This is a genomic window from Flammeovirga sp. OC4, assembly GCF_000812565.1.
In the GTDB taxonomy this organism is placed as follows: Bacteria; Bacteroidota; Bacteroidia; order Cytophagales; family Flammeovirgaceae; genus Flammeovirga.
Map to the genome: position 1 here is coordinate 1 of NZ_JTAM01000069.1, position 57,671 is coordinate 57,671.

Here is a 57,671-nt window from a genome sequence, read left to right on the forward strand (position 1 = left end):
TAGTAATTTGAAAGGATAAAGATAGAATTACGCGACATTCTATTTTGAAATTGATATTATAAAAAAATACTCTTCTCACTATGAAAGAAAATATAACTCAATTATTGAATAATAGAACTTTGGATGAAAGAAGTGATAAGATCTATCCATTGGTATATGAAAACTTGCACTTAATTTCTGAAAAACTATTTCAAAGAGAATCCAATAAAAACACACTACAACCCACACTTTTGGTCAATGAGGCCTATCTGAATTTGATTGATCAAGATAATATTGAATGGCAGGGAAAAACACATTTCTATGCTTTGGGTGCAAGAGCGATCAGAAGAATTTTAGTGGATCATGCCCGAAGTAAAAATACGGTAAAAAGGGGTGGAGACTGGAATAAGGTCGATTTCGAAAATGCGATTATTTTTAATCCAGAGAAAAGTGATATGACTTTGGCTTTAGATGAGGCAATCGAACACCTAAAACAAAAACACGAGCGTCAAGCGGAAGTGGTAGAGATGAAGTTTTTCGGAGGGATGAAAATGCAAGAAATTGCAGATGAGTTGGGTGTTTCTATCAAAACTGTTGAGGTAGATTGGACAGTAGCCAAGCAATGGATCAGAATGTTTTTAACCAAAGAAATATAGATGAGTGATAACTTACATGAAAAAGCAACGTCGTTGTTTGGACAGGTGATTGATCTCTCAGAAGCTGAAGGTAGGGCATTTATAGAAAAGGAAACAGAGGAAGATAGTGAGTTGAGAGAGTATACTTTAAAACTGTATCTCTCTTTTTTGAAGGAACAGGAAAACTTTAGTGATAATGAACCTCAAAAGGAAGAAGTCACAAAAAAAGAAATTGCTCCTTTTAATGATGTAGCACAGAAAAGTCTTAATCTATCAGAAAAGATTAAGAAAGTTCCTAAAAAGAAAAACACCATAATTGTAGTTATTCTTTTACTGTTTATTTCTTCATTTTATGTTTATGCTACTTATATCCGTAATCAGCTTAAAGAGATGGAGGTCAATGAGCACATTGCCATTTTAAAAGCGAATAAAACAATTCTGAATCAATGGGTGGAGAATCAGAAAATGAAGGTAAAAGATATTGCTTCTTCTCCACTAGTCCAGAATGCTACACTACAACTCAATTCACTTTACAATAAAGATGGTAATGATTTTTATAAAATTGATACAGTCACTCTTCATTCTATCACAGAAAAATTAAGTCGCTTAAGTAAAAGTGAGAATATATTAGGCATTGGGATCATTCATAAAAGTAGTCCGATGACATTGATAAGTACTGGATTATTGGATGAAAAATCTCATTTATCATTATTCAATGGAAAATTTTTAGCCGAAGGAGCTTATCCCGTTTATATGAAAGTGATTGATGGAAATACTGTTTTTTTTCCACCAATTGAATTAGATAAACAGGTCTATTATGAGCATCAGCTTCAAAGTGAATACGTGTCAGAGTGTCATTTTGCGACACCCATTATCATTGATGATCAAATAGAGGGTGTTTTTAATATGAGTCTTGTTTCCAAGAAAACTTTCGGAAAGTTGTTTAGAAGTACAATTCATGGCAATTCTTCAGAAGTATATGCAGTCAATAAAAAAGGGCAGATGTTGACAACAAGCCGTTTCCTAAAAGACCTTCAGCAATCAGAAACCCTAGATTTCGACACCACAAAATCAAGCATTTTAAATATTGAATTGAAAGTGCCGAATGAAAATGAAAGTACGGCATTGTATAAAATCATCCATCAAGACTTGAACTCTTCTTCACCAAAGTTTAGTGGTACTCTAACAGAACCTTATATCAATTATTTGGGTAATGAAGTGATTGGAGCTTGGGTTTGGTTTCCAGCATATCAGATTGGTTTGATTCACGAACAGAATTACAGTGAATTCAACCGTTCCATTTATCTTTTCGATTCTACTTTCTTACTTATCGTTTTTATAGCAGTCATCCTTGGTGTGATTGTTATTCGAAGTAACTTCAAATTAGATATCCTTAGAAAAAAATACACTGAACTACAGGAATTAGGGCAGTATCAATTAATAGAAAAAATAGGCGAAGGAGGCTTTGGAAAGGTGTATAAAGGAGAGCATCGTTTATTGAAAAAGCCTGTAGCGATTAAGTTGTTGAAGAAGGAATTAAATGGAACAGATGCCTTAGATCGCTTTAAAAAGGAAGTGATGGTGATGGCCTCATTAGATCATCCTAATACCGTAAAAGTATATGATTATGGTACTAGTGATGATGGACAGTTCTATTATGTAATGGAATATCTAAATGGTATTTCTGTAGAAAGTATGCTTGGAAATAAGCATGCGATCTCGATTAATAGAGGAATTCATATTCTGTTAAAAGTCTGTAGAAGTTTAGAAGAAGCACACCTCAAAGGGTTATTGCATAGAGATATCAAACCTGCCAATATAATGATTTGCAATCAAGGAGGTGCTTATGATATCGTAAAACTATTGGATTTTGGTCTAGTAAAAGAAATGAACACAAAAGTGAGTCAACAGACTAAAATCAATAGAATTGGAGGTACCCCAATGTTTATGGCTCCGGAACGGTTGCACGATCCTTTTAATGCTGATACAAGGCAAGATATTTATGCAATTGGAGCTGTAGGATTGTATATGTTTAGCGGTAAATATATTGTGGAATTAATTTCACAGAAGATGTTGATGGGACAAGACTCTATTGATAACCTGCTGACCGAAGATATTTTCAAAGACATTTCACTTCCTCCAAAACTGATTCAATTGCTATTCAGTTGTATTAGTTTCAATGTGGAAGAACGGCCAAAAGATATACGAAGTTTGATTGAAGCATTAGAAGTTTTAGGTCAGGAATATCCATGGTCAGAAAAGCAAGCCAAGGAATGGTGGAAAGAGTTTGATCAATATTCTTATACATAACAAAAGAGCCAATAAGCATCTACTTATTGGCTCTAACTTTAGAATTATGTAGTATTTAATATATAATAGAGGTAATTCAATTTCTTCTAATTTTCATTTCATACTAAATTTTTTTTAGTGCTTGCATTCTTTCAAATTCATCAAATGACTTCCTATCAACACAAATGACATAGTATAAGAAACAATACTTAGCCAAGTAGGTTCAAAACCGAAATATTTAGAAATCATACTTAAACTATAGATAAGGTAACTACCCCACATGATGTTATTTCTAGTTTCTTTTGAACCACATTTTCTTGTAGAAAAGTAAACAGCAATACCACTAACCACAATCATGGAGAGATCAATTATACCCCAAATATCTAATTGATGAATGTGATCATGATGATGATGTGAAGAATGTGAAATCACAGAGCTTCCTATCATAATACCCGATGTAATAATACAATGCACCAAGCATACAAATGATCCAGTAATTCCTATCTGATCTGTATATTTTATAAATCTTTTTTGTAGTAAATCCATAGCAATTTTATTGTAAGATGAATAATTGAGTAATTAACTCCTTTCATAATCAGATGCGTTAGAATTACTAAATCCCCTATATAAAGAGGAAAATACCTTGTGATTAGACTGTTTAATAGGTGTATTCGATCTTTAGTGTTAAAAAAGGTTAAACATATAGAGGTTTTATTATGCTCTACCGCCTATGTGAGTGAAAACAAAATAAATGCGAAACAAAAAAAATTAATACTATGACAACGCAAAACGAAAGCTACAACGCTGATATCGATCCAGTAGAACAATTTGCAAGAGGTGTAAAACCAAATGTTGAATTTTATGAAAAAGTAAGAGCTACAAAAACAGAGAATACAAGAACTCTTGTTTACGAAGATGTTTTAGAGAAACATACTGGTAACTCTTTTTATGCAAAAGCGGGTCAGGTAATCAGAATTGAGCAACGTCCTCACCAACATAATGGTAGAACACAAATTGCGGATATACTATTCTTCACTCCTGACTTAGAGCAATGGTCAGATCACTTAAGCACTACAGCAGTAGCAGGCTTCTCTCCTTCAATTTACGGTTCTCTTTGGACACAAAGTAAGTATATGGAAAAGATCGTGACATTAGTTGAAGATGAGTATCCTTACGAATTATTAGAAGATCTTGACAATGGAATGAAAGTACAGCACATGTTCTTCGCTGCACATTGTTCAAAAGAATACAATATGTGTGCATATGGAAATGAAGCAGTTCATATGAATAGCTGTCATGAAAATTTCATTCAAGCATTGAATAGAATTCCCGCTATTGCAGCAATTAAAGATGAGGAGGAAAGAATGAAAAAAGTACAGTTTCTTGCGGATAGAAACGACTTGAATATTTTCCAACCCAATCAAATTATCCCAGATGAAGAGGGTGTAACGAGAGGAAAAATGTTCTTGTCTCCTTCTGTACCTGACGGAACAGGTTTAGAATTTTATTGTGAAAAAGACTTGTATTTGGTAGCAAGTAATTGTCCTTATGCAGATCAGAATCTTCCATTCCATGAAGCAGACCCTAACCCAATTTACATTCAGGTTTACGAGACTGATATAAAACCACATAGTGAAGATCACTTAGGCATGGTAAAAGGTGATGAATGGGAACAATTAGTCTACAACAAATTCAAAACAGGTGAAAAAGATATTTCTGTGAGAACGCCCGAAAGCTTTAATAACGCCTAGATATTTGCCATTTCACGGAAGTCTTCTTCTGAGGGCTTCCCTCTTTCAATCCATTAAAAATATAAATAGATATGAATACTTCAATCAAAAGTAAAATAGGTTTAGGAATAATCGTATTAGGCGTAATATGTCCTGTATTTGGTCTCATTGTACCTTTCTTGGGATTAAGTAAGGCTGTTACAGCTACATTAATTACATTTTTTGTAGTAGGAGGACCCGAAATTTTTCTATTAATAGGAGGTCTTTTAGCCGGTAAAGAAGGTGTTCAAATTGTAAAGAAGAAGATAAAAAGAATTTTTGGATTACCAGAAGAAGATTATCCTGCTACTTCATCACAATATAGAATTGGAGTGATATGTATGATCGCTTGGTTTTTCATTACAGTTGTTCCAGGCTATTTCCCAAGACTATTTGAGATGCCTTTCATAAGAGATAATCTTCTTTACCTTTCAATAGGAACAGATCTACTTTTGATTTTAGGAGTATTTGTATTTGGAGGTCATCAAATGATGACAAAAATTGGAGATATATTGAGATGGCAATCTTGGGTATTGCCCGAAAAGAAGAACTAAAAGTTCTAATATTGAGTGAGATATATATTAAGAGTGCTTCGTCTTTTGATAAGGCACTCTTTAATTACACTTAAAGTCTAAGAACAAAAACAGTCAACCTGATTTAGGTAAATACATAAAGGGTATCTTTCCTCTTCATTCAAAATGCTATTTTTTCGAATAATTACTCTGACTTCTAATACGTTGTCCTAAAGTCTTAAGAATCCCTTGCATCAAACTTCTTCTATACCCCATCAGAGCAAGGAAATCATCCTGCTCAATAGTCATCAATACAGAATCTTTGGTAGTAGTAGCAGAAAGTGATCGTGGAGAAGAATCCAATAAACTGAGGTCACCGAAAAGGTCTCGATTCATTAAGTTGTTAAAAGTGAATCCACCATCATGTAATTTTACCTCTCCTTCATAGATAATATACATTTCTCTACTCTCCTCTCCTTTCCTAAAAATAGTGGTATCTCTAGGAAGTCTGACCTCATGCATAATACTTGCAATGTCTACTAAAATGTGCTCAGGAATTTCTCTGAACAATGTAGTTGAACGTAATAAAATTACTTTTTCAAGTTCTAATAATGGTTTTGTCCCTTCGTTTAATATGCCCATAAGCCAATCTTTTCTTTCTTTAGAAACCAGCTCATCTAAAGATTTTGATACTGGTAAATCTTGATAATCTTCTATTCTTTTTAAGCTGATTAAAGCGGGTTCAATCAGTTTGATATCGTCTTTATTTAATATCTGACCGATGTATTTCATCAGACTTGGAGACATTGAATCACGAATACTAATTAATGCTGTAATTTTTGTCCAAGTGGTAAATAAAGGTCGGTTAAAACTATAAGGTCTGATAATCCCTAAGGTAATACTCAATGGATCAACAAGGTTTGCGGAGTAATAGTCGCCTAGTTTTTGCATTTTCATTTCTAGGCTATAATATCCCAAAACAATAATCAGTTTTTGGTAGATCGAGGAAGGCAGGGTTTTCCAAAGGTTTTTTTCAATCTCTGCATTTCTTAATATCATTTCTTGTTCAGTATATTCAAAAAGACGCTTACTGAAAGAAGTGGCTTTAAACAGTTGATCTCCTTTACCTGCGATCATAAACTCTTGGATTGTTCTAATTCCTTCTTCGAGTAATTCTAGCTCATCTTCTAAGGCTTTAGATAGCATTGTGCGTGAAGGCTTTTCGTGTCTTAAAACGACTATAGCATTACAAAGCCAATAGTAATTTTGAAAGAAACGTTCTAAATGTTTATTCAATACCTGGAAATCCGTTTCTGTTTTAGGTCTATACTTTAATCTTTTGAGTGCATTGTAGGCAGCCATTCTCATAAATGGCCAAGGGTAATCTACCAATTGCCATAAGATTTCATAGGATTTAGGTGTATCAATCTTACCCATTACTTTACATAATGTGATCAGATAGACATCTTCTCTCCTTTTATTGACAAATAATTCGTTTTCAATAATATCCAGACAGTCTTCCCCATATTGAATTAATGTTCTCAGTACGGTATCATTAAACTTATTTTCTTTCAGAAGATTAATCAATAATGGAATATGAATAGGGCTTTTTACTATTCCCGCTATTTTTATTCCTTCCTTAATTAATAAATCATCCCCACCAATAATTGCATCAAAAATGTAAGGCTCGCTTTCTGAAGGAGATACTTTTGCTAAGATTTTTAAAGCAAATAACTGTTGTTTTGGGTTCTCTGATTTCAGCGTGTTTTTAATATAATTGAGTGCTATTGTTCGCTGTTCCTCAGATTCTGAGGACAAAAGTCCATATAATGCACCTTTTCTGATTTCCTTATTATCATCATCAATCCAGTCAATGACTTCTTTAATAAATGTTGGATCACTTTTACAAGTGCTGATAATAGCTTTTTTTCTTACCCTAGGATCAGGATCTTTTAGAGCTAATGTTTTTATAGCTTCTTCAATCTTAGGCGTTTTGATCTCTTCATTAAAAGTAATAGAAAAATACCTTACCACTTCCTCTGGATGACGAAGCATATGTAAAAGTACCGTCTCATTCTTTTTAGGATTGATCATGGTATTTGCTTCCAATGCATAGATAACATCCTCAGGTCTATGAGAAATCAACTTATTCACCAAAAGACGATTGACCTCTTGATCGTGTGTTGCAATTTCATAACTTTCAATATCCCTTAATAAAAATGCACGTCGGATGATAACTCTGTAATCTCTAGAAACAATTTTGGCACAAAGCCACCAAGCTAGCAAAAAGCTAATAGTTAGCCATACAATAACAGGACCTTCTCTGGAAGGGGTGTCAGCATCGACAATCCATAAGAAAAAGCCTGATAGAATTAAACCTAAGGAACCAAAAAAGCCTCTTAAAATACCAAAAGTAAAACCTCTATGTTTTTTCTGAATTGGTCTTAACAAGGAAGGAGTCACTGTTGTTAAGATAATATTTCTAGTAATGATAAACACAATGGCCACCAAAGTAAGCATGATGGGTATTTGTGGTGGACTAAACCTTAAAACGAGGTAAGTGAGCACCACTACACATAGCAGAATAAGAGGTGGTATGGTCAGTAATTTTTTGATACCTATATCTTGAAGCTTTCTTGAAGAAAAGAAAGGTGTGATTGTAGCCACAATAGCATAGGAGATGATTAATAATAATGCTAGAGCAATTAATCCTTTTTGAGGTGTAAAGAGCGATACTCTTAAGTCTATCATAAAGAAAAACTCTACAATCCCCCAGACACAAGCCATACAAACTGTCAATAAACCTAACTTTAAGACATAAGGGTTGGAGATACCAAATGCCCAAAAACTATCAGGAGTAAATTTCCTTGAAGGTCGAGTTACTTTATCATGATACTCTTCCAGCTGATCATCAATGTTACTATTTTTTAGTGATTGCCAAAGCCCCCACCCAGATAAAAGGTAAAGTGGAATAGACCAAAAAGCCATTGCAGATAAACTGAATAAATTAGATCCAACCAAAACTATAATAAAACCGGTGAGCTTGGCAAACACTTTAAATGATTTAGCTTGTTCAAGTACCTTTCTTCTTTCAGGTGTGTTGGAATAATTTTCGATAATAGTCCAGTAAGTACAATCTTCGAAGAAAATTAGAAGTTTGATTCCTATAATTAATCCTTGTATGACGAGGTAACCATTTTCGCTTAAACTTAAATACCAAATAAAAACACCAATCAAAACTTTTATTAAACTATAAGTGGCATTAAGGTGTTCTACTCGAAAACGGCGTTCGAGATAAGCTAAAAGCCTTGCTAATAAGAGGATAATGATTCCACTGAACATGAAAGCATAAGGCAAATTATCAATTGCTCTTTCCTGAAATAATGTAGTATAAACGATTGAAAATATAATAGCTAAACCAGCTCCTTCTGTCACAAAAAAGAGGTTCACCCAATTGGGGTTTTCCTTTCTCAATAATTGATAGAGTTTGCTAAAGATATTGTTCTTCGGGAGGTAATAATAAAGTTTAGAAGCAATTGAATTCATTTCTTATAATTCAGTTATCACTTGTGAAAAAATGCTTCTGATGAAAACATCTAATCATGTTTTAATTTGAAGTGTTTTTGCTTTCAAAAGATAGTAGAAAAAAAAAGCCGAAGCAATTAAAAAATTACTTCGGCTTTTCAGTTATATATTAAATCTTCTTACTTGTTCATTGAGATCAAGAATTCTTCATTTGTTCTTGTTCCTCTCATGTTACTTTGTAAGAATTCCATTGCTTCTGTCGACTTCATATCAGACATCATTCTACGCATAATCCATACACGTTGTAATGTATCTTTGTCCATCAATAAATCTTCTCGACGAGTACCTGACATAGGAATATCGATAGCAGGATAAATACGCTTGTTTGCCAATTTTCTATCCAACTGAAGTTCCATGTTACCAGTACCTTTGAATTCCTCAAAGATTACCTCATCCATCTTCGATCCAGTATCAATCAATGCAGTTGAGATGATCGTTAAAGAACCACCATTTTCAACATTTCTTGCTGCACCAAAGAATTTCTTAGGCTTATGTAGTGCATTTGCATCCACACCACCAGAAAGGATCTTTCCAGATGAAGGTGTAACAGTGTTATATGCACGAGCTAAACGAGTAATTGAGTCTAAAAGAATGACTACATCGTGAGAACATTCTACCATTCTTTTTGCTTTCTCCAATACTAATGAAGAAACCTTAACGTGCTTATCAGCAGTCTCATCGAATGTAGATGCAATTACTTCAGCGTTTACACTACGTTGCATATCTGTCACCTCTTCCGGACGTTCATCGATCAGTAAGATGATCAAATAGCATTCAGGGTGATTTTGTGCAATAGCGTTGGCCACTTCTTTCAATAGCACTGTTTTACCAGTTTTCGGTTGTGCTACGATCATACCACGTTGACCTTTACCAATTGGAGCAAACAAATCCAACACACGAGTAGAGTAGATTTGTGGCTTTGTAGAAAGGTGTAACTGATCTTGTGGGAAAAGTGGTGTTAAATATTCAAATGGAATACGATCACGAATTTCTTCTGTCGTTTTTCCGTTTACAGTATCAACTCTTAGTAAAGCAAAATACTTTTCACCATCCTTTGGAGGTCTTACATTACCTCTTACAGTATCACCCGTTTTCAAACCAAATAATTTGATTTGAGAAGGAGAAACATAGACATCATCAGGACTGGCTAAGTAGTTATAATCAGAAGATCTTAAGAATCCAAAACCATCAGACATGATTTCTAGAACACCTTCACTACTGATTACACCATCAAAATCCTTTACAGAAATTTTCTGTACAGGTTTTGGAGGTTCAGTAGCCTTTTGCTCAATGGCTTTATTTCTTTCCTGTTGAAGTGTAGGATTTTTCTCATCCGATTCGTCATCTAAGAACATATCGAAATCAGGCATATCATCTAAAGGATCAATACCTAAATCTATTTCTTCCCAAGACATAATATCATCATGAGTAATTGGCTTTGGAGTGTTAGATTGACCAGGGTTACTTTTTTGACCTTTAGCTTTCTTTGGATCTTGATTTTTACCTCTCTGATTAGTGTTCCCTTTCTTAACATTTTCTCTTTTCACCCTTTCTCTTGGTGCTGCAGAACGTTTGTTTAATCGGGCTTTATCAGATCTGTTTTCTGGTTTCTTTGTTTGATTAACGGGCTTTTCGCTCTCTGGTTGAGGAGCATTTTCTTTATCGTTATCGTTAGAGGCAGTTGGCGTAACTTTCGGAGTTTGCTCTACTTCTTTTGGTGCATCAGCCACAGGTTGTGCACTCTCATTTTTTTCTTGAGCCTTGATTTGATTTTCAATTCTCTCAATGAGTTCTTTCTTACGAAGGTTACTGAAATTTTTCATGCCAAGACTTTCTGCAATATCTTTCAACTCAGATAGCAGTTTAGCCTCTAGTAGCTTTCTTGTATACATAAAAATAATGATGACAGTGTTTCAGACTGTCGCTATAATGAAATACTTTATGAAGAAACTTAATTTATATTATTAAGATTGTGTGTGAGATAGAAGCTATCTACATCGTAGTCACCTTACCGGAAGGAAATAGGCTTTGTCGTGACTTTCTATATTATAAGCAAATCTAAGTTATCCTGTTTAATTTCACAACTGAAATGATAAGATTGCTTTAATTTCTAATCAATTTTTCAATAACATCCCCAAAATAAGCACCATATTCAGGTCCTACCCAGTTCATTTCTCTGATTTCATAGCTCTGTAATGAGTCATAATAAGCATCACAAGTAATGTAACCAACATAATTTCCATTAAAGCTAGATAGCATGAAATGTTTATTATGTTCTTTTGCTAACGAGTCAAATTTATAATCCAATGCAATCTCTCCTGAAAAATCAGAGGGAGTACCAAACCAATCTATATCTCCTAACTTGAAATAGGTAATATCGCCTTCCAGTCCTCCAGAAGCCATTTTAAATACCCAATCTCGAACTTTTAGATTTTCTTCAATTCTTACTTGAGAGGGTCTGAAATTAATGGGAACCTTATGAACACTAGCGTCTACAATATAATCAACGGTGGTATCATCCCATTTTTTTAATATAGAATCAGATAGTGCTTGCCCCATGTGCTTGATCATTTCAAAGTCTCGTTCTCCATGCGGGCTATTAGGGCCATGACTTGCTACCATTCCTGCACAATACATTGCAAAGTCAATGGATGGCTGTTTTTCTAAATAATCGATAAACTCACCTGGATAATCTCTTGAATAGACCCAGAAGTCCATATTTAAACAAGTGGCATGGGCATTATAAGTGGTGATAATTGCTCTTTTTCCATCTGTTCTGCTGATTTTAATAGCACGGATAGAGTTTTCTTTACGTCCTCCATCTACAATTCTATTTCTTACCCAATCAGGTGATTCGGTTTGTATAAAACCAATTCCTCCTTTCGATTTTGTATTACGAGCTTTTTTTATGGCATTAAACGAAGCTTCTGTTATCTTTTGAGTTGCTGCTTCAGAATATTTACCCATCGATAGGCTTCCCAATGCTGAAGGATCAAATCCACCCATACCGTTGTGTGTATGTATTGCAGAGAAAAGGACCTGATCTGTAGTAAGGCCAATAGTTGGTAATAGTTTTTCCAAACGCTTTCTTACTTCAATAGGGAAAATCATCAGGTCTAATGTAAGAACAAAAGACTCTCTTACTCCATCGTCAAAGGCAAAGGCTCTAGCATACAGAGAATCCCTTACTGCTGTATATACAGTTCTGAAACCATAACCGGCTACAGGTAATACGACATTTTTAGGAATAATGGATTGAGCTGCCCACCCTACAAGAAGAGTATCTTGTGTAGAAACTTCTTTGTGTATTGCAGATATAATATTATCTGTATTGATAATGGTGTTTTTATATTCTGCAGTGGAATGTAATGGCGTTCTGTCTATCCTGCCTATTAAAAAGGAAATGAATATTAAAAAGCCGAGAAGAAAAAAACTAATTTTTTTTTTCAAGAATACGGGAGTTTTAAGTCTATAAATAGTAACGTCATAAAAATACAGAATCCCTTTTTACTAATACTAATTTTGTCTTTAAAAGTTTTACTATTGTATTAACAGTATACACTTGCTCTTTTTGTGTGTTAATTGTAGTGGTTTTCAGAAAAAAGTCATTTATCTTTAGTAGTGTTAACATTTGTAATAACTCATTTTTTAATCATGAAAACACTTTTTCTTAAAGCATTTATGCTATCAAGTCTAATCGCATTATTGCAAAGCTGCTACCCAGGTGGGGCTGAATATACAAGCGATTTAGATATTGCGATCTCACGATACGACTCAGTAGAAAGTCTGAGAGCATATCGTACCTATTATTTAGTAGAAGATTCTATTGCTGTTACTTCAAACACCAAAGATACTTTAACTTTAGTACAACAGTTAGCTGTTCTTGCTAATGTAGATACTCAGCTTCAAGGCATTTTGGAGTTGGAAAAAGTAACAAAGAGTGAATTGGAGTCTGGGACAAAAGTACCGGATCTTTTCATTCAGCTTTCACAAATTGCAGTACAGCAATCAGGATTTGTATGGCAACCACCCTATTATCCAGGTTATCCAGGTTGGGGATACCCAGGTTGGGGATATCCAGGATATCCGTGGTATGGTGGAGGATATTCTTATTATTCTTATAGTAATGGAACCATCCTTCTTGACTTTATTGATGTAGAGCAAACAACAAAAGAAAATGAAGGGATTGGAAATGATGAGGTACCAGTCCTTATATTAGGATGGCAAGGAGCTTTAAATGGCGTTCTTTCAAGAGCGAATAGCGTACCTTTGATCAATGAGGGTGTTGATGTTTTATTTGATCAATACAATACAGCTAAAGCAGGCACCGAATAATTCAAAGTCAACCTCCAATCTATTCATAAAGAACTTAAATCATGAAAAAATATATTATAACTCTCTTGTTGGGATTGACAGGATTTTATGCTTCTGCTCAACAATCAGATTTCATTTTAACCTATCAAATGGCTTTGCCTTTAGGGAATACAAGCGATTACATTAGTACCTTTAGTGGTAGAGGTGTTGGCTTGGAATGGAAGAAGCATTTGCTCACTACTCCTGTATCTTTTGGCTTTTCAGTAAACTGGAATGTTTTATATCAAAAAGTAGATGACCGTTACAATAGCCCAGAGGAAGGAATTGTGGCAGACGGTAAACAATATAGATATCACAATACAGTACCGATTTTACTACATGCTAACTATTATTTTAATGAAGATGGAATCGTTAATCCTTTTGTGGGTGTAGGATTGGGTACTTATTATATAAACCAAAGAACTTCATTTGGCCAATGGGCTTTTATTGAACAAAACTGGCATTTTGGTGTAGCACCAGAGGTAGGTGTTGTTGCAGATGTTAGTTCTTCTTTCAATATGTTGTTTACTATTCGTTATAATCATGCTTTCAAAGCAGGTAATGCGACAGATCATTCTTATTTAGGATTTAATGTAGGCTTTGTTTTCTAATTGAGGAACAATGACTAATTAATTTTCTATTCTAAATTATTGAATATGAGTTTTTAAGGAATATTATTAAGGAAACACTGTAACCTTATTTGTTCCTTTGAGTATTAAAGAGTTATAAAAACGAATTTTAAGCACGATCTACAGTAATGAAAAAATTATTAATAATAGCATCTCTTCTTTTAGGGACATCAATGATGGTTAACGCACAGAATATAGATGCGGAAACAATTAAGTCGGTTATTAAGACGGAAAAAAGAATTTTCTTTATGGAGAATATGGATTTATCTCTAGAAGAAGCAACAAAATTTTGGGAATTATATGATAAGTTTGAGTTAGATAATTCAGAATTATCAAGACAGAAAACTAAATTATTTGAAGACTTGATTAGTGAAACAGATGGTATCACTGATGAAGAAGCATTAAATATGGTAAATGAGCTGATGGTGATTCAACAGAAAAACCTAAAGTTGAAAAAGAAGCATATCAAAATGATGCAAAAGGAGTTATCGCCCAAAACGGTTGCTCGTTTTTATCAATTGAATGAATTGGTAAATAGTTTCTTAAAAACTCAGATATTAAGTGAATTACCTGTAGTACAAAGTAAGAAGTAATCAATTTGCTTTAAAAATAAATTATAGATGAGAAGCCTCAGAATCTTGAAATAGAGAATACTGAGGCTTTTTTATGTAAAAAAATATTACTCCTTATCACTAATTCCTATATTATTTTTGTAAGTAAAATGCTGATAATACGTCAAAGTATTGATACTACTTCAGGTATTTGAAGGGAGTCATTAAAAAAATAATTCGAAACAGTTTAGAATACGTTGGTTGAATATGAATATTTCAAAACAATCCATCATTAAAGAACTAAAATCATGGGGTTTTTTCGTTATTCTCTTGGGAGGACTATATATTACAGGAGCCTTGCCGGAAGTGTCTGCAATGATACAAAGAGGTTTATTAATGACAGGACTTATGAATGCCTCTTCTTCAGAAGGGTATGTTGGGAAGACCGATTACAGTTGGCAACTAGCAAAGTTTGAAACAGATCAAGCTGTGGACTTTGCATCGTTCAAAGGGAAAAAGGTATTTCTAAATGTATGGGCATCATGGTGTCCGCCGTGTATTGCAGAAATGCCAAGCATAGAAAAGTTATACCAACATTTTGAAAAAGATGATAATGTAGTTTTTATTATGCTGAATGTAGATGAAGATAAAGAAAAAGCGGAAAAGTTTCTAAAGAGAAAAGAATACACCTTTCCAGTTTACCGAAGAAGAACTTCTACCCCATCCGTGTTTCAAAGTAACAGCATTCCGTCTACTTATGTTATTAATGAAAAAGGAGAAGTTATTTTTAAACATCAAGGTTTAGCAAACTATTATTCAGATAGTTTTATAAATATGCTAACAATACAATGACATTTCTTAAGTTATTTAGTATTGTTGATAAAACTTATGCCAATAAGAGTATGACTTTAGTAACTTTTGTCTATATTTGCAAGTTGCATGTAAAATATATTATTTGCATCGGGCAAAATAGTCTATTTACTTGCAATAATTTACATTTTGGCGCCTCTGTTTAGGATGGTACGAGATACCGTATAAGCAGATAGTTTTTGAAACTTAAAAAAGAATACCACCTTGGCAACATTCAAGAACGGTAGAAAGAATTTTGCATCAGCAAAAAGAGTACTGGGCTACCCAGACTTCTTAGATGTACAGTTTAAGTCTTTCCACAATTTCTTCCAAATCGACACTCCACCGGAACTACGTGAAGACGAAGGTCTTTACAAAGTATTCATGGAGAATTTCCCAATTACAGATTCTCGTGAGAACTTTAATTTGGAATTTATTGATTATACAATTGATCCTCCTAAATACACTGTTGATGAGTGTGTAGAAAGAGGTTTGACTTTTAGTGTACCTTTAAAAGCTAAGTTAAAGCTTTCTTGTAGCGACGAAGATAACGAGGATTTTGAAACCATCGAACAAGATGTGTTCTTAGGAAACATTCCTTACATGACTCCTCGTGGATCGTTTGTAGTTAATGGTGCAGAACGTGTAATCGTTTCTCAGTTACACAGATCTCCAGGTGTGTTCTTTGCTCAATCAAAACACACTAACGGTACTAAACTTTACTCAGCGAGAGTAATTCCTTTCAAAGGATCATGGATCGAATTTGCAACAGACGTTAACAACGTGATGTATGCTTATATCGACCGTAAAAAGAAATTCCCAGTGACGATGCTTCTTCGTTCGATCGGTTATGGATCAGACAAAGACATCTTAGATCTATTTGAACTTTCTGAGGAAATCGAGGTAAATAAAACAAACCTTGCTCAGTTAGAGAATAGAACATTGGCTGCTCGTGTTCTTAAAACATGGACAGAAGACTTCGTAGATGAGGATACAGGTGAGGTAGTTTCTATCGACCGTAACGATGTTATCTTGGAGCGTGATCATATCATCTCTGAGGAAGATCTTGAATTGATCGAAGACGCAGGTGTTAACTCTGTGATCGTTCATAGAAAAGATATCAACATCAACGATTTCCGTATCATCTTCGATACATTAGCAAAAGATAATTCAAACTCAGAGAAGGAAGCGGTACACCAAATCTACCGTCAACTTCGTAACACTGAGGCTCCTGATGATCAGACTGCACGTGATATTATCAACAACTTGTTCTTCTCAGACAAACGTTACGATTTAGGTGAAGTAGGTCGTTACAAACTTAACCGTAAGTTACAGTCGGAGACAGGCATGGAAGTGCGCGTACTGACTAAAGAAGATATTGTCAAAATCATCAAGCACTTGATCCACTTGATCAACTCTAAAACAGTAGTTGATGATATTGACCACTTGTCAAACCGTCGTATCCGTACGGTGGGTGAGCAACTTTACTCTCAATTCGGAGTAGGTTTAGCTCGTATGGCACGTACTATTAAAGAGCGTATGAACGTTCGTGATAACGAAGACTTTAAGCCAGTTGACTTGGTAAATGCTCGTACGTTATCATCAGTGATTAACTCGTTCTTCGGTACCAACCAGCTATCTCAGTTCATGGACCAAACTAACCCTCTTGCAGAGGTAACGCACAAGCGTCGTATCTCAGCATTAGGACCAGGTGGTTTATCAAGAGAGCGTGCAGGTTTCGAGGTTCGTGACGTTCACTATACGCACTACGGTCGTCTTTGTACTATTGAGACACCAGAAGGTCCAAACATTGGTCTGATTTCATCTCTTACGGTATATGCTAAAGTAAACAGCATGGGATTCATTGAGACTCCTTACCGTAAAGTAACAGACGGTGTTGTTGACATTGAAGATGAAAACGTTACTTACATCTCAGCAGAAGAGGAAGATGATAAATTTATCGCTCAAGCTAAGACAGACTTAGATGAGAACAACCGCTTCACTGAAGAGTTTGTAAAAGTACGTTATGAGGGTGACTTCCCGCTTAAAGCGCCAGAAGATATCCAATATATGGACGTTGCTCCAAACCAAATTGTATCGATTGCCGCATCATTGATTCCTTTCTTAGAGCATGATGATGCCAACCGTGCATTGATGGGATCCAACATGCAGCGTCAAGCCGTGCCATTATTGAAGCCTGAGGCTCCAATCGTAGGTACTGGTTTGGAAAGAAACGTAGCAATTGACTCTCGTACTGTAGTTCTTGCAGAGAAAGACGGTGTGGTAGATACAGTTGATGCGAATGGTATTCATATGAGATATGATCTTACAGAGGACGAAAAGTTAGCTACTTTCGAAGACGATGTAAAATCACACAACTTGGTGAAGTTCCGTAGAACGAACCAGGATACTTGTATGAACATGCGTCCTATCGTGAAGAAAGGACAAAGAGTAAAACAAGGTGACGTTCTTTCTGAAGGTTATTCTACTGAAAATGGTGAATTGGCAATTGGTAAAAACTTACTAGTAGCCTTCATGCCTTGGCAGGGATATAACTTTGAGGATGCGATTGTAATCTCAGAGCGTGTAGTACGTAATGACGTTTATACATCACTTCACATTGTTGAACATGAATTAGAAGTGCGTGACACTAAACGTGGTGAGGAAGAATTAACTTCTGAAATCCCTAACGTTGGTGAAGACGCAGTGAAAAACCTTGACGAAAACGGTATTATCCGTGTAGGTTCACGTGTTCGTCCTGGTGATATATTAATTGGTAAGATTACTCCTAAAGGAGAATCAGATCCAACTCCAGAAGAAAAATTATTACGTGCGATCTTCGGTGATAAAGCAGGTGATGTAAAAGATGCATCAATGAAAGCTTCACCATCATTGATCGGTACTGTAATTGACACACGTTTATTCGCTCGTCCTAAGAAGGACAAAGAGATGCGTGCTAAAGCCAAGAAAGAAGTTGAGTTATTGAAAAAGCAATACTCACGCGACTTGAAAGGTTTAGAGAATAAGATGATGTCTAAATTGATTGAATTATTGGACGGTATGACTTGTGAAGGCGTATTCCATAAATTCGGTCAAGAAGTGATGAGCAAAGGAGTTACTTTCTCTGATGCAAACATCGCTGAAAACATCTTCTCTGGAGAGAACCCATTCCGTGATGATTCTAGTTATGCAGTTCCTGAGGAAGTGAACCTAATCGGTGACCTTATCTTAGACAACTGGACGTCTGATGCTCGTATCAACGAATTAGTACGTGCTACTGTGAAGAACTACGTGAATGCTCGTAACGAAGTAACAGGTTACTTCAAGCGTGATAGATTTACACTAGAAGTAGGTGACGAATTACCAACAGGTATCGTGAAGCTTGCTAAAGTTTACATCGCTAAGCGTCGTAAATTGAAAGTAGGTGATAAGATGGCCGGTCGTCACGGTAACAAGGGTGTTGTTGCGAAGATTGTTCCTGAAGAGGATATGCCATTCTTAGAGGACGGTACTCCAATGGATATCTGTTTGAACCCTCTAGGTGTACCTTCACGTATGAACATCGGTCAAATCTATGAAACTGTTCTAGGTTGGGCTGGTTTGAAAATGGGTAGAAAATATGCGACTCCAATCTTTGATGGTGCTTCTGAAGAAGAAGTAGTAGCAGAATTGAAAGAAGCAGGTTTACCTGACTTTGGTCGTGCTCAATTATATGATGGTTTAACAGGTGATCCATTCCACCAAAGAGTTTCTGTTGGTGTGATGTACATGCTGAAACTAGGTCACTTAGTTGATGATAAGATGCACGCCCGTTCTATTGGACCTTACTCGTTGATTACTCAACAGCCATTAGGTGGTAAGGCTCAGTTTGGTGGTCAGCGTTTCGGTGAGATGGAAGTTTGGGCATTAGAGGCATTTGGTGCAGCTAATGTACTTCGTGAAATCTTAACTGTGAAGTCTGATGACGTTCAAGGACGTGCGAAAGCATACGAGGCAATTGTTAAAGGTGACAATATGCCAAATCCAAACGTTCCAGAATCATTCAACGTATTAGTGCACGAACTTCGCGGTTTAGCACTAGAGATTACGCTACAGTAATTCTGGTCTCAACAAGACTAAAAAGCCAAAATGTATATATGAAAAACCTGTGGAGAGCTCTCCATGGGTTTTTTCATATTTTAAACATTTTGATATTGTGTGTGTTTTGTTGAATAGTTACTCCCATCAATTGATCATTTACTGCTTTAGCAATAATACTATCTATTTCTGATGACCTAAAACTTGCATAAAAACGCATTAATCAAGCATGGGTTAATAATTAATGACAGCTATTTATTGAGAAATCATAAGATGATTTATTAAATTGCGTAGCATTTTTGATAAGAAAAATCGGTAAGTCCATGAACTCTATTATTGTATTAATCGTAGAGTACATGAATGTAATGATATAAAATAATTAAATATGAATTTAAAAGATATTGCTTCAGTAGCTGGTAAACCTGGCTTATTTAAGATTGTTAAACCATCACGTACAGGTGTAATTGTAGAATCTTTAGAAGTAAAGCCTAAGAAAACTATTGTGAATGCAAGCCAAAGAATCTCTATTTTGAAAGAGATTTCTATGTATGTAACAGGTGAAGCTGAAGAATCAGTAGCTTTAGAGGAAGTTTTCCAATCGATCAAATCTAAATTTGGTGTAGGTATCTTAACTGATATTGATACAAAAAGTGAAGATGACTTAGAAGATTTTATTACTTCAGTATTACCAAACTGGGATCAAGACCGTATTTACACTTCTGATATTAAAAAATTAGTGACATGGTACAATAAGCTTTCAGAGTTTTACCCTGAAGCTTTAGAAGATACAGAAGAAGAATCAAAAGACGAAGAAGCGTCTGCTGAGTAATAGTCATTCTTTCTATGGAGAGGCTTGAAAATTATGATTTTCAAGCCTCTTTTAGTTTGGGAAAAACTCTTCTAATACATTTTGAAAACCATCTTTTGTCAATGGTTTAGTCATGAATTTTTTGACTGCTGGATGCTTCTCTCCTCTACTCTTATCATCCGGATTTAAGCTTGTTGTGAGCATTACTACAATCGTGTTATCAACAAGTTCAGAAGGCATACTTTCAAACTCATCTAGAAACTCCCAACCATTCATTCTAGGCATATTAATATCTAGAAAGATTAGAAGAGGTTCATCTTCATCAATAATTTGCTTCTTAAGGAAATCAAGACCTTGTTGGGCCAGCATTTTAATTTCAATTTTAGCATCAGTTAGCTTTGATGATTTAATGATCATTTCGTGAAGAAAATTTACAGGTTCATCATCATCTATTAATAATATTTGGTTCAATTTTTCTCGGTTCATTCTTCTTCTGTGTTAATAGTAAAATAAAAAGTACTACCTACTCCAACTTCTGATTCTACCCAGATTTGCCCATGGTGTAGGTCAATAATTTTTTGGCAATGGGCTAGTCCAATTCCTGTACCTTCACCATCACTTTTTGAGGTGAGTCTTTGAAAAATAATAAAGATTTTCTGTCGGAATTTCTCATCTATACCAATCCCATTGTCTTGGATCCCAAACATCCATTCACCGTCTATGTGAGCAGATGAAATTTTGATAAAAGGAGCTTCGGTTGGTTTTCTAAATTTAATAGCATTACTAATCAAGTTTTGGAATAATAGTCTTAACTCAAGCGGATAGCCATAAACGACTGGCAAATCAACATATTCAATGATGGTATTAGTTTCTTCGATGACAACTTGCATATCGTCTTGAACATGGCCCAGGATTTCATTGATGTTTACTCTTTTTAATTCTCTGTTTTTGCCAAGCCTGGAATATTCAAGAAGTCCATGAATAAGCATTGACATCCTTTTGGATGCTTGACCAATATAATAAATAAACTTTTTAGATTCTTTATCTAATTGAGAAAGATCTTGCTCTTGTAGTAAATCAGAAAAACTTGAAATAGTTCTAAGAGGCTCTTGTAGGTCATGGGATGTAATAAAAGCAAACTGTTCAAGCTCTTTGTTTTTTCCTTGTAATACTTTTTGAGCTTTTTCCATCTCTTCTATCCTGATATGATCTAATTGATACATATACATATAGTCCATAATTATCCCTATAAATGGAATAACATATGAAATTGATTTCAAGAAGTGTGCAATGTTAAAATGTTCATCAAAAAGTCTATCTGACCCTACAGCCATATGAATTTGAGTTGCAATTGCTGGAAGCATACTCCACAAAAGTGCCTCAACAAATACTCCTGGATCCTTCCTTTTGAGTGTTGGAATAAGGATTGTAAAAAGAATAACATAAAGGACCAAAGGAATAATATCGTAAGGTCTGCTGATCCAAAAATTAGGGTAATATGTATTCGGTAAGGCAGTTGCAACAGCACAATAGTGGACAATACCGTATGTAATAATAAATACAATAAAACAGATTACCCACATAATATGGTTCTTTCTATACTTAAGAATTACATCGTTATAGTTAATAACAAGGGCGATGCCTAATAATAGTATTGTAGAATTGAATATTCTTGAAAGGGTCCAGGTAAATGGAATAAAGTTATCATTAAAAGCAATAGATTCAATGATATTAGCTGCTGCTAAGGTATGAAAGGCATCCATACATCCTGCAAAGAAGAGTACAATACCTATGATTGGAGCTGTAGTATTACCGGTCATCTTATATTGGATAAAACTTAAAGCAGCAGTTGAAAGGGCGATCGTAACGCCACTCCATTCCAATATGAGATGAACGAAAAAGCCAATATACTCTTCAAAAATAAGAGAGCGAACACTTACATTGTCTAATAATGAATCTTCGATATGATGAATTGAAGGGTTTCCAAAATTAAAAAATGTAAGCTGCATTATAAGGGGAGCTATACTTACAAAAATCGTAGCCCCTATAATTCCTCTTGGTAATTTAGCAATGTACTTGCTGGTTTCTTCTGTTTTTAACATGCAATTAAAGGGCCTCTAAAATTAGTTCAATAAGATACTCATTTTTAAAAAGGGCCCCTACAATCTACTTGCAATTTCTATAGATGTTAAAATCAATTATTTATAAAGTACTTTTTATGTACTAAATTCATGAAACATTACATGCAAAAATGCCGAAATGAACTTTCATTCACTCGGCATTTATATGAATAATTATACTATTCTATTTTTTTCTGGATTGGAAGTATTTATCTATTTCTTCTCTATTAAGAGCATTAAATGTCATCTCTTTACTAAGTCCTCCTTTTTGGCCTACGAGCAATCCGTAATGCATATCGTTGTACCCCTCTACAGCATGAGCATCTGGGTTTAACGATAGTTTTACGCCTTTTTCTAGTGCATAATGTACCCATCTCCAATCAAGATCTAAACGCCATGGACTCGAATTAATTTCAATGACTACACCGTATTCAGCACATGCATCGATGACTGCTTTATGATCGATTGGATAGCCTTCTCTTCGTAATAATAATCTTCCAGTTGGATGACCAAGGATAGTTGTTGCCGGATGTTGAATGGCTTTAATTAAACGTTCTGTTGCCTTTTCCTTTGTCATTGTCAACGGTGAATGAATCGAAGAAACAACAAAATCAAAAGTAGCCAGTACATCATCATCATAATCCAAACTACCATCAGAAAGAATATCAGACTCAATCCCTTTGAAAATTTTAAAAGGAGCTAATTCCTTATTCAATTCATCGATTTCTTGGTGCTGTTGTTCTATTCTTTCTACAGAAAGACCATTGGCATAAAAAGCTGTTTTGGAGTGATCAGAAATCCCTAAGTATTCATACCCTTGCTCTTTCAAATAAACAGCCATTTCTCTCAATGTATTCTGCCCATCAGAATAGTCAGAGTGATTATGTAAAGAACCTTTGAGATCACTATCCTGAACTAGTTCTGGGATTCCATTTTTTACAAAATCTTCATCAAAAAGACCTTCTCTTAGCGGAGCTGGGAAGAAAGGAAGACCTGCTTTTTCATATATTTCTTCTACAGAATTTACTTCTTCTTTTCTCAACACTTCAGCCAAAGACATATTTCCTTCTTTTTGTAATTGAAGGTGCTGAACAGTCGCACTTTTTTGGAAAGATAGTTTGATAAATTCTTCAGAAGAAGTTACGAATATTTCTAACAGACTTTCGTTTTCACCGATTGTACCTCTTAAAGTAAGAGGAATACTCTTTTCAAAATCAATTGAAACATCCTCATATTCCTCTATGACTTCTATAAGGGAAGATGAGCTTTCAGTTGCAATAGTGAACTGGAATGTTTCGACTACTTCTCTATGTAATGACAATGCTCCAGCCGTAGCCACCTGAAGGTTTTTCTTCTGCAGAAAAGCAATAAAGTCATTGGCTACAACTTCTGCTTTTGCATAATGCATTCGTTTACGGTTTTCCTGTAGGAAAAGTACTTGTTGAAGGATTTTAGCTTCAGTTTTAGCAGCAAAACCTTTTAACGTTTGTACTTTATTTTCTTCACAAGCCACCTTTAGTTTCTCTAAAGAATCAATTTCTAATTCTTTCCAGAGTGTAGCAATTTTCTTTGGACCTACACCACTCAATCCCATCATTTCAATGACGCCTTTTGGTGTTTGCTCTTCCAATTCGTCTAATTCCTTGAAAGTACCCGTTTCAAAAAGAGTCGTGAGTTTTTCTGCCATCGTTTTTGATAAACCCACTCCCACGAGACCGTCTTGATCTAAAGAGATTAAAGGTGTACCGGCATTTTCCATGCTTTGAATAGCTGAACTATAGGCTCTTGTTTTAAAAGGGTTGGCACCGTGCAGTTCCATTAATGAAGTCGTTAAACGGAACTTTTTGATTATATCTTTATTTGTCATTGTCTGTATTGAAATTGAGGTTTAAAGTTAAGAAAAAGAGTGATTAATGAAGAATGATAAGCCGATTTATAATAAACTTTAATTCGTCGATAAAAAGCCTTGATTGGTAGATTGTACTTCTTTCAGAATAATGTCAAGACTACATTTGAATAACATTAATCTTAAAGATCAATCATCATGAATAAATCTATTTTTAGACTAAGCATACTAACAGGACTTTTGGCTTTTATGACTTTTAGTTTTACTTCTTGTTCCCAGGAAGATGAAATCATTGAAGAAACGGAGGAAAACCCTGAAGTTCCTGGAAATAATTTGCCTGATATATCAGGATACCCGGTTGTGGGAACGAATCAAACTACCTTTTTTAATAATTCACAAGCCACAACAACACAAGTTGAAGGAGATGATTTTTATGGTCAGAATGCGAACTATTTAGGTAATGTACCTTCTTATACAGACAATAACGATGGCACGGTGACGGATAATGTTACGGGCTTAATGTGGCAGCAGAGCTTTGACCACAATGGAGATGGAACGATTGATGTCAATGATAAACTGACTTACAATGAAATTCTAGCTTTAGTAGAAAATGGTTTCTCTTATGCAGGCTATTCTGATTGGAGAGTACCAACAATCAAAGAGATGTATTCACTGATAATGTACAGTGGAAAAGATATTGCTCCAGAAAGTACTTCAACGTCAAATTTGACACCCTTTATTGATAACAGTACTTTTGAATTTGCTTATGGAGATGTAAGTGCGGGTGAAAGATTGATCGATATGCAATGTGCCACGACCAATGTTTATGTGAGTAAAGAAGTAGAAACATTAGTATTTGGTGTCAACTTCGCAGATGGTCGTATTAAAGGTTATGGAACTAATAATCCTCATGGAAGTGGTGATAAGGCTTTCAATTACTTATTGGTTAGAGGAAATGCTACTTATGGTCAAAATGACTATACTGATAATGGAGATGGAACAGTGACGGATAAAATGACAGGTTTGATGTGGTCAACAGCTGATAATGGAGAAGCAATTTTATGGCAAGATGCTTTGAAATATGCTGAAAACAGTGAGTTGGCAGGTCATACAGATTGGAGATTGCCGGATGCGAAAGAACTGCAGAGTATTGTTGATTATGACCGTTCGCCTGCTACACATAATTCTGCTTCTATTGATCCTGTTTTTGAATGCACAACGATTATCAATGAAAGGGATGAGGAAGATTTCCCTTGGTATTGGTCAAGTACTACCCATGAGTCTATGGCGAATAAAGGAGGAGGTAGTGCTGTTTATGTGGCTTTTGGTAGAAGCTTAGGAAATATGAACGGATGGATCGATATTCATGGTGCAGGTTCTCAAAGAAGTGATCCTAAAACTGGAGATCCCGCAGACTATGAAGAGGGCTTTGGGCCTCAGGGTGATGCAATCAGAATTTATAATTATGTTCGATTAGTAAGAACAGTAGAATAGAGTGTTTTTTGAGGTAAGAGGTAAAAGAGTATTTTCTTTCCTCTTACTCTATTTCACTAAAATACCTTTCTATTTTTACTATGAAATAGCTATTAAATAAAATGCAGAAGCAGGTCAATCAGGTTCCATTTATTCTAACCACCCTGGTGTGGTTACTTTTATTCTCCATGCCTTTGTTGTTTGGGGATTATGAGAACGGAATAAAATGGAATCACATTCAGAAAATTTGGGCAGAGTATGCAGTGTTGTTGATGGTTTATCTTGTCAATCACTTTTACTTTATGCCAAAATTCTTTTTCAAAGATAAAAAGGTCAAGTACTTTATTCTTGTTGGGGTAAGTATTGTCACTTTATCTGTGGTGGTGTATTATCTGCACACCTATTTTGAAAATCAGCGTTTGCCAAGGATGAGACCTAGAGAGCATTTTCCCCCTATACATCCTCCCCATCATGAAATAATTAGACAGAAAGAATTTGTGCCTCCATATGCTAATTTTATTATCCTAAGTATTCTGTTGATTGGGTTTGATTCTAGTCTTTTATTTTTCAGTAAATGGACGAAATCGGAGCAAAATAAATTGAAGGCAGAGAAGGAGAATATCGCTAACAAAATGGCTTTCTTGAAGACCCAGATCAGTCCGCATTTCTTTATGAATACTTTAAATAATATTCATGCATTAATTGATTTTGATAAAGAAAAAGCGCAGGAAGCGATCATTAGTTTATCGCATATGATGGACTATATGCTCTATGATTCGCAATCTTCAAAAAGTTCTCTTTCTGAGGAAATTAATTTTATAAAAGGTTATATCGATTTGATGAAATTACGTTTGATGGATGATTTCGATCTAAAAGTGGAAATTCCTGATGAATTGCCTCAAGTAGAAGTGCCTCCTTTGTTGACGATTTCATTAATAGAAAATGCATTTAAGTATGGCGTAAGTTATAATGAACCTGCTTTTATTCATTTGAAATACGCCATTGAAAATAATCAATTGCATTTCTTTATTTCTAACAGAATACATCAGCATCAGAAGAAAAATAAAGGATCTGGAATTGGATTAGCAAATACAGAAAAAAGACTGGACCTGCTGTTTGGTGATGTTTATTCTTTAGATATTAATCAGGAAAATAACATCTTTACTGTAAACCTAAAAATCCCGTTATGATTAGATGTATTGCCATAGATGATGAACCTTTGGCGTTAAAGCAAATCCAAAGTTATGTGGAGAAGATTCCTTCTTTTCAATTGATAAAAACATTTACGAGTGCCATCAATGCTATTCAATTTTTGAATGAAGAAGAGGTAGACTTGATGTTTGTAGACATCAATATGCCGGATCTTTCAGGGATGGAATTTGTAAAATCATTAACCAACCCTCCGAAAGTGATTTTTACCACAGCTTATAGAGAATATGCGGTAGAAGGTTTTCAAGTGGATGCGGCAGATTATTTGGTGAAGCCTATCTCCTTTCCTGTATTTTCAAAGTCGTTGGAAAAAACGAAATCGAGGTACTTTTCTGAAACAAAACCTATTGAAGAAACTGAATCTACAGTAAAGAAAGAGAGCGATTTCCTGTTTATCAAAACGGATTATAAGATTGTCAGAATAAAGTTTGAGGAGATAAAATACATTGAAGGGATGAAGGATTATATCCGAATACACCTTGTGGAAGGTAAGCCTTTGATGATTTTATTTAGCTTGACGAAAGTAATGGATTTTCTTCCTTCAGAGAACTTTTTGAGAGTGCACCGTTCTTATATCGTTAATCTGAATGAGATTGTGAGTATAAGTAGGAATAGAATTTACTTTGAGGGGGATGTTGTATTGCCGGTGAGTGATCAATATAAGGATAGCTTTCAGGAGTTTATAAATAAGCACTTTTTGAAGTAGTTATTTCCTTGTGATTTTTATAGACCTTTGGTCATGTGGCTTTGCGGGTAGACACATAGGTCAACCCCTACGAGGAGCTGACTAATTTTTCGAATACCTTCGGTAAAAAACGTTTGATTAATACGGCCATTTTTTCTCTTGGCCTGCCGATTACCACTTCACTTTTTCCGTTTGTGACTGCTTTTACAATATCTTGAGCGGCTTTTTCAACCGTAATTCCTTCTTTTCCTTCATCCAAATGCCCTTGTGTTGAACCATCACCCAAAAGAGCATTTTTGGCGAGGTCTGTTTTTACATACCCCGGTAAAATATTGGTAATTTGAAGATTGGGAATGATATTTTCAGCTCTTAAAGAATCAAAGAAACCTAAGAGTGCATGCTTGGAGGAAGAGTAAGCTGTTCTTTCAGGAACACCGAATTTTCCTTGAACACTATTGATAGAAACAATAATAGGGTTTGAGACTTCTCTGAGGTAAGGTAATGAGGCTTTGGTAAGGTACAGTGGACCCCAGAAATTGACTTTAAAAATTTGTTCAAAAGTGTCGTATGAAGTTTCTTCAAAACCGGCTCTTTGACTGATTCCACCAATATGAAATATACAATCAATCTTTTGATAAATGGAATAAGCTTCCTTTGCTTTTTGATGTAAAATTTCTTTATTATCGGCAAGGTCTAGAGGTAAAATACTAACCTCTACTTTAGGGTCAATATTCTTTTTTACTTCCTCTAATTTCTCTTGGTTTCTAGCTGAAAGTATCAGCTTTGGGAATTGCTGACTCAGTAGTAATGTTACCGCTTTTCCAATGCCAGAAGATGCCCCAGTAACCCAACAAACCTTGTTTTTAAACCTCATTTTTTTATCCATGCCCGAAAATACAACCAATATTTAAATTAAAGGAATGTGTAAACAAAAGTTCAAGTTTCAATAGCAGATCGTTTTATTTTGAACTATTGACAAAAAGTAAGACAAAGATCATCTGTTGGAGAAGGTTAGTGGATCTTAATCACTGTTATGAATCAACAGATACTTCGTATATTTGCAAATCAATTTAACTAGATAGAGGAATTCATTATTAACATAAAAATCAAATGTCAGTCCATAAATCAGATATAAAAAAGGTTACTACACATCAATTAGCAGCAATGAAAGAAAGAGGTGAGAAAATATCTATGCTTACCGCTTACGATTATTCTATGGCTAAGATTATTGATGGTGCAGGTATTGATGTTATTTTAGTAGGTGATTCGGCATCCAATGTGATGGCAGGTAACGAAACAACTTTACCAATCACTTTAGATCATATGATTTATCACGCTACTTCTGTAGTCAACGCTGTTGACCGTGCGTTAGTAGTGGTGGACATTCCTTTCGGTAGCTACCAAGGTAGTTCAACTGAAGCATTGCGCTCTGCGATCCGTATCATGAAAGAGTCAGGCGGACATGCTGTAAAAGTTGAAGGCGGAAAGGAAATTGAGGATTCTGTAAAAAGAATTTTATCAGCTGGTATTCCAGTGATGGGACATTTGGGATTAACACCTCAATCTATTTATAAGTTTGGTACGTATACAGTAAGAGCAAAAGAAGAAGCTGAAGCTCAGAAATTAATTGACGATGCCAAGCTGTTAGAAGAATTAGGATGTTTTGCCTTAGTATTAGAAAAAATCCCTTCAGCATTAGCAGAAAGAGTTGCAAAAGAGTTGACTATACCGGTGATTGGTATTGGTGCTGGTTCTGGAGTGGATGGACAAGTATTAGTTGTTCATGATATGCTAGGTATTACACAAGACTTTAAACCACGTTTCTTAAGGAGATATGCCAACATTGGCGGTATGATGACAGAAGCAGTTCAGCATTATATTCAAGATGTAAAATCGGTAGATTTCCCGAACGAAAAAGAACAATACTAATTCATTTTTGAGTTAGTCTAAAATTTCGAAACTATGAAAATCGATCAATCACAAGTCATCTATGAAGACAATCATTTAGTGGTTGTGAATAAAGCTCCAGGTATTCTTGTACAAGGGGATGAAACAGGTGATGAAACTCTTTTAGATATTGTAAAAGAGTATATCAAAGAAAAATACAATAAGCCTGGTGCTGTATTTTTAGCACCCGTTCACCGTTTGGATAGACCTGTAAGTGGTGTTGTTGTTTTTGCCCGTACTTCAAAAGCGGCGGAAAGAATGGCGAAGATCTTTCAAGATCATAAGATTACTAAAAAATATATCGCTCTAGTTGGTAAAAAGCCTCAGTACGATGAGGACACGATGATCAACTGGATGAAGAAAGATCCGAAGAAGAACCGTTCTCATGTTTATCAATCTGAGAAAAAAGGTGGTAAATATGTAGAAACCTATTATCAGTTACTTGGAAGAGTGGGTGATAATTACTGCTTGGAGGTAATTCCTAAAACAGGTCGTTCGCATCAGATCCGTGCACAACTAGGAAACATTGCTTCTCCAATTGTTGGTGATATGAAATATGGTGCTCCAAAAAGAATCATGAAAGGTAAATTGATTTTCCTTCATGCCAGAGAATTGGAATTTGAACACCCAGTGAAAAAAGAGCCTGTACGTTTTACAGCAAAACTGCCTGATCATGATGTGTGGAGAAACTTCACAGAAATGGCAGCAAGTATCTAATAAAAGAAGATACTTATTCACATAATAGTAAAAACCTCTGTGTTTTCAGGATTGGAAATGCAGAGGTTTCTTTATTTTATCAACATTGTTGTTGGTAACCTCTGTTGATAAGTACAATTGTGAATAAGTCTTGTTTTTGTGGATAAAATCAATGATTTAAAATCAAAAAATGGAATGTTAGTAATGTGAATAACTTAATTCACACTCTTGAGTAAATGATTTAAATATTTAATAATCAACCACTTATTGTGTTGGTAAGATTTTGAAAATCTACTTATTCACATTAATGTGAGTTTCTTAAGTGTAGTAAAATCAAAAGAGATCTTATTATTGATTGCTGTTTTTAAGTTTTCAGAAATAGTAGAATGTTGGTAAGATGGCATTCGTGAAATAATAGATATTCACACCTAAAAAACAGAATGTTTTAAAATGAAAAACCCTAAGCTTGTTGAACTTAGGGTATCAATTCTTAATAAAGTGTGAACTCTCTTTTCAATATAATTATAAAATAGAAGTAGGATTACCTCCCACTTTTACTGTTCCACTACCAGAATTTCGAATATATAAGACACCATCACAGTGTACATGTACATTTCCTGAGCCTGAATTTGTTACACTAACATCTTTTGAAATAAGCTGATCAGCATTCAAATCTCCAGAGCCATCCAATTTTGCATTCAATGTATTATTTGTTCCATATAGAGAAATGTCTCCACTCCCGGCTCTTGTTGCAGTCACAGTATTTGTTGAAATTTTTTCAACATTAATATTTCCTGAACCATCAAGTTTTAGATCAATAGTATTGGCAACATGTGAAGCATCTTCAACAACGATATCACCACTACCTGCTATCTTAAGTGCCAATTCATCAGCGTTAAGATTATAAACAACTGCCTTTCCACTCCCATTTACATTTACTCTATTTAAAGTAGCAACGTTAAGATAAAGTTTGAAGTCATAGTTCTTGAAATTCTTTTCAAAGTCAATGATTAAAACGCCATTACTAACATTGTAGGATAAATGATCCATTACTTCTTGTTGCGTCACTACAGTTGCAGATTGATTATCACTTTGATCTATCACAACTTCACCTGCCACGTTTAATTCAATTCCAGTAATTGTTTCTTCGATGTCTAAATCAAATGTCTTCTTGGGTGAACCGGCCACATTTTCAGAGATATTACAACTAGAAAATAAAACAATTGAACTAAGTAGAATTAAAATTAAGTTTCTCATTTTTTATAGTTTATAAAATAATTATGGTTTACATCATGATGACACGTTATAAGGGATTCACCCCTATTGTAAGGTTGAAATTATTTTGAATAATTAGATTACTATCAGATTATCAGTGTATTAATTTCTGTTTTTAAAACGATTTAGGCTGTATATCAGTTTTACATAAAAAGGGGAAATAGTGACAAGAAATGTTTTTTTATAGTATAATTTATCTTGAAATGCAGTGATCAATGAGCATTGTTTTTCTTGTTGAATTTTGAATAATATAAATTTATTTACTTACTTTGAAATACAAAGTACTTTTTATGAAAGAACAAGATTACATCAACGACTTAAAAGAAATCAAGGATATCATGAACCGTTCATCTCGGTTTATCTCCTTGAGTGGCCTCTCTGGAATCAGTGCTGGGATTTGTGCATTAGTAGGAGCATACTTCGCTTATGATATTCTTTATAATATCGGATATGAGAGAAATATTATTAGTGAGAAGAAGATAGATGCCCTTATCATCACCGGTGCAGTAACATTATTGGCGGCGATTGGTTCTGCTTTATATTTTACATTTTCTGAAGCAAAGAAAAACGGTCAGAAACTATGGGACCTTCAAGCAAAAAGGTTATTGATTAATTTGATGATACCATTGGCAACGGGCGGTTTACTGACATTGGCATTGGTGGCAAAAGGATTTATTGGTTTGGCTGCTCCTCTTACTTTGATTTTTTATGGGCTTGCACTCGTGAATGCTAGTAAATATACCATCTCAGAACTACGTGGTCTTGGGATAATTGAAATAATTTTAGGACTTTTGGCGACGCAATTTATTGGATACGGTTTATGGTTCTGGACAATAGGCTTTGGATTCTTGCATATTGCATATGGTCTATACATGTATTTTAATCCTCAAAAGTGAAAGACTTATTAAACAATTTAAATAAAGCATTTGAAAATAAAGTTCGATTGGGAATTATGGCGGCACTTGTTGTAAATGAGTACCTGGATTTTAATTCCCTCAAAGAACTGCTCGGTGTCACAGATGGCAACTTGGCGAGTCACTTGAAGTATTTGGAGAAGAATGAGTTTGTTTCGGTAAGAAAAGAGTTTTTGAACCGTAAACCCAATACCAAATATTCTGCTACCAATGAAGGGAAAGTGGCTTTCCAAAAACATATTAAAGCCATTGAAGATTTACTAAAATAAAAAATTTTAAACTATTACTTTGTATTTCAAAGTACTTTTAAATTATACAATTATGTACAAAAACTTATTTCGAAGAGAAGAAAAAATACTCAAAAGAAGGTTAGATAAAGTGGTACTTCAATTGATGCTGAGGCATTGGCTCTCATTTTAATATAAAAATTTTATTCATTCACTTTGTAATTCAAAGTACTTTTAGAAAACTATGAAAGTAAAAATGATATTGCCAGCATTGGCAGAAGCTGAAAGTCCTTTTTGGAGACCAATCAAATACTCTTTATTTCCACCATTGGGTTTAGCCACTTTAGCTTCTTATCTCTCTTCTGAAGATGAAATTGATCTTCAAGATCAGCATGTAGAAACACTGAATCTTAATGATGAGCCCGACCTTGTAGTCATTCAAGTTTATATTACCAATGCGTATCGCTCCTATAAAATTGCTGATCACTACAGAGCAAAAGGAGCTTATGTGGTACTTGGTGGTTTGCATGTGACTTCTCTTCCTGATGAAGCGGCACCACATGCTGATTCTCTTTTTTTAGGCCCAGGGGAAGAAACTTTTCCTCAATTTCTTAAAGACTTTAAAAATAAAAGACCTCAAAAAAGGTATTTCTCATCCGTTAGAACGCTTGTTGGAGCTCCGCCGATTAGACGGGACTTAATTAAAAGGGAATGTTACCTCGTTCCTAACTCAATTGTAGTGACCAGAGGTTGTCCTCATCATTGCGATTTCTGTTATAAAGACGCCTTTTTTGAAGGAGGAAAAGGCTTTTATACGCAACAAGTGGATGACGCCTTGGCAGAAATTGACCGTTTGCCAGGTAAGCATTTGTACTTTTTGGATGATCACCTTTTAGGTAATGCAAAGTTTGCCACTGAATTATTTGATGGAATGAAAGGAATGAACAGAGTATTCCAAGGAGCAGCCACAATTGATTCCATTTTAAGAGGAAACCTAATAGAAAAAGCAGCGGAAGCTGGTTTAAGAAGCTTATTTGTAGGATTTGAGACCTTTTCCCCAGAAAACTTAAAGCAAAGCAACAAAAAGCAAAACCTACAAAAAGACTATAAGAAAGCAGTTCAAAGACTACATTCTTTAGGAATTATGATCAATGGCAGTTTCGTTTTCGGGCTGGATGACGATGACAAAGATGTGTTTAAAAGAACAGTAGATTGGGGCGTAGAAAACGGAATTACTACTTCTACTTATCATGTTTTGACGCCTTACCCCGGCACTAAACTCTTTAAAGATATGGAAAGCAGTGGCCGTATCATTACTAGAAATTGGGATATGTATGATACCAGAAATGTCGTTTACCAAACCAATAAACTAACGGCTCAGGAATTAAAAGAAGGTTATGATTGGGCGTATAAAGAGTTTTACGCTTGGTCCAATATTCTAAAGGGAAGTCTCAGTCATGATGCACATAAGCACAAACTAAAACATTTGCTGTACAGTGGTGGATGGAAAAAATTTGAACCGCTTTGGAACTTCATCATTAAATCTAGAAATCTCAATAACATGCTTCCACTTCTAGAGTCAATTTTATCAAAAGTGAACTATAAAGAAAACAATGTAATGGAGCTGATTAGACCAAAGCAAAGAAGCATTTCAAGGCGTCCGAAAGTAATTATTAAGGCTTTGAATAAGCAAACAACAGTCTCATAGACTAAAGCATAACACTTTTAAAAACGAGTTAAAAAATTACTCATCAAATATATTTTTATCTAATTATTATGGAACAACAACAAAATCAAAAGCCTCAAAGAAGTTGGGCAAAGAACACAGTAATGGTCAAAGTGGGCATAATTACTATTCTAATGCTGTTATTATTAATACCACTTTCTATGATTGAATCCATTATTTATGAAAGGGAAAATATGAATAGAAAAGCCATTAAAGAGGTGTCTTCAAAATGGTCAAATGAACAGGTGGTGAAAGGGCCAATTCTAACAGTTCCTATATTGATGGAAAGAGAAAATCAAGAGGGAGAAGTGATAGAATACACACAAAATTGGTATCTATTACCTCAGGAATTAAAGATTGATGGAAAGGTGGATCCGAAATCTTTGAACAGAGGCATTTACGATATCATTGTTTATACATCTAATATGGATTTGAAAGGTCAGTTTGATTTAAAATCAATTCCAAGACCTGCTGATTTCAAAGAAATACTATTAGACAAAGCATTTTTAACAGTTGGCATTAATGACTTAAGAGGTATTAAAAATCAAATTAAAGTCAAATGGAATGATACAATTTTAGACATTGAGCCGGGTAGTAAAATCCCTTCATTAGTTGAAAGTGGTGTGACTATACCTGTTGATCTTTCTAAAGATAAGAATTCTAAATATGATTTCAGTTTCAATCTAATCCTTCAAGGAAGCAAGAATCTGTCTTTTATTCCGCTAGGTGCAACAACAGAAGTCAGTATGAATTCAAAATGGGACTCACCAAGTTTTGTCGGCAATTTTCTTCCTGATACTAGAGAAGTGACAGAAGAAGGTTTTTCGGCAAAATGGACCGTATTACAATTGAATCGTAACTTTCCATTGCAGTGGATGGCAGGAGAGTTTAAACAATTCAACAATCTTGATAATACCGCATTTGGTGTGGATTTATTGATTCCAATCAACGATTATCAAACTTCTATGCGTTCTGCTAAATATGGAGCCATGACCATTGCTTTGACCTTTTTGATTTTCTTTTTAGTGGAAGTGATTAATAAAACAAGAATTCACCCTTTACAATATGCCATGGTGGGGATTGCCCTCTGCTTGTTTTATACATTATTGGTATCGATCTCAGAACACAGTTCTTTCAACCTTGCTTTTGGAATTGCTTCTGTAGCTATTGTAAGTATGATTTCATTATACTCCTTGAGTTTATTTAAAAACAAGAAACTGTCATTAATGTTGATGCTGATCTTATTCGGAATTTATACCTTCTTATTTATCACATTACAAATGGTAGATTATGCCTTGTTGATGGGAAGCATTGGATTGACAATAATTTTGGGAGCGACAATGTTCTACACAAGAAAAATCAATTGGTATCAGTTGAATTTATCAACAGCAGGTAGCGTAAGTTAATTTTTGAGAGGATAAAAAGACCAGGCCAAAATAATCAGCCTGGTCTCTGTCATGTTGAACGATTTGAATAAGTATTTGATCTGTTTGTTCTCAGCGTCAATTACTTAATTTAATTGATTGGTTACTTTTTGCGGTATATTGAGAACATCGACCAGAATGAACCCATCTAAACAATTATTGAATTTTGGATCGATATTGAAACCAATAATCTTTCCATTCAATTTGATGTATTGACGGATCAGGACTGGAACTTTGTATTTTTTAGAATCAATTTCCACTAATAATTTGTCTAGTTCATTGATGTTGAAATATTCTTTATTGGTCAACTTATCAATGTATTCCTGTACATTAGAAGTGATTTTATATTTCTTTCTTGGTTTAATAAGGTGAGAAAGTTCGTGGTTGTATAAGAACTTATGTGAGTAATAGATTATAGCATCTTTTGATGCATCAGAATAGTCATTACTAATACTGACCGACCCAAACATATATCTATAATGAGGATTTCTTTTTAGATAAATATTGATCCCCTTCCAAAGAAAAAATAACGGGAAAGCATCTTTTTGCTTTTCTTTAATCACAAAAGATCTACCCAATTCAATTCCTTGTCTTAATATAGGTTTGAAACCTTCTTTATATTTGAAAAGAGTATTAGTATAAAAACCTTTTTTACCTACATATTCCATTATTTCATCGCCTTTACCGATTCTGTAAGAACCGATTATACGACTTTCTTCCCTATCCCAAATGAATAAATGCTGGTAATATTCATCAAAGCGATCAAGATCAATGGAGTGGTTGGTCCCCTCTCCTACATCTCTAAAAGTCTTCTCTCTAAGTCTACCAATCTCAAGAAGGATATAAGGAATCTCTTCAGACGGGCTGATATATACATCATATTGTTTTTGACTGAAAAGTAGTGATGAAGAAGATAAATCTTTGATTTCTCCTTCTAAGACATCTTTTGGAATAGGTTGAAATAATGGTTCGGCCTCAGTTTTTACCTTTTTGTTTGGTTTCAGAAATTTTTGAGATTTTAGTCCTTCCCCTAATAAGTAAGTTTTATTTCTTAAGAAAGAACTGATTTCCTCAATTGTTTCGTGTTTTTGGTATTCTTTAGGTTGTATGGGTTGACCAATTCTGATTTTGATTTTGTGTCCCTTCTTATTTAAAAATTCTTTTGGGATCTGCATCGTTCTTAATGAAGGGTGCACTTTGCCTAACAAGTGGAACATCCAACTGTTCACCCCATGGAAATATATTGGAACGATAGGTACATTTGCATTTTGAATTAAGCGAATAGACGATTTTGTCCAAGGTCTATCTTCTATTCTTTTATTACTATTATAATAAGTAGAAACTTCACCTGCTGGGAAAAGACCAATGGAGTTACCTTCTTCTAATGTTTTCAACACTTTAGAAAAAGCATTTAGTTTCTTTTTACGAAAAGGATCAACACTGATAAACAAATCTTGAAAAGGTTTCATGACCTCCAAAAAATGGTTGGCTGTTACCTTAAAATCAGGTCGTACCTTGTTCATCATCTGAAGTAATAATACCCCATCAAGCAATCCATAAGGATGATTGGAAATACTAATAAATGCTCCTTCTTTAGGTATTTTAGCGAGATCTTCATCACTGACTTCAAAAGAGATATTAAGCATATCCAATGCTTTTTCAATCAATTCAATCCCCTCAAAACGAGATAGTTTAGTGTACATCTCATTCATTGCTGAAAGCCCTAAAGTTTTCATGATAAGCTCAGTGACTAATTTATTAGTACCAAGCTCCTGCATCATTGTTTTAGTTGGTATTATTTCAGTTTGCATAACTTTTATTTCTTTTCGAAAAGGTAGTCACTTCATTTTATCTGAAAGTTATTTTAAGCTTAATTCTATTTTGTTTTTAGGTGAATTAGAAGTTACAACTTCATTTTAGGGTAATAAATAGAGAGTTGTTAGATATTAATCAAATAGTCGTTTTTTTGTACTATTTACTTTACTTTGTTAAGTGCTATCAATCAATGAATTATGAAAAATCATGCTTCAAATATTTAACTTATAAAATCAAAATAGTGATCTGAATTTCCTAAAAATAGCTTTTATAATATTTGATCATGCAAATAGAAGATTTTGTATAAAACCCATATTAATATATTTATGATCAATGTTATCAGTAAGGAGATACCTGTAGCTATGAGATGGTTATAATTATTTCAGAATGAGTAATAATGAAGTACATTGCACCTTTTTAGTACATTTGTGTGAGCAAATTAAAGTAAATTTGCAAATCCAAATATATGTTGAGTCGATCTTTTTGAAAGTGGTGGGTTGATCAAGTTTAATTCAAAAAAATTGACTTTTTCTTTGAGAAATAATGGATTACTGATACTTTGAGGTCATCATACAAAACACCAATAAACACATGAAAACTTTTACTCCCTCTGAGGTAACTACAGCACAAATGCATGGTTACTTGTTAAATGCTATTGCACCTCGTCCAATTGCTTTTGTAAGTACAGTTGATGATGAAGGCAATGTTAATTTGAGTCCTTATAGCTGCTTTAATTTTTTTGGAGCCAACCCTCCTATTTTAGTTTTTTCACCCACAAGAAGAGTGAGAGATAATACCACAAAGCATACTTTGGACAATATTTTGGCAACTAAGGAGTGTGTCGTCAATATTGTGACTTATGATATTGTAGAACAAATGTCACTATCCAGTACCGAATACGATAAAGGCATCAATGAATTTATCAAGTCTGGTTTAACAGAAGTTCCATCAGTAGACGTAACACCACCAAGAGTGAAGGAGTCGCTGGTCCAATTTGAATGTAAACTTCAGCAGGTTATTGCGATGGGAGAAGAAGGTGGAGCAGGAAATTTGGTACTATGTGAGGTGATCAGAATACATGCAAATGAAAGTATACTAGATGAAAAGGGCATGATAGAAGGTTTCAAATTAGATTTAATGGGAAGAATGGGTGGAAACTATTATGTAAGAGCATCAGGAAATGCATTAATGAGTATTGAAAAACCAATTAGAAAAAAAGGAATCGGAATAGATCAGCTTCCCCTTCATATTGTTGAAAGTGAAATATTGACAGGAAACCAATTAGCAAAACTTGCGAATATAGAAGCTATACCATCTATTGAGTCTTTAGAGCATATAGAAATTCCTATGATGGATTCTAGAGAAAATAATCACATTTTGGCGGGTAAATTATTAGATAAAGGAATGGTAGAAGAAGCTTGGAAGGTACTGTTAAACTAAAAAAGAATCCCCTCTTACGGTTTTTACACTGTAAGAGGGGATTCTTCATTATAAAATTTAAGCTTACTTCCAGCCTTCGTTTAAGAAATCATGGAAAGTATCGCCTCTTAAACCTAAACGGATAGTTTCTAAAGGAATTACTTCTTTAGGAGCAATATTACCAAGGTTTACGTTTGTACCGATCAACTTGATAAACCAAACTTGTTGAGCTTTTTGAGGAGCTTCCCAAATAATATTTTCATAAGGGATTTGTGTTAAGATTTCCTCTACTAAACCAGATCTCACCTCACCTGAAGAACGGAACAAACCAACGTTTCCACCTTCACGAGCTTCACCAATAACTTTCCAAGCTCCAGCATCTAATTCTGCACGCATCAATTCGATCCATTTGTATGGAGGAATGATTTTTTCAGCATCTTTAGAACCTACTTCAGAAAGTACTGTTGCTCTTTGAGATAACTTGTTGATGTACTCACATTTTACGTCGTGAGCCATATCCATTGAGCCATCCGATACCTCTGCAAAGTCCAAACCGAATTTGTCCATTACTCTAAGGTAATCTTCGAATTGATTTCTGATTACAAAAGCCTCAAATAATGTACCTCCTAAATAAACGTTGATACCCGCTTCTTTGTAAAGGTTGATTTTATCTTGAAGCTGAGGAGTTACATAAGAAGTAGCCCATCCTAACTTTACTATATCAATGTAATCTCCTGATATAGACAAGACGTCTTCAACTTCACGTAAAGACATACCTTTATCCATTGCCATTGTTAAACCTTTGTTTCTTGGTTTAGCACTTCTTTCAGGAAGATTATTTAAAACGTAATTCATTATCGGACGATTTGAAATAAAAAAAACCGACTTATTATGTCGATACATTTTTAATTGCTTACTAAGTGCATTCAAACATAATACACAATAAGACGAGGCGCAATTTCGTAAAACTGAATCGCTTATAGTGTATATTTATGTTAAAAAAATAAAATATTAATGCTAATTATCAATTAATAGTAAATAGCTCACCAAAATGATTAGATGAAATGTAAAAAAAATCAAATCAAAGATAAAGAACCATGAAAAGTTACTTTTTTCGAAAGCTTTGAATCGCAGATTCTAGTATTTTTTTCACGGTGTTATTCGGAATAAAATCTACTAATTCGGTATGCGCATCATAATTTAGCCTCAATGCGGTTTCAATATGTTTGTAGGCATCTTTTAGCTTTCCAGAAAGCATATAGTAACCCGCTAACCTGTAGTGAATGGAATGATTTTCCTCTAAGTGTTCAAGTGCTCTTTTCAGTACTTTTATTGCTTCCTCAGTTTCATTTTCATTATAATAAACCATTGACCATTCTATCCAAGCCTTAGATCTATGAGGGTTAATTCTACAGCTTTCCTCAAATGCTTCTATACTTGAAACTAAATTTCCCAATGCAGCTTCTGCTAGTGCTAATGAAAACCAATACTCATCATAAAATTTATTCAGCTTTACGGCTTTGCTTAAATAATGCGTAGCTTCTAAGTAATTTCCTAATAGGCGGTGATTTTCTCCAATTCCAAACCAAGCTTCATCATAATTTTCATCGGTTTCGATGGCCTTTTTGAAGTAGCGGATTCCAACATTATAGTCTTTCATCAATTCCGCCGACGCTCCCAAATGACAATATAGCTCTGCTGAAGGTTCATCCGAATGCTGTAAAGCTTCCAAATATCCTCTAAATGCTTCAGCATATCTTTTGAGGTTCATGTAGCAGTGTCCTATTTGCATATGAGCACTCTCAAAAGAGTCATCAATTAAAATAGCATATTCAAATGCCTTAAGAGCATCATCATATTCTTTAATTTGACTGAAATAAACTCCTAGGTTATACCATGCATCTGTATTGTAGGGATCATTGTCAACAAACTTCTGGAGGAAGTCTTGGAGTTCCTTTGTTTGATGAAGCTGTACGCTACAGTCTACTAGCTCGTAGATGGTATTTTCATGCGACATATCGCTTTCAATGGATTTTTTAAAAGCTTCTACAGCCTGCTCAAATTCATTGATGGATTGCAGTGTAATACCAATGTTGTAATATATGTCGGCTGGATTTTCTGCATATGGGAGTGCATTTTCAAAGCTGCTTATGGCTTTGTCAACCTCTCCTACGATCGAATGCAGAGATCCTTTATGAAATAAGACATTGAAGTCTGTAGGTGCAATTTGCAATGCTTCATTAATTGCAGCAAAAGCATTTGTATAATCACCAGAGAAGGCCAAAATCCTTGCTTGGAGTACTTTAATCGTACTTGTAAAAGGATAAACGCTATTGGCTACCTCGCATGCTTTAAGTGCTTTTTTTATATTGAAATTAACAAAGTAGTGTTCAATGATATCTTCAAAGGTACTTAGGTCAAAAAATTCTACTCTTCCCTCCTGTTCCATTAATTCAAATTTTTCTAAAGCACTTTGTATGTTATTTTGACTATCGGGCATCTTGAAGTTTTTAAATAGAAAGTTCTTTACAATATCGTAATAAATATAATGTAAAATTGTTAATAGACTTCTATTTGTGTGAATTGTATTTAATGGATTAAACGACGTATAGCGATCGATATTTCCCTATTGTTTTGAATTAATCCAAAGCATTGTTTCTTCTAAAGAATGGAAATTAATATTCAACTTTTCTACCGCTTTGGTATTTTGATATTGATATGTAGAAAACAACGTATTGATAAGGTCTTTTGTGAGAGCATTTTGTTTATTACTGAAAATAGATAAGATTTTCTTGATGTAATAAATAAACAATACAGTGGATCGAGAGATGCTTTTGACTGGAGGGTTTACATTAAGTTGTTTGCTGATGATAGTTAATGCTTCTTTGAAAGGAAGGTTAGCTGCATTTAAAATAAAGCGTTCTCCAGTAATAGGAAGATTTAGAACGTTAACTACGCCTTGAGAAACATCTCGAACGTCTACAGAAGAAAAAAGTCCGCTAGGGTAAAACTTAACACCTTTTTTGATGTAATTAAGAATAGATAGACTACTGCGTTTGAAATCACCTACTCCAAAAATTACGGAAGGGTTTAAGATAACCATATCTAAACCTTCTCTGAAACCTCTCCAAACTTCTTGTTCCGCATTGTATTTTGAAATAGCATATTGAGACATACCCTTTTCGCCCGTCCATTTAGATGATTCGTTGATATGATCTCCAAACTCTGGAATACCTAGAGCGGCAATTGAACTTATAAAGACAAATTTTTTGATGTTGGATTGTAAAGCAATATTGACAAGATTGGCAGTCCCATCTACATTAACAGCACGTAGTTCTTCTCTTGAGGTATTAAAAGAAACAATGGAAGCAGCATGTACAATGTACTCCACTTCTTGCAGTACTTCGGATAGTTTACTGGGATCTAACAAGTGAACATCTACCCATTCTATCTGATCACTTTCGTTTTTAAGAAAAGATTTATCATTTTGAATGCCGTTCATAGCCATGACTTGAGCACCTTCTTTGAGCAAGGCTTGAATGATATATCCTCCTACAAAACCGGTTCCCCCAGTTACAAAAACTTTTTTCCCTAGTAGTGCCAAACTTTTATCTGTTTCTTTTAAAAAGTTGCAATTTGATTGTTTTTCAGGTTCAAACCTAATGATTTATTATAATAAGATGAATTGAGAACCTTTTTTAACCCTTCTAAATGTTTCGGTTTATGACAGTCAGTTCCTATAAAATCCACTAAATTATCATCAATAAGTCTTTCAGCAATATTTTTTGACTTTGAGGAGTAATACCCTAGTAAAGACAGGGCATTGATTTGAAGCATAGCTCCAATGTCTTTCCATCTTTTGATTTCTTCGTAATCATCAAAAACATAGGAATACCTTTCAGGGTGTGCAATAATAGGTTGGTATCCCTGAGAAATAGCCATGAAGATTGCTTCGTCAATAAATAAACAAGGATTGATAAATGATGTTTCGATTAGTAAGTAGTTTTTACCAAAAGTTAGAAATGGTTTTTTATTTCTTAGGTTTAAAAGAAAGCCATCGTCAAGGTAATATTCAGCTGCAAATTCAATTGTAATATCGATGTTTTCTTTGACTATCTCTTTTTTAACAAGATCAACTTTTTTACCAATTCCCTCAGGTGTATTTTTATAAAAATCACTCATAATATGTGGAGTTGCCACTAAGTGTTTATAACCTAATTGATGAAGCCCTTTGATAATGGCCATTGATTCTTCTAAACTTGAAGCTCCATCATCAAGTTCAGGTAAAAAATGAGCATGCATGTCCATGGTAAGAGCAGGACCTTGAGGAGTGGTAATGACCTCTTTAATTTCTTTTTTATTGGTGGAAAAAAGACGTGAAAACCAACTCATAATAAAAACTTTAAAACAATTGAATAATTACTAACCTATATATAGAACTACGTTTTTTGTGGATTATTTTTTCTTTTTCTTAAAAATTTTCTTCCAGAATGGTTTTGATTTAGCATCAAAGTACGCAGCATCTTCAGGGTTCAAATCAGATTCATAGCCATAGGTATATCCATAGCCAAAACCACCAGCACTGTAAGACATCGTTCCGTATCCATAGCCGTAACCACCGTAACTTCTTCTATCAGGAACGGAATTAAGAATAAGTGAAATATTTTTAAACTTCCCTGATTTATAAAGGTTATCAGCATTATTGATAAAGGATACCTTAGAGTAATCAGCCCTTAGAATATAGATAGGGTGAGTAACATGTTGCATGATAATCATTCCATCTGTTACAAGGCCAATTGGAGGTGAATCCAGAACGATAACATCAAACTCCTTCTTTAAGTTCTCTAAAAACGTTGAAAAGTTTGTGGACATCACCAACTCTGATGGGTTAGGCGGTATAGGACCTGCACTGATATATTTTAGGTTATGTACATTAGTGTCTTGCAAACAATCTTCTATGGTAGTTTGTCCGATTAAAATTGAAGAAGAACCTTTGATATTGTTACCTCCAAAAGCAAGGTGCACTTTCGGTTTTCGAAGGTCTAGGTCAACCATGACAACTTTCTGTTCAGCCATGCCTATGATACCCGCAAGGTTGGAACCGATAAAAGTTTTTCCTTCACCACTTATCGTTGAAGTAACGGAGATAATTTTGTGTTTGCTGTCTTTATCAACATCATTGATCATGAAGTTCAAATTGGTACGAACAGATCTAAACGCCTCACTCATTGTGGATTTTGGATCATTTGATACGACCAACTTGGATACAGCCATTGTTTCTTTGGTATATTCAGGGATTAAGCCAAGAATAGGCATATTTGTTCTCCTTTCCAGGTGTTTTAGTCCGCTGATTTTATCCATTCTTATATAAACAATTAAGATCAGGATAACGGATAAGAAAACACCAACGGCTACACCTACACCATAGATAAACATTATTCTTGGTGCAATAGGAACTTGACTAGCGTTAGGAGAGTTGATGACCGCAGAACTTTCAATTGTACTAGCTTGAGCCATACTAACCTCGATCATTTTATTGGTTAGGAGGTCAAAAATATTCGTATAAATTTCTACTCTTTTTTCAATTTTTTTAAAGTCAGGGTCACCTCCAATATTTTGATAAAAAACATGTTTTAATTTACCAATCTCCCCTTGAAGTTCTACAATATTTTCGGTTAGGAATTCTTCTGCAAACTTAATGGATTCAGCGACTTCAAAACGTAATTTTTTGTATAACTCAAGTTTAGCATTACTTGCAACTGTTTTCTCAGTATATGAGTTTTTTATCCTATTGGCTTGTGCTTCTAGTTGAGCTAACTCACTTAAATTGGCTGCAATATTTCCATCTGTTAGAATTGTTGCATAAGCTTGTATGTAGACTATACTACTATCGGCTTCCAAAAAATGTCTCAACTTTTGATATTTCTTTCGTTCTCCTCTAAGTTCATTGAGAGATTTTTCAAGTTCTTGAATGTTACTTACAATAGGACCTGCATCCATGTATGAGGTAAGGTCTTTATTGTAACTAATCTGTCTTAACTTTCGCTCTTGTAGTGAGAGAGAATCTTTGGTAAGATCAGCTTGTTTATACAGATAATCAAGTGCTCTTTCATACACTAAAGCTTTACTTTCTCTTGATAGCTGACTGTAGGCTAAGTTGATTGCGTGTAGTACTGCAATTGCTTTTTCTCTATTACCAGCAGTAAAGGAAATTTGTATGGTGTTCGCTTTAGGGTTAAATACCTGAACGCTGATATTTCGCCTCAAGAAACCTACTTGTGAAGATCTTGAGTTGATGATGAAGGAGTAATTGTTATTTAATGTTGACTTTGATTTTGCATCAATGACAATACTTGCACCTTCTAAGAATAAAGGTTTTCCAGTGAATCCTTCAACAGTATTTTTTCCTTTGTTATAGGTTAGTTTGTATCGCTTATTGTCTTCAGAGAAATTAAGATAAATTACTTTATTGACTAATGATGGAGTTTTACTTGTAGGGAACGATACAGAAAAAGGTACATTTCTACCAAATAGTTCAGAGTCTCTAATTTCTCCTACAGAATAATAACTCAATTTTAAATCAATTAACGAATCGAGTACTCGATTGTAAGTGACACCTGATGTAATTAATGCCATCTCACTTGCTAATTTATTATCATTCAGAGAATTACTTGCAAGGCCAAATTTTTCTGCAAACTCTTGTGAGGATGATGTAAGCTTAACTTGGTTTATTGTTGTTGCTTGATATATACGCGGAGACCAACGAATATATAAATAAGCACATATTGAAGTGAGAGAAATAAGCAAAAGCACCCAAATGATATTTTTCTTGACAACATATTCTAGTTTGTCAAGATCAATACTATCAGTTACACTTCCTTCTTCTCTATCGAAATCGTCAAATTCTTTATCAAAATCAGTCATTGAAAGACTTTTATTTTTTTATGATTAATTACCCGTAGATATCTGCTGTATCAATAAATATAGAGAAACTACACTTGATATAACACTAACCATGAGAGTAACATCCTGTAAGTTTCTTGTATCAGACTTTCTTCTAGGTTCAATATAAATTACATCATTAGGCATTACATGTAAATTCGCTTTTGCCATGCCTTGTATTGTACTTAAATCAATAAGCTGAACCGCTGGTTTATTTAAGCCATAAACAGGATCAGGGCGTATCATTCTAATATTGGTAGCCATAATGTCATTCTGTACAGGAATACCATTACTGTTGCTATTACCATTATTTTGCCCACTTAGAGTAGCTTGCGAAATTACATCTAATAATGTCATATGTTCAGAACGTAATGGAATAATATTAGCTCCAGTAGCTCCCATTACTATTACTTTCTTATTAATATAGTTTGTTACTACATAGGGATCTAAGTAGAATTCACTATATTTTTTTGCTAACACTTTGTTCGCTTCATCGAGTGTTAACCCGACTAAATTAACAGGACCAACTAAAGGAAGTACTACAAGGCTATCAGACTGAACCAAGTAATTTTTTGGCTCATCACCATTTTGTCTAATATTCATATTAAAAACACTGTTGGGATTTTCCAACATGTTGCCATTATTGCCACCGCCAAGGTTTCCTCCTGAATCATTTTTTTTTGATATCTGATCAGGCTGAAGATAATCTCCATTAGGGTCAACTATTGCTTCTCCATTATTTGTGAAAACAGACATTGCTATTTTATCATCAACATTGATGACGTAATTATGAAGGGCAGATTGTTGTGCATCCAGAAAAACTTCCTCATTGATACTTGTATCTGTTTTAAACAAAATACTCTTCTTGATAGAACAAGAAGATAAACTGATTAACAGAAGTAGTGTGATTGTGGATGTAAAATCAGATAGCTGTATAACCTTTTTGAAATGTTTCATGTTTAGTTACATCAATAGCTTATTTAGCGAAATAATAAATCGAATAAGCTTAGAAAAAATAGACACTATTGCCTTGTAGAATTAAATTAAAACCAAAAATAATAAAAAAGGCCTACTCTCAGAATAAATTTCAAAGAGTAAGCCAAATTCTATCTATTAATTGTTTTATTTCTTAAATGACTTTACGCCTTCATCTAAGAAGTTGATAAAGTTTTCAACATTTAAGTCATAAGCTTTTGCAGGAGGCATTAAATCACCGTTGTCATTTAACAGGCAATAATAAGGTTGTGCATTACTGTTGAACTTCGTGATTTGGAAGTCAAAGTTTTTTGCTCCAATTGTCTTTTTCACATTACCATCAAATGTTGATGTTACCCATTCATCTTTTGGTAATTTAGTAGGATCATCTACATATAAAGCAAGAATGATATAATCTTCTTTTAAACGCTTCAATACTCTAGGATCTGACCAAACATTATCTTCCATTTTACGACAGTTAGCACATCCATGTCCTGTAAAGTCAAGGAAAATAGGCTTGCCAAATTTCTTAGAAGCTTCTACCGCTTGATCATAATCAAAATACCCTTTTAGACCGTGAGGCAAATGAAAGATGTCTCCGTATTTGATTGGGTAAAGCATATCCTGTTTTTCTGAAGAAGCATCAATAGACGCGTTAGCAACTTCATCACGGATAATCGATTTTAAATCAAAAGTATGATGTGTTTGTGGAGGTAAAATACCCGAAAGCATTTTCAAAGGAGCACCAAATAATCCAGGGATTAAATAAATCACAAATGAGAATACAATTGTAGCTAAAATTAATCTTGGAGGACTGATGACGTCCATTGGAGAATCATGTGGTAAACGGATTTTACCTAATAAATAAAGTCCTAACATCATTGAAATAGCAATCCAAATTGCTACCATGATATCTTTATCTAAAACACCCCAGTGATATACTAAATCTACTGTTGATAAGAATTTGAAAGCTAAAGCTAATTCTACAAAACCTAGTACCACTTTTACTGAGTTTAACCACCCACCAGATTTTGGTAGTCCGTCCATTAACCTAGGAAATAAGGCAAACATTGTAAATGGTAATGCAAATGCTGAGGCAAACGCTACCATTCCGAAAATAGGTTTAAAGTAAGCCCCTCCAACCGATTCGATTAATAAACTTCCTACAATTGGTCCTGTACAAGAAAAAGATACCAATGCTAATGTAAACGCCATAAAAAATACAGCAGCTAAGCCTCCTTTGTCAGCTTGTTTGTCCATCTTATTAACCAGCGAACTTGGTAATGTGATTTCAAACATGCCGAAAAATGACATAGCAAATGCTATAAAGATAATGAAGAATAGAATATTAGGAATCCAATGTGTCGAAAGTGCATTAGCAATACTAGCGTCTCCAGTAAGTGGAGCTAGTACAGCACCTACAAAACCATAGATAGCAATAATTGAAAATCCATATAGGAAAGCTTTTGCTTTACCCCCACTTTGATTTGTAAAGAATGATACTGTTAAAGGGATCATTGGGAATACACAAGGAGTAAATATTGCAATCAACCCAGATAGGAACGCTGAAAGCATAAAACCAAATAAGCTTTCCTCAGTGTCTTGTCCACTTGAAGAAACAGCTTTGATTTCACCTTTTTCAACTTGCTCTACTTTTATTTCCTTCTTTATTTCTGTATCAACAGCTTCTTCAGCTTTTGCAATTTTAGCATCACCGAATGTAAAATCTTTACTTAAAGGAATACACTGTCCTGTTTCATCTGAACAACTTTGCCCTGATATACTTGTTACAATCTTAAATGGGACTTCAAGAACTTTTAGGGTTTGAGTGAATTCACCGTGCTTTTTAAAATAAGTAATATCACCTTCCCAAAGTTCATCATATTTTTTCTTTGGGTTGACAGGAGTAAATTCTCCAGCAACTTCAAATGTATTGTTTAAAGTGTATTCTACTTCAGTAAGCATTGGTCCTAGGTCAGGATCAAAATCTGAAGAATAGAGATACCAACCTTCTTTAATTTCCGCTTTATAAGTGATAGTAATAACTTCTCCCTTTTTTGGCGAATTGTTTGAAAGTTCAGCACTCCACTTGACTGGGTTAATCAACTGGGCGTTTGTAGTAGATATTATTCCTATAAGGAACAATCCTATTAGATAAATTGATCGAAAAAATGTGTTCATGTTGTTATAAAAATCGTTTTAGATCGTTTCTTCTCTTAAAACAGAGCGGAATTGACTTACTTTTTCACCGAACTTCTGCTTAAGCTGGATATGCAAATCTTGTTCGTGTTGTCTCATAAAACGGTCTGCATCAGATAAACTCTCTACATCAAGCATCAATGCAAAGTTACTTCCTGTAGATTCTGCTTTTTCAGACAATAATTTCATCAGTTTATGACTTTTAAAGCACTTGGTATTTGTTACTTCAGGAATGAAATAAGTTTTCATCCATTCTTTCCACGTAGAAAGTACTTCATCATCTACATGAAAAGAGATATTATATATGATCATGGTATGTAATTTTTTGCAAAATAAAGAGTATCGTAATAATGTACTATTTTTTAAAATTCTTTTTCAATTTAATTACAATCAGGATCATCATTAAATTTCCTAAACCACCTAATTTATATGAATAATGAAATTTATTGACTACAAATATCAATTCAATTGAGTGAAGATTGATAGTTAATACTTCCTTGCTACTTGTACAAATTTCCTTTTGTTTACAACGTAAATGAATACGTTGTGTATTTTTATTGACTTATTCTAAGAAATAGTGTAATCCATTGATGTGACTTGTGTTGTAATACAACGTATATGCTCTAATGAAGTACATAATTAAATATGTACATAACTTTTGTAGGTTTTTCGTGCGTATGATCTGAGCTAGGTATAATGCTTAAACTTGTCATGTTTGTATATAACTGAATGGAGTATTGGAACTTTTTAATTCAATTTAGGATTGATGATGTAAAGAATACTTTGTTTTTGGGTTGTATTATTTCACTTTTTCAGTTTGAAGAAGATTTTAATCAAAATGTTGAAATAAAAAAAGATCTTACATGGGAACTAAAACGGAGTATTAGTCATATCGTAAAAAATAGTGACTATGAAACCTAATTTTATTACAACATATCCTACTATTCCTTTATTAAAGATGAAGGTTTGGGAAGAAATTAAGACCTTTGCACAAGAAGAATATCAGCAGTTGTCAATCATAAAAAGTTTTCAAAGTGATTTTTATGATTTGATTTCAGAAGCGAGAGGGGGAATTATTGATAATAACCAAGCCTTGCTTCTTCAGTCGTTGCATACTTTAAAAGGTATTGCGGGAACGATAGGTGCGACTAGACTTCAGTTTATAACAAAAGAAGCAGAAGGTATGGCACGCATTGATAATGCTTTTATTGATGAGATAGAGCATTGTGGAAAAGTGTCCATAGATGCATTGAATAATCATTGTGGATAAGGTAAATCAGAAAGAAAAATATTCTAAATTAATAAAGGAAGAGGCTCAACGCCTTGGTTTCTCAGAGTGCGGCATTGCTAAAGCAGGTTTTTTAGAAGAGGAAGCAGATCCTTTAGAAAAATGGCTAAAAGCAGGAATGCATGGAGAAATGGGATATATGGCCAATCACTTTGATAAAAGATTAGACCCTACCAAGCTAGTAGAGGGGGCAAAGTCTGTAGTGATGCTTTCTTATAATTATTTCCCTGAAAAAGATTTAGCACAAGAAGGCAACTTCAAAGTGGCAAAGTACGCTTACGGAGAAGATTACCATTATGTGATAAAAAGAAAACTCAAAGATCTTGTGAAATTCATCAATGCTGAAATTGGTGAAGTAGAAGGTAGAGTTTTTGTCGATTCAGCTCCTGTCATGGAAAGAGCTTGGGCCAAAAAAGCAGGCTTAGGCTGGGTGGGCAAACATAGCTTACTTTTGAATAGAAATATGGGTAGTTTCTTCTTCTTAGCTGAATTAATTATTGATTTAGAATTACAAGAAGATGCTCCTATCAAAGATTACTGCGGAACATGTACAAGATGTATTGATGCTTGTCCAACAGATGCTATTCCAGAAAAAGGTATTGTTGATGGAAGTAAATGTATTTCCTATTTAACGATTGAACTAAAGGAACAAATCCCAACGGAATTTCAGGGAAAAATGGAAGATTGGATCTTTGGTTGTGACATTTGCCAAGATGTGTGCCCTTGGAATCGATTTTCAAAACCTCATAGTACAGATGAATTTTCACCTCATGATCAATTGGGTGAAATGTCTAAAAATGATTGGAAGGAGATTACAGAAGAAGTCTTTAAAGAAATCTTCAGAAAATCAGCGGTAAAGAGAACAAAGCTGGAAGGTTTAAAACGCAATATTTCATTTGCACAAAAAAAGTGATCACCTTCTGGTTTAGGTGACCACTGTATCAATTTCTTCTTTCTAATGTGAGTGAGTATGTTTTATTTTAGCCAACTAGTGCATAAGAATTAATGTGTTTGTTGCACTCGTTTTGGATTGTGAAGGCATACTTTGGAAAATTTGATTTACCCCAAGATCTCAAAGATAGTACTTCATTGATCGACAGGATTCCCAAAGATTTGCGTAACTCTTTTAAAAATAAATGTCTGTCAAATGACACTTTTTTGAGAATTACCTTAGTATATTCAAGCATGATCGGGTACGGTTTTACTTGGTTCTCTTGAAAATTAAAAATTTGGTTGAACAATTATTTTGACATCTGCTAATAAGTGTAACGCTAATATAGTGTATATGTTACATTTTTAGTAGGTATAATTCATTTTTTTAAACTTTTTTCACAACTTTTCTTCCTTCGAATTGTAGATATTTACGGTATGAAAAGATCACTATTGAAATTTCTTATTTTGAAGAGTTCAATCCAACAATTTGGACTTCTTATAATTTGCTCAATGCTGTTGTCATTCTCTACCTATGCTCAAACTGTAAGCATTGCTATTGGTAGAACAGAAATTGGTCAGAACGAAAATTTTGAAATTACTTTAACTGTTAAAAATGGTCGTTTGACTAAATATTCTGAATTTCCAGACATTGAAGGTTTTAGAAAAGGTAGGCCATCCAACTCAAGTCAGACCTCAATCATAAACGGACAAGTATCTACACAACAGAGTGTAGTGCAGATGTATGCCCCAACTAAACAAGGAACATTTAAACTGCCTCCGTTTTCTATGTCAGTAAATGGAAAGTCAGTAAATAGTAATGGAGCAACCATTAAAGTAGGTCCTCCTGTACAAAGACAGGTTTATGATCCTTTTGCTGATTTCTGGGGCGGTGGATCATCTTCAAGAAATCAACAAAACCAACAATTTATAGATGTAGAAGCTGATGCATTCTTCTCAGTAAGCACAGATAAAAATAGCGTCTATAGAGGTGAAGGTTTTAAAATGGACATCTCATTTTATGTAGCTGTTACCAACAGAGCCGAAATGGACTTTTATAAGTTGGATGAACAGGTGACTGAAATATTGAAGAAAGTAAAACCAAAAAATTGTTGGGAAGAAAACTTTAACATAGAATCTGTTCACTCAGAATATGTTACTGTCAATGGGAAGTCTTACCGTCAATACAAAATTTATGAAGCCATGTTCTACCCGTTGAACACGGAAGATATTGTGATTGAGCCTACAGAATTGCAGATGATAAAATATCAGGTGGCACAAAGACAGTCTTTCTTTGGTAGAAATAGTAAGGAAACAGTAGAAGTTTTTAAATCTAGAGGCAAGACCATAAAAGTAAAACCACTTCCGAATAGTCAATACAAAAGTATTGCAAGTGTGGGAAATTATCGTTTAAGACAAAAGCTAAGCGATACGGAGATCCAAACTGGAGAAAGTGTAACGTTAGAATTTAAGGTAGAAGGTGTTGGTAATATATCGTCTATTCGCGAACCTGATTTAGTAGAATCAGAAGATTTACTTTTCTATCCACCAAGTGTTTCTCAGAATATCAAAAGAGCAAATGGAAAAGTAGTGGGTTCAAAAGAGTTTGTATATTACATAGAGCCTCAAGAACCTGGTGAGTATGATCTGAAGGATTTTATCAGTTTGACTATTTTCAATACGAGAACAAAGAAATACGAAACACTATATCCTGAAGGAACTGTAGTTGTAAAAGGTAAAAGCCTAAGAGATGCCAAAATTTCAAAAACGGACCTTGGATCATTTTATGATGCGATGAAAAACGCTGATAACACCTTATTATCTATGGATAATACACCAATGATTCAGATTATTTTGAACATCTTTGTGGTAATCACATTGGTAGTAACAGCAGTGTTACTCTTTAAGAAGTTCTAACGACAGAAATTATGAAGGGAAACTTCTCTCTATATATACTTAAAATAATAACGGTATTATGCTTTTTCACCTCTTGTGAAAGGTATGTGGATACTGAACCTCCTGTTATTGAGTATTTTTATATTAATGGAAATGATGGGAAAAGCGGTGAAGTAGATGTTGATACTTTAAGTACTGATTTGGAAATGCGTGCCTTTTTTAGAGATGAAAACGGAATGCTATCTTATACAGTTTCTTTTGAATATTTAGGTGGAGATGATTCACCAGGACTCAGAATACCGAACTATTTAAATGATTTTGATACGTTCCCTGTAGCAGGTGCACAGACAGAAATTTTCAGAACAATTAAAGTAGCATCAGGTCCTGATTCTGATAATTCGGCAGTAGCCGCAACTGGAGATTACAATGTACATTTGGATGCAAAGGACTTGGCTTTGAATGAAGCGGAGAGGGCTACTATCCCGATGGAATTCAGAAACTTTACTCCTTTTTTCAAATTTACTGATATTGAAAAGGATACTGTTGCAGGTCAAAAAGAAGTGAATTTTCCAATCAATTTTATCTTAGCGGATTTAGATAAAAATATGAATGCACTAAGTATGGAAATGATCTTACTGATCTATGACCCTGAGGATATTGAAAATGGCGGAGTCAAAGATTCGTTATTACTGAAGTTCCCAGTGAGACAACCTATCTCAGGTGAAGATTCATTAGTTTATGCTGAATCATACGTTTTTCCTGATACAGGTAGCTATGAGTTGAGAATGAAAGCTGAAGATGATAGGAGAAATGAAACAGACGCTAATATTTTTATCAGAGTTGAGAATTAAAATTTGATTAGAAATATATATATACAAAGAGACCTCTTACATTTTAAATTTGTAAGAGGTCTTTTTGATTGGAAGAAACTTAATCGTTTTTATACCCAAACATCTTTAAGCTTTTATCATTTTTTCTCCAGTCTGCATCAACTTTTACATGAGTTTCAAGGAAGACTTTTTTCTGGATAAATTTCTCTAATTCTTTTCTTGAATCAGCTCCCACATGCTTCAGTTTAATACCCCCTTTACCAATGATGATACCTTTTTGACTTTCTCTTTCTACCATAATGGTAGCTTTGATCTTAATCATATCATCATTTTCCTTATAGCTGTCTACAATTACCTCACAAGAGTAAGGAACTTCTTCCTTGTAGTGCATGAAGATCTTCTCTCTGATAATTTCGGAAACAAAGAAACGCATTGGTTTATCCGTTAACTCCTCTTTATCATAAAAAGCCTCATGTTCAGGAAGTAAGTTTAAGATTTCATCTAAAATGGCAGGGACGTTAAAACCATGTAAAGCAGAAACAGGCATAATCACTTTTGGGTTCAATTTCTCTTGCCAATACGTGACCTTTTTCAATACATCATCTTGCTTGGCCTGATCAATTTTGTTGATAATAACAATAATCGGAGCCTTTGTTTTTTCAAGCTTTATTAGAGCGTCTTTCTCTTTGAAAGTTTCAAAAATGTCTGTTACAAATAGAACAACATCTGCATCATTGAGTGAGTTATCCACAAAGTCCATCATAGACTCATGTAATTCGTATTTAGGGTTGATGATACCTGGAGTGTCTGAATAGACAATTTGATAATCTTCAGAGCTCATGATCCCCATAATACGGTGACGAGTTGTCTGAGCCTTGCTTGTAATAATGGAAAGCCTCTCTCCTACCAACTCATTCATCAATGTGGATTTACCAACATTCGGTTTTCCAACAATACTCACAAATCCCGCTTTGTGCTTTTTCTCTTCACTCATGATAATGTTCTACTTAATTATATATGTTTTGAGGAGCCGAATTTAGGCTCCAACGGTTCTATTAAAATGTGCCATACCAAAATAGATACAGCTGTATGGAAGTTCTCCTTTAAAATAATCAAAAATAGCCTTTACTCCTTGATTCGCACCTACATTTCTGATTGCTTCAGCCACTGCTTCTAGTTGTTCTCCATTGATGAATTGGAAAATATCAATATTATATCCCATTTCATAGAGCGTGGCCAAGTGGTTTAAGATACTCTCATCCCTTAGTTGCCTTTGTTGAGCAATTTCATGAATTGTCAAATCTTTCTGATATAATTCATACGTTAACAGCGGAGAACTACCTTTTATTTTGTACCCTTCTTTTGCTTTAGCAATGACAAAAAGAACAATTGCTCCAATAAACTCATTACCGTATTTTCTAAGCTTGGTTTCACCAACACCAGATACCTTAATCATGTCATGGACAGAGATTGGCATTTTTTCAGACATATCCTTTAGCGTAGCATCGTTAAATACAACATAAGGAGGAATACTTTCCTTGTCAGCCAATTTCTTGCGAAGTACTCTAAGCGTCTCAAACAGATCTTGACGTAATTGTTCTTTTGCAGTTACTTTCTTCGTCGGAGCTTTAGTCGAAGGCGTTTCCTTGAATTGTGATAACTTTGCAAAGTTAACAGGAAACTTACCCATTAACACATTCTCACCTGCTTTAGTGACTCTAAAAGTGTTGTGATGGTCATACGCAATTTCAATTAATCCAAGATTAAGCATTTGCTGTAAATACAATTGCCAATGATCATAAGAGATGTCGTTGCCAGCACCATAAGTTTTGATTTGATCAAAGCCTTGACGAACTAAATCTATTCGTCTAGAACCTCTCAGAATATCAATCAACATACCCGCTGAAAGAGACTTGTTCATTTCTCTTTGTGCTCTAATGACTGCCGACATCGCTTTCTGAGCAATTACAGTTCCATCAAACAATTCAGGAGGATTTCTACAGACATCACAGTTGCCACAATCTTTTTCAAGGCTTTCACCAAAGTAACTTAATAGAATACGTCTACGGCAAGTTCTTGTTTCAGAGTATTGCTGCATTCTTTCGAGTTTGGAAAGTTGAAGTTGTGATTGTCCACTTTCCCCCACCATGTCTCTAAGCTGCATTACGTCTGCAAATGTATAGAATAGTAAAGTATCAGAAGGAAGTCCGTCTCTTCCAGCTCTACCTATTTCTTGGTAATACCCTTCCATATTTTTGGGAAGGTTGTAGTGGATGACCCACCTAACATTGGGTTTGTCAATACCCATACCGAAGGCAATTGTAGCACAGATAATAGGAATGTCATCTTTGATAAAACCTTCCTGTACTCTTGCTCTTTCCTCAGCAGGTATGCCTGCATGGTAATATAATGCGTTATGTCCAGCCTTACGTAACTTGGTGGCAAGGCTTTCTGTATTTTTTCTTGATAAGCAATAGATAATTCCAGACTGATTGGGTCTTTCAGCAAGGAAGTGTAAGATCTTTTCTATTCTTTTTTGTCCAGCTTCAACTCTCAGGCTTAAGTTGGGTCGGTCAAAAGAAGAAATAAACATCTTTGGGTTGACCATGCCTAATTGAGTAGCAATATCATTTCTTGTCGCTTTATCGGCTGTTGCGGTTAGGGCAATAAATGACACATCCGGATAACGCTGCCTTAAAGAAATAAGTTTGGTATATTCCTGTCTGAAATCATGTCCCCATTGAGAAATACAGTGTGCTTCATCAATGGCAATAAAACTGATATAAACCCTAGAAAGGAAATCTAAAAATTGTGATGTTAGTAATTTTTCAGGAGAGATATAAAGTAATTTCAATCTTTCGTTGATAAGATCTTCTTCTACTTCTCTCATTTCTGTATAGGATTGCGTACTGTTTAAAAATGCAGCTGGAACACCATTCGCTTTTAGGTTTTCCACCTGATCTTTCATCAGTGCAATTAATGGAGAAATAACAATGGCTACTCCTTGAGAAATAATTCCTGGAATTTGATAACAGATTGACTTTCCACCTCCAGTAGGCATTAAGACAACTGTATCTTGTTTTGCAAGTACATTTTGGATAATGTCTTCTTGCATTGGTCTGAATCGGTCATACCCAAAATATTGCTTTAGGGCATGTTGAGCAGTTGAGATATCCATTGAAAAGTTTTTTTGTCAAAATATTTCCGCAAGTTACTATGAAGTTGAAAGCTATACAAAAAATGTCAATCATTAATAATCAGAGTTTATCGCCATTATTTAAGGTTATAAAATATGACACTGTTAATACATCTCAATGAAAAATTTTTAAAAATCTACTTTATTTTATTAGTAAAAATATTAAATCCGTAATAGAATAACCGAAACCGGTTTCGGTGTATAAAATACAATTACTCTACTAAATCTATAGTTTAATGACGCGAGTGCATAGTGTTTTGATTATAAATTAGATACAAAACAGTATTTTTATTCGGAAAGTTTAAAATAATACGTTGATTATTTGCGAAATAGTTAATATTATAATATGTTTACAGTCAAGAAGTCAACCAAATAAGGAAATGATTGCAAAAATCGCAATTTCCTGTTTGACTTAGTTAAAGAGTGAATTTAGTATCATTCTTTAATGAATATATTTCGATGGAAGTTTAAATAATTGAATTGGTTAGAAAGAAGGTGAGTAATGCTCACCTTTTTTTATGTGTCCTATTTTAACTCAGAATTCCTAAAAGAAATATATCTTTGTGCAGCTTAAGTACTAGAACTAAGTTCAACTTGGCATTT

At 34.4% G+C, this 57,671-nt stretch carries 44 protein-coding genes; 24 read left to right on the top strand and 20 right to left on the bottom strand.

Going from position 1 to position 57,671, the window contains the following annotated elements:
* Positions 1-80 precede the first annotated feature (80 nt).
* Entirely contained in the window at positions 81-635 is a 555-nt protein-coding gene (locus PL77_RS24060) for an ECF-type sigma factor (protein WP_044211134.1), read from the top strand.
* On the top strand, positions 636-2,924 hold the full coding sequence (locus tag PL77_RS24065; protein ID WP_044211136.1) for a serine/threonine-protein kinase: 2,289 nt from the start codon (positions 636-638) through the stop codon (positions 2,922-2,924).
* A gap of 114 nt (positions 2,925-3,038) precedes the next feature.
* On the opposite strand, the gene PL77_RS24070 is transcribed toward PL77_RS24065, so the two are convergent.
* The gene (locus PL77_RS24070) at positions 3,039-3,449 is read right to left on the bottom strand and encodes a MerC domain-containing protein (protein WP_044211137.1); all 411 of its coding nucleotides are present in this window, start codon (positions 3,447-3,449) and stop codon (positions 3,039-3,041) included.
* A gap of 230 nt (positions 3,450-3,679) precedes the next feature.
* On the opposite strand from PL77_RS24070, the gene PL77_RS24075 reads away from it, so the two are divergent.
* Positions 3,680-4,654 carry a DUF1989 domain-containing protein gene (locus PL77_RS24075; RefSeq protein WP_044211139.1) on the top strand — a complete coding sequence of 325 codons (975 nt, stop codon included), beginning with the start codon at positions 3,680-3,682 and terminating at the stop codon, positions 4,652-4,654.
* 71 nt (positions 4,655-4,725) lie between these two features.
* The gene (locus PL77_RS24080) at positions 4,726-5,226 is read left to right on the top strand and encodes a transporter suffix domain-containing protein (protein ID WP_044211142.1); all 501 of its coding nucleotides are present in this window, start codon (positions 4,726-4,728) and stop codon (positions 5,224-5,226) included.
* Between the two features lie 147 nt (positions 5,227-5,373).
* Here the strand turns inward: PL77_RS24080 and PL77_RS30980 are convergent, their stop codons facing one another.
* The 3 genes from PL77_RS30980 to PL77_RS24095 all read right to left on the bottom strand — a co-directional run bounded on the left by PL77_RS30980 (position 5,374) and on the right by PL77_RS24095 (position 12,219).
* Entirely contained in the window at positions 5,374-8,730 is a 3,357-nt protein-coding gene (locus PL77_RS30980; protein ID WP_052444685.1) for a cyclic nucleotide-binding domain-containing protein, read from the bottom strand.
* Between the two features lie 158 nt (positions 8,731-8,888).
* Complete coding sequence (rho, locus tag PL77_RS24090) at positions 8,889-10,661, bottom strand: transcription termination factor Rho (RefSeq protein ID WP_044211145.1); 1,773 nt, start codon at positions 10,659-10,661, stop codon at positions 8,889-8,891.
* 211 nt (positions 10,662-10,872) lie between these two features.
* Positions 10,873-12,219, bottom strand: a complete 1,347-nt coding sequence (locus PL77_RS24095; RefSeq protein WP_044211147.1) for a neutral/alkaline non-lysosomal ceramidase N-terminal domain-containing protein — start codon at positions 12,217-12,219, stop codon at positions 10,873-10,875.
* Positions 12,220-12,423: 204 nt separating this feature from the next.
* Here PL77_RS24095 and PL77_RS24100 point away from each other — a divergent pair, with 204 nt between their 5' ends.
* The 6 genes from PL77_RS24100 (at position 12,424) to PL77_RS24125 (ending at position 20,057) form a co-directional block, all read left to right on the top strand.
* Positions 12,424-13,104, top strand: coding sequence for a DUF4136 domain-containing protein (locus tag PL77_RS24100; RefSeq protein WP_044211149.1), 681 nt, complete (start codon positions 12,424-12,426; stop codon positions 13,102-13,104).
* Between the two features lie 41 nt (positions 13,105-13,145).
* Complete coding sequence (locus PL77_RS24105; protein WP_044211151.1) at positions 13,146-13,733, top strand: outer membrane beta-barrel protein; 588 nt, start codon at positions 13,146-13,148, stop codon at positions 13,731-13,733.
* A 146-nt stretch (positions 13,734-13,879) separates the two neighbouring features.
* Positions 13,880-14,344, top strand: coding sequence for a hypothetical protein (locus tag PL77_RS24110; protein WP_156152515.1), 465 nt, complete (start codon positions 13,880-13,882; stop codon positions 14,342-14,344).
* Positions 14,345-14,569: 225 nt separating this feature from the next.
* Positions 14,570-15,154, top strand: coding sequence for a TlpA disulfide reductase family protein (locus tag PL77_RS24115; protein ID WP_044211155.1), 585 nt, complete (start codon positions 14,570-14,572; stop codon positions 15,152-15,154).
* A gap of 222 nt (positions 15,155-15,376) precedes the next feature.
* Positions 15,377-19,249, top strand: a complete 3,873-nt coding sequence (rpoB, locus tag PL77_RS24120) for a DNA-directed RNA polymerase subunit beta (RefSeq protein ID WP_044211156.1) — start codon at positions 15,377-15,379, stop codon at positions 19,247-19,249.
* A 364-nt stretch (positions 19,250-19,613) separates the two neighbouring features.
* Positions 19,614-20,057 carry a DUF5606 domain-containing protein gene (locus PL77_RS24125; RefSeq protein ID WP_044211158.1) on the top strand — a complete coding sequence of 148 codons (444 nt, stop codon included), beginning with the start codon at positions 19,614-19,616 and terminating at the stop codon, positions 20,055-20,057.
* 51 nt (positions 20,058-20,108) lie between these two features.
* Here the strand turns inward: PL77_RS24125 and PL77_RS24130 are convergent, their stop codons facing one another.
* The 3 genes from PL77_RS24130 to PL77_RS24140 form a co-directional block, all read right to left on the bottom strand.
* Complete coding sequence (locus PL77_RS24130; protein ID WP_044211161.1) at positions 20,109-20,522, bottom strand: two-component system response regulator; 414 nt, start codon at positions 20,520-20,522, stop codon at positions 20,109-20,111.
* A complete protein-coding gene (locus PL77_RS30985) occupies positions 20,519-22,138 on the bottom strand; it encodes an ATP-binding protein (RefSeq protein ID WP_052444686.1) in 1,620 nt (539 codons plus the stop codon). Before PL77_RS30985 ends, PL77_RS24130 begins: the two co-directional genes overlap by 4 nt.
* 202 nt (positions 22,139-22,340) lie before the next feature.
* Positions 22,341-24,023: a DNA polymerase/3'-5' exonuclease PolX gene (locus PL77_RS24140; RefSeq protein WP_044211163.1), complete on the bottom strand. Its 1,683-nt coding sequence runs from the start codon at positions 24,021-24,023 to the stop codon at positions 22,341-22,343.
* A gap of 177 nt (positions 24,024-24,200) precedes the next feature.
* On the opposite strand from PL77_RS24140, the gene PL77_RS24145 reads away from it, so the two are divergent.
* The 3 genes from PL77_RS24145 (at position 24,201) to PL77_RS24155 (ending at position 27,390) form a co-directional block, all read left to right on the top strand.
* Positions 24,201-25,496, top strand: a complete 1,296-nt coding sequence (locus PL77_RS24145; protein WP_216595937.1) for a DUF1566 domain-containing protein — start codon at positions 24,201-24,203, stop codon at positions 25,494-25,496.
* A 101-nt stretch (positions 25,497-25,597) separates the two neighbouring features.
* Entirely contained in the window at positions 25,598-26,665 is a 1,068-nt protein-coding gene (locus tag PL77_RS30990; RefSeq protein WP_052444687.1) for a sensor histidine kinase, read from the top strand.
* Positions 26,662-27,390: a LytTR family DNA-binding domain-containing protein gene (locus tag PL77_RS24155; RefSeq protein ID WP_044211165.1), complete on the top strand. Its 729-nt coding sequence runs from the start codon at positions 26,662-26,664 to the stop codon at positions 27,388-27,390. Before PL77_RS30990 ends, PL77_RS24155 begins: the two co-directional genes overlap by 4 nt.
* A gap of 67 nt (positions 27,391-27,457) precedes the next feature.
* On the opposite strand, the gene PL77_RS24160 is transcribed toward PL77_RS24155, so the two are convergent.
* Positions 27,458-28,243: an SDR family NAD(P)-dependent oxidoreductase gene (locus PL77_RS24160; protein WP_044211224.1), complete on the bottom strand. Its 786-nt coding sequence runs from the start codon at positions 28,241-28,243 to the stop codon at positions 27,458-27,460.
* A 236-nt stretch (positions 28,244-28,479) separates the two neighbouring features.
* Here PL77_RS24160 and panB point away from each other — a divergent pair, with 236 nt between their 5' ends.
* Together panB and PL77_RS24170 are read left to right on the top strand one after the other, a co-directional pair.
* Positions 28,480-29,298, top strand: coding sequence for a 3-methyl-2-oxobutanoate hydroxymethyltransferase (gene panB / locus PL77_RS24165; protein ID WP_044211167.1), 819 nt, complete (start codon positions 28,480-28,482; stop codon positions 29,296-29,298).
* 33 nt (positions 29,299-29,331) lie between these two features.
* Complete coding sequence (locus PL77_RS24170) at positions 29,332-30,033, top strand: RluA family pseudouridine synthase (RefSeq protein ID WP_044211169.1); 702 nt, start codon at positions 29,332-29,334, stop codon at positions 30,031-30,033.
* Between the two features lie 501 nt (positions 30,034-30,534).
* Here PL77_RS24170 and PL77_RS24175 read toward each other — a convergent pair.
* Positions 30,535-31,269 (bottom strand): head GIN domain-containing protein, encoded by a 735-nt coding sequence (locus PL77_RS24175; protein ID WP_044211170.1) that lies wholly within the window; start codon positions 31,267-31,269, stop codon positions 30,535-30,537.
* Positions 31,270-31,577: 308 nt separating this feature from the next.
* Between PL77_RS24175 and PL77_RS24180 the strand changes: the two genes are divergently transcribed.
* The 4 genes from PL77_RS24180 (at position 31,578) to creD (ending at position 35,560) form a co-directional block, all read left to right on the top strand.
* Positions 31,578-32,183, top strand: coding sequence for a hypothetical protein (locus tag PL77_RS24180; protein ID WP_044211173.1), 606 nt, complete (start codon positions 31,578-31,580; stop codon positions 32,181-32,183).
* Positions 32,180-32,470, top strand: a complete 291-nt coding sequence (locus PL77_RS24185; RefSeq protein WP_044211174.1) for a transcriptional regulator — start codon at positions 32,180-32,182, stop codon at positions 32,468-32,470. Before PL77_RS24180 ends, PL77_RS24185 begins: the two co-directional genes overlap by 4 nt.
* A 202-nt stretch (positions 32,471-32,672) precedes the next feature.
* Positions 32,673-34,136, top strand: coding sequence for a B12-binding domain-containing radical SAM protein (locus PL77_RS24190; RefSeq protein ID WP_082026711.1), 1,464 nt, complete (start codon positions 32,673-32,675; stop codon positions 34,134-34,136).
* A 68-nt stretch (positions 34,137-34,204) separates the two neighbouring features.
* Positions 34,205-35,560, top strand: a complete 1,356-nt coding sequence (creD, locus tag PL77_RS24195) for a cell envelope integrity protein CreD (protein WP_044211175.1) — start codon at positions 34,205-34,207, stop codon at positions 35,558-35,560.
* Positions 35,561-35,664: 104 nt separating this feature from the next.
* On the opposite strand, the gene PL77_RS24200 is transcribed toward creD, so the two are convergent.
* Positions 35,665-37,389, bottom strand: coding sequence for a lysophospholipid acyltransferase family protein (locus PL77_RS24200; protein WP_052444688.1), 1,725 nt, complete (start codon positions 37,387-37,389; stop codon positions 35,665-35,667).
* 595 nt (positions 37,390-37,984) lie between these two features.
* Here PL77_RS24200 and PL77_RS24205 point away from each other — a divergent pair.
* Positions 37,985-38,833, top strand: a complete 849-nt coding sequence (locus tag PL77_RS24205; protein ID WP_044211178.1) for a flavin reductase family protein — start codon at positions 37,985-37,987, stop codon at positions 38,831-38,833.
* A 63-nt stretch (positions 38,834-38,896) separates the two neighbouring features.
* Here PL77_RS24205 and PL77_RS24210 read toward each other — a convergent pair whose 3' ends face one another.
* From PL77_RS24210 to PL77_RS24245, 8 genes are all read right to left on the bottom strand, one after another.
* Complete coding sequence (locus PL77_RS24210; protein WP_044211180.1) at positions 38,897-39,667, bottom strand: phosphosulfolactate synthase; 771 nt, start codon at positions 39,665-39,667, stop codon at positions 38,897-38,899.
* Between the two features lie 250 nt (positions 39,668-39,917).
* Positions 39,918-41,312 carry a tetratricopeptide repeat protein gene (locus tag PL77_RS24215; RefSeq protein WP_044211182.1) on the bottom strand — a complete coding sequence of 465 codons (1,395 nt, stop codon included), beginning with the start codon at positions 41,310-41,312 and terminating at the stop codon, positions 39,918-39,920.
* Positions 41,313-41,438: 126 nt separating this feature from the next.
* Positions 41,439-42,416, bottom strand: a complete 978-nt coding sequence (locus PL77_RS24220; protein ID WP_052444689.1) for an NAD-dependent epimerase/dehydratase family protein — start codon at positions 42,414-42,416, stop codon at positions 41,439-41,441.
* Between the two features lie 17 nt (positions 42,417-42,433).
* Positions 42,434-43,204, bottom strand: a complete 771-nt coding sequence (locus tag PL77_RS24225) for a tyrosine-protein phosphatase (RefSeq protein ID WP_044211183.1) — start codon at positions 43,202-43,204, stop codon at positions 42,434-42,436.
* Positions 43,205-43,267: 63 nt separating this feature from the next.
* The gene (locus PL77_RS24230) at positions 43,268-45,736 is read right to left on the bottom strand and encodes a polysaccharide biosynthesis tyrosine autokinase (protein WP_044211186.1); all 2,469 of its coding nucleotides are present in this window, start codon (positions 45,734-45,736) and stop codon (positions 43,268-43,270) included.
* Between the two features lie 24 nt (positions 45,737-45,760).
* On the bottom strand, positions 45,761-46,711 hold the full coding sequence (locus tag PL77_RS24235; RefSeq protein WP_044211188.1) for a polysaccharide biosynthesis/export family protein: 951 nt from the start codon (positions 46,709-46,711) through the stop codon (positions 45,761-45,763).
* A gap of 165 nt (positions 46,712-46,876) precedes the next feature.
* The gene (locus PL77_RS24240) at positions 46,877-48,910 is read right to left on the bottom strand and encodes a cytochrome c biogenesis protein CcdA (RefSeq protein ID WP_044211189.1); all 2,034 of its coding nucleotides are present in this window, start codon (positions 48,908-48,910) and stop codon (positions 46,877-46,879) included.
* Positions 48,911-48,928: 18 nt separating this feature from the next.
* Positions 48,929-49,240: a DUF4286 family protein gene (locus tag PL77_RS24245; protein ID WP_044211191.1), complete on the bottom strand. Its 312-nt coding sequence runs from the start codon at positions 49,238-49,240 to the stop codon at positions 48,929-48,931.
* A 598-nt stretch (positions 49,241-49,838) separates the two neighbouring features.
* Between PL77_RS24245 and PL77_RS24255 the strand changes: the two genes are divergently transcribed.
* From PL77_RS24255 to PL77_RS24270, 4 genes are all read left to right on the top strand, one after another.
* Complete coding sequence (locus PL77_RS24255; protein WP_044211194.1) at positions 49,839-50,198, top strand: Hpt domain-containing protein; 360 nt, start codon at positions 49,839-49,841, stop codon at positions 50,196-50,198.
* A complete protein-coding gene (queG, locus tag PL77_RS24260) occupies positions 50,191-51,129 on the top strand; it encodes a tRNA epoxyqueuosine(34) reductase QueG (RefSeq protein ID WP_044211196.1) in 939 nt (312 codons plus the stop codon). The genes PL77_RS24255 and queG overlap by 8 nt, the downstream gene beginning before the upstream one ends.
* A gap of 455 nt (positions 51,130-51,584) precedes the next feature.
* Positions 51,585-53,063 carry a BatD family protein gene (locus tag PL77_RS24265; protein ID WP_082026713.1) on the top strand — a complete coding sequence of 493 codons (1,479 nt, stop codon included), beginning with the start codon at positions 51,585-51,587 and terminating at the stop codon, positions 53,061-53,063.
* An 11-nt stretch (positions 53,064-53,074) separates the two neighbouring features.
* Positions 53,075-53,893 carry a hypothetical protein gene (locus tag PL77_RS24270; protein ID WP_156152516.1) on the top strand — a complete coding sequence of 273 codons (819 nt, stop codon included), beginning with the start codon at positions 53,075-53,077 and terminating at the stop codon, positions 53,891-53,893.
* 79 nt (positions 53,894-53,972) lie between these two features.
* Here the strand turns inward: PL77_RS24270 and era are convergent, their stop codons facing one another.
* Together era and recQ are read right to left on the bottom strand one after the other, a co-directional pair.
* Positions 53,973-54,866 carry a GTPase Era gene (era, locus tag PL77_RS24275; protein ID WP_044211203.1) on the bottom strand — a complete coding sequence of 298 codons (894 nt, stop codon included), beginning with the start codon at positions 54,864-54,866 and terminating at the stop codon, positions 53,973-53,975.
* 42 nt (positions 54,867-54,908) lie between these two features.
* A complete protein-coding gene (gene recQ / locus PL77_RS24280) occupies positions 54,909-57,050 on the bottom strand; it encodes a DNA helicase RecQ (protein WP_044211205.1) in 2,142 nt (713 codons plus the stop codon).
* Positions 57,051-57,671 lie beyond the last annotated feature (621 nt).

What these genes read in the sequence shown, in the direction of transcription:
- PL77_RS24175 (WP_044211170.1), bottom strand. Translation starts at nt 31,269, where the DNA reads ATGAGAAACTTAATTTTAATTCTACTTAGTTCAATTGTTTTATTTTCT.
- rho (WP_044211145.1), bottom strand. Translation starts at nt 10,661, where the DNA reads ATGTATACAAGAAAGCTACTAGAGGCTAAACTGCTATCTGAGTTGAAA.
- PL77_RS24105 (WP_044211151.1), top strand. Translation starts at nt 13,146, where the DNA reads ATGAAAAAATATATTATAACTCTCTTGTTGGGATTGACAGGATTTTAT.
- PL77_RS24130 (WP_044211161.1), bottom strand. Translation starts at nt 20,522, where the DNA reads ATGAACCGAGAAAAATTGAACCAAATATTATTAATAGATGATGATGAA.
- PL77_RS24180 (WP_044211173.1), top strand. Translation starts at nt 31,578, where the DNA reads ATGAAAGAACAAGATTACATCAACGACTTAAAAGAAATCAAGGATATC.
- PL77_RS24215 (WP_044211182.1), bottom strand. Translation starts at nt 41,312, where the DNA reads ATGCCCGATAGTCAAAATAACATACAAAGTGCTTTAGAAAAATTTGAA.
- panB (WP_044211167.1), top strand. Translation starts at nt 28,480, where the DNA reads ATGTCAGTCCATAAATCAGATATAAAAAAGGTTACTACACATCAATTA.
- PL77_RS24115 (WP_044211155.1), top strand. Translation starts at nt 14,570, where the DNA reads ATGAATATTTCAAAACAATCCATCATTAAAGAACTAAAATCATGGGGT.
- PL77_RS24070 (WP_044211137.1), bottom strand. Translation starts at nt 3,449, where the DNA reads ATGGATTTACTACAAAAAAGATTTATAAAATATACAGATCAGATAGGA.
- PL77_RS24205 (WP_044211178.1), top strand. Translation starts at nt 37,985, where the DNA reads ATGAAAACTTTTACTCCCTCTGAGGTAACTACAGCACAAATGCATGGT.
- PL77_RS24170 (WP_044211169.1), top strand. Translation starts at nt 29,332, where the DNA reads ATGAAAATCGATCAATCACAAGTCATCTATGAAGACAATCATTTAGTG.
- PL77_RS30985 (WP_052444686.1), bottom strand. Translation starts at nt 22,138, where the DNA reads ATGTTAAAAACAGAAGAAACCAGCAAGTACATTGCTAAATTACCAAGA.
- PL77_RS24060 (WP_044211134.1), top strand. Translation starts at nt 81, where the DNA reads ATGAAAGAAAATATAACTCAATTATTGAATAATAGAACTTTGGATGAA.
- PL77_RS24200 (WP_052444688.1), bottom strand. Translation starts at nt 37,389, where the DNA reads ATGCAAACTGAAATAATACCAACTAAAACAATGATGCAGGAGCTTGGT.
- PL77_RS30990 (WP_052444687.1), top strand. Translation starts at nt 25,598, where the DNA reads ATGCAGAAGCAGGTCAATCAGGTTCCATTTATTCTAACCACCCTGGTG.
- PL77_RS24190 (WP_082026711.1), top strand. Translation starts at nt 32,673, where the DNA reads ATGAAAGTAAAAATGATATTGCCAGCATTGGCAGAAGCTGAAAGTCCT.
- era (WP_044211203.1), bottom strand. Translation starts at nt 54,866, where the DNA reads ATGAGTGAAGAGAAAAAGCACAAAGCGGGATTTGTGAGTATTGTTGGA.
- PL77_RS24125 (WP_044211158.1), top strand. Translation starts at nt 19,614, where the DNA reads ATGAATTTAAAAGATATTGCTTCAGTAGCTGGTAAACCTGGCTTATTT.
- PL77_RS24225 (WP_044211183.1), bottom strand. Translation starts at nt 43,204, where the DNA reads ATGAGTTGGTTTTCACGTCTTTTTTCCACCAATAAAAAAGAAATTAAA.
- PL77_RS24270 (WP_156152516.1), top strand. Translation starts at nt 53,075, where the DNA reads ATGAAGGGAAACTTCTCTCTATATATACTTAAAATAATAACGGTATTA.
- PL77_RS24240 (WP_044211189.1), bottom strand. Translation starts at nt 48,910, where the DNA reads ATGAACACATTTTTTCGATCAATTTATCTAATAGGATTGTTCCTTATA.
- PL77_RS24230 (WP_044211186.1), bottom strand. Translation starts at nt 45,736, where the DNA reads ATGACTGATTTTGATAAAGAATTTGACGATTTCGATAGAGAAGAAGGA.
- PL77_RS24140 (WP_044211163.1), bottom strand. Translation starts at nt 24,023, where the DNA reads ATGACAAATAAAGATATAATCAAAAAGTTCCGTTTAACGACTTCATTA.
- PL77_RS24265 (WP_082026713.1), top strand. Translation starts at nt 51,585, where the DNA reads ATGAAAAGATCACTATTGAAATTTCTTATTTTGAAGAGTTCAATCCAA.
- PL77_RS24255 (WP_044211194.1), top strand. Translation starts at nt 49,839, where the DNA reads ATGAAACCTAATTTTATTACAACATATCCTACTATTCCTTTATTAAAG.
- PL77_RS24100 (WP_044211149.1), top strand. Translation starts at nt 12,424, where the DNA reads ATGAAAACACTTTTTCTTAAAGCATTTATGCTATCAAGTCTAATCGCA.
- PL77_RS24245 (WP_044211191.1), bottom strand. Translation starts at nt 49,240, where the DNA reads ATGATCATATATAATATCTCTTTTCATGTAGATGATGAAGTACTTTCT.
- PL77_RS24160 (WP_044211224.1), bottom strand. Translation starts at nt 28,243, where the DNA reads ATGAGGTTTAAAAACAAGGTTTGTTGGGTTACTGGGGCATCTTCTGGC.
- PL77_RS24155 (WP_044211165.1), top strand. Translation starts at nt 26,662, where the DNA reads ATGATTAGATGTATTGCCATAGATGATGAACCTTTGGCGTTAAAGCAA.
- recQ (WP_044211205.1), bottom strand. Translation starts at nt 57,050, where the DNA reads ATGGATATCTCAACTGCTCAACATGCCCTAAAGCAATATTTTGGGTAT.
- creD (WP_044211175.1), top strand. Translation starts at nt 34,205, where the DNA reads ATGGAACAACAACAAAATCAAAAGCCTCAAAGAAGTTGGGCAAAGAAC.
- PL77_RS24080 (WP_044211142.1), top strand. Translation starts at nt 4,726, where the DNA reads ATGAATACTTCAATCAAAAGTAAAATAGGTTTAGGAATAATCGTATTA.
- PL77_RS24065 (WP_044211136.1), top strand. Translation starts at nt 636, where the DNA reads ATGAGTGATAACTTACATGAAAAAGCAACGTCGTTGTTTGGACAGGTG.
- PL77_RS24075 (WP_044211139.1), top strand. Translation starts at nt 3,680, where the DNA reads ATGACAACGCAAAACGAAAGCTACAACGCTGATATCGATCCAGTAGAA.
- PL77_RS24210 (WP_044211180.1), bottom strand. Translation starts at nt 39,667, where the DNA reads ATGAATTACGTTTTAAATAATCTTCCTGAAAGAAGTGCTAAACCAAGA.
- PL77_RS24110 (WP_156152515.1), top strand. Translation starts at nt 13,880, where the DNA reads ATGAAAAAATTATTAATAATAGCATCTCTTCTTTTAGGGACATCAATG.
- PL77_RS30980 (WP_052444685.1), bottom strand. Translation starts at nt 8,730, where the DNA reads ATGAATTCAATTGCTTCTAAACTTTATTATTACCTCCCGAAGAACAAT.
- PL77_RS24145 (WP_216595937.1), top strand. Translation starts at nt 24,201, where the DNA reads ATGAATAAATCTATTTTTAGACTAAGCATACTAACAGGACTTTTGGCT.
- PL77_RS24235 (WP_044211188.1), bottom strand. Translation starts at nt 46,711, where the DNA reads ATGAAACATTTCAAAAAGGTTATACAGCTATCTGATTTTACATCCACA.